Origin of the sequence: Pseudoxanthomonas indica, assembly GCF_900167565.1 — a bacterium.
Classification (GTDB): domain Bacteria; phylum Pseudomonadota; class Gammaproteobacteria; order Xanthomonadales; family Xanthomonadaceae; genus Pseudoxanthomonas_A; species Pseudoxanthomonas_A indica.
The window spans coordinates 1697310-1753565 of sequence record NZ_FUZV01000001.1 but is presented as its reverse complement, the minus strand read 5'-3'; the positions used below and the strand labels follow the sequence as shown (position 1 = coordinate 1753565).

General features: G+C 63.3%; 52 protein-coding genes, 1 tRNA gene and 2 pseudogenes (2 of these 55 running past the window's edge). 23 read left to right on the top strand and 32 right to left on the bottom strand.

From position 1 onward, the window contains the following. Positions 1-814 carry the 3' portion of an MATE family efflux transporter gene (locus tag B5X78_RS08165; RefSeq protein ID WP_079723921.1) on the top strand. 572 nt of this gene lie to the left of the window's left edge, so 814 of the gene's 1386 nt are visible here — the last part of the coding sequence; its start codon lies off the left edge, out of view; it ends in the stop codon at positions 812-814. 63 nt (positions 815-877) lie between these two features. Further along, on the top strand, positions 878-2785 hold the full coding sequence (sppA, locus tag B5X78_RS08160) for a signal peptide peptidase SppA (RefSeq protein WP_079723920.1): 1908 nt from the start codon (positions 878-880) through the stop codon (positions 2783-2785). A gap of 95 nt (positions 2786-2880) precedes the next feature. Here the strand turns inward: sppA and B5X78_RS08155 are convergent, their stop codons facing one another. Then, the gene (locus tag B5X78_RS08155) at positions 2881-3150 is read right to left on the bottom strand and encodes a hypothetical protein (protein WP_079723919.1); all 270 of its coding nucleotides are present in this window, start codon (positions 3148-3150) and stop codon (positions 2881-2883) included. 74 nt (positions 3151-3224) lie between these two features. Between B5X78_RS08155 and B5X78_RS08150 the strand changes: the two genes are divergently transcribed. After that, positions 3225-4001: an SDR family oxidoreductase gene (locus B5X78_RS08150; protein WP_079723918.1), complete on the top strand. Its 777-nt coding sequence runs from the start codon at positions 3225-3227 to the stop codon at positions 3999-4001. Here B5X78_RS08150 and B5X78_RS08145 read toward each other — a convergent pair. From B5X78_RS08145 to B5X78_RS08120, 6 genes are all read right to left on the bottom strand, one after another. Next, positions 3989-4651, bottom strand: a complete 663-nt coding sequence (locus B5X78_RS08145; protein WP_079723917.1) for a hypothetical protein — start codon at positions 4649-4651, stop codon at positions 3989-3991. The genes B5X78_RS08150 and B5X78_RS08145 overlap by 13 nt on opposite strands. Before the next feature lie 46 nt (positions 4652-4697). Continuing rightward, complete coding sequence (locus tag B5X78_RS08140; protein WP_139381461.1) at positions 4698-5321, bottom strand: DUF4124 domain-containing protein; 624 nt, start codon at positions 5319-5321, stop codon at positions 4698-4700. A gap of 24 nt (positions 5322-5345) precedes the next feature. Beyond that, positions 5346-6023 (bottom strand): DUF4124 domain-containing protein, encoded by a 678-nt coding sequence (locus tag B5X78_RS08135; RefSeq protein WP_079723915.1) that lies wholly within the window; start codon positions 6021-6023, stop codon positions 5346-5348. Positions 6024-6122: 99 nt separating this feature from the next. Continuing rightward, positions 6123-6689, bottom strand: a complete 567-nt coding sequence (tsaC, locus tag B5X78_RS08130) for an L-threonylcarbamoyladenylate synthase type 1 TsaC (protein WP_079723914.1) — start codon at positions 6687-6689, stop codon at positions 6123-6125. A 43-nt stretch (positions 6690-6732) separates the two neighbouring features. Beyond that, positions 6733-9300, bottom strand: coding sequence for a DNA topoisomerase I (locus B5X78_RS08125; protein ID WP_079723913.1), 2568 nt, complete (start codon positions 9298-9300; stop codon positions 6733-6735). A gap of 201 nt (positions 9301-9501) precedes the next feature. Beyond that, complete coding sequence (locus tag B5X78_RS08120; RefSeq protein WP_217698653.1) at positions 9502-10056, bottom strand: MarR family winged helix-turn-helix transcriptional regulator; 555 nt, start codon at positions 10054-10056, stop codon at positions 9502-9504. A 212-nt stretch (positions 10057-10268) separates the two neighbouring features. Between B5X78_RS08120 and guaD the strand changes: the two genes are divergently transcribed. The 5 genes from guaD to B5X78_RS08095 all read left to right on the top strand — a co-directional run bounded on the left by guaD (position 10269) and on the right by B5X78_RS08095 (position 15597). Then, complete coding sequence (gene guaD, locus B5X78_RS08115) at positions 10269-11600, top strand: guanine deaminase (RefSeq protein WP_079724473.1); 1332 nt, start codon at positions 10269-10271, stop codon at positions 11598-11600. Beyond that, entirely contained in the window at positions 11597-12847 is a 1251-nt protein-coding gene (locus B5X78_RS08110; protein ID WP_079723912.1) for an MFS transporter, read from the top strand. The genes guaD and B5X78_RS08110 overlap by 4 nt, the downstream gene beginning before the upstream one ends. A gap of 55 nt (positions 12848-12902) precedes the next feature. Next, the gene (locus tag B5X78_RS08105; RefSeq protein WP_079723911.1) at positions 12903-14153 is read left to right on the top strand and encodes an MFS transporter; all 1251 of its coding nucleotides are present in this window, start codon (positions 12903-12905) and stop codon (positions 14151-14153) included. After that, a complete protein-coding gene (locus B5X78_RS08100; RefSeq protein ID WP_079723910.1) occupies positions 14154-14948 on the top strand; it encodes an outer membrane protein OmpK in 795 nt (264 codons plus the stop codon). Positions 14949-15045: 97 nt separating this feature from the next. Then, a complete protein-coding gene (locus tag B5X78_RS08095; RefSeq protein ID WP_079723909.1) occupies positions 15046-15597 on the top strand; it encodes a queuosine precursor transporter in 552 nt (183 codons plus the stop codon). 125 nt (positions 15598-15722) lie between these two features. Here B5X78_RS08095 and B5X78_RS18895 read toward each other — a convergent pair. The 7 genes and pseudogenes from B5X78_RS18895 to B5X78_RS08065 all read right to left on the bottom strand — a co-directional run. Next, positions 15723-15849, bottom strand: a pseudogene (locus B5X78_RS18895) (RDD family protein); the annotation flags it as partial. Positions 15850-15852: 3 nt separating this feature from the next. Next, positions 15853-16518, bottom strand: a pseudogene (locus B5X78_RS08090) (GYF domain-containing protein); the annotation flags it as partial. A gap of 18 nt (positions 16519-16536) precedes the next feature. Then, positions 16537-17679, bottom strand: coding sequence for an RDD family protein (locus B5X78_RS08085; protein ID WP_079723907.1), 1143 nt, complete (start codon positions 17677-17679; stop codon positions 16537-16539). Between the two features lie 80 nt (positions 17680-17759). Then, positions 17760-18482: a GYF domain-containing protein gene (locus B5X78_RS08080; RefSeq protein ID WP_079723906.1), complete on the bottom strand. Its 723-nt coding sequence runs from the start codon at positions 18480-18482 to the stop codon at positions 17760-17762. Between the two features lie 27 nt (positions 18483-18509). Beyond that, positions 18510-18983, bottom strand: a complete 474-nt coding sequence (locus B5X78_RS08075; RefSeq protein WP_079723905.1) for a DUF494 family protein — start codon at positions 18981-18983, stop codon at positions 18510-18512. A gap of 42 nt (positions 18984-19025) precedes the next feature. Then, entirely contained in the window at positions 19026-20153 is a 1128-nt protein-coding gene (gene dprA, locus B5X78_RS08070) for a DNA-processing protein DprA (RefSeq protein ID WP_079723904.1), read from the bottom strand. Between the two features lie 84 nt (positions 20154-20237). Beyond that, complete coding sequence (locus tag B5X78_RS08065) at positions 20238-21410, bottom strand: LysM peptidoglycan-binding domain-containing protein (protein ID WP_079723903.1); 1173 nt, start codon at positions 21408-21410, stop codon at positions 20238-20240. 131 nt (positions 21411-21541) lie between these two features. Between B5X78_RS08065 and def the strand changes: the two genes are divergently transcribed. The 5 genes from def (at position 21542) to B5X78_RS08040 (ending at position 27316) form a co-directional block, all read left to right on the top strand. Then, positions 21542-22054, top strand: coding sequence for a peptide deformylase (gene def / locus B5X78_RS08060; RefSeq protein WP_079723902.1), 513 nt, complete (start codon positions 21542-21544; stop codon positions 22052-22054). Positions 22055-22066: 12 nt separating this feature from the next. Beyond that, positions 22067-22987 (top strand): methionyl-tRNA formyltransferase, encoded by a 921-nt coding sequence (gene fmt / locus B5X78_RS08055; protein WP_079723901.1) that lies wholly within the window; start codon positions 22067-22069, stop codon positions 22985-22987. After that, positions 22984-24285 (top strand): 16S rRNA (cytosine(967)-C(5))-methyltransferase RsmB, encoded by a 1302-nt coding sequence (gene rsmB, locus B5X78_RS08050; protein WP_079723900.1) that lies wholly within the window; start codon positions 22984-22986, stop codon positions 24283-24285. The genes fmt and rsmB overlap by 4 nt, the downstream gene beginning before the upstream one ends. 154 nt (positions 24286-24439) lie before the next feature. Continuing rightward, the gene (locus tag B5X78_RS08045) at positions 24440-25600 is read left to right on the top strand and encodes an O-antigen ligase family protein (protein ID WP_176140804.1); all 1161 of its coding nucleotides are present in this window, start codon (positions 24440-24442) and stop codon (positions 25598-25600) included. Positions 25601-25624: 24 nt separating this feature from the next. Then, positions 25625-27316, top strand: coding sequence for an ArnT family glycosyltransferase (locus B5X78_RS08040; RefSeq protein WP_079723898.1), 1692 nt, complete (start codon positions 25625-25627; stop codon positions 27314-27316). Positions 27317-27435: 119 nt separating this feature from the next. Here B5X78_RS08040 and B5X78_RS08035 read toward each other — a convergent pair whose 3' ends face one another. The 6 genes from B5X78_RS08035 to B5X78_RS08010 form a co-directional block, all read right to left on the bottom strand. Then, positions 27436-27984, bottom strand: coding sequence for an RICIN domain-containing protein (locus B5X78_RS08035; RefSeq protein WP_079723897.1), 549 nt, complete (start codon positions 27982-27984; stop codon positions 27436-27438). A gap of 276 nt (positions 27985-28260) precedes the next feature. After that, positions 28261-29133 carry a glycosyltransferase family 2 protein gene (locus tag B5X78_RS08030; protein ID WP_079723896.1) on the bottom strand — a complete coding sequence of 291 codons (873 nt, stop codon included), beginning with the start codon at positions 29131-29133 and terminating at the stop codon, positions 28261-28263. Then, positions 29133-30053, bottom strand: a complete 921-nt coding sequence (locus tag B5X78_RS08025; RefSeq protein ID WP_079723895.1) for a glycosyltransferase family 2 protein — start codon at positions 30051-30053, stop codon at positions 29133-29135. The genes B5X78_RS08030 and B5X78_RS08025 overlap by 1 nt, the downstream gene beginning before the upstream one ends. Then, positions 30050-31000, bottom strand: a complete 951-nt coding sequence (locus tag B5X78_RS08020) for a UDP-glucuronic acid decarboxylase family protein (RefSeq protein ID WP_079723894.1) — start codon at positions 30998-31000, stop codon at positions 30050-30052. The genes B5X78_RS08025 and B5X78_RS08020 overlap by 4 nt, the downstream gene beginning before the upstream one ends. Before the next feature lie 127 nt (positions 31001-31127). Beyond that, positions 31128-33044 carry an asparagine synthase (glutamine-hydrolyzing) gene (gene asnB, locus B5X78_RS08015; protein ID WP_079723893.1) on the bottom strand — a complete coding sequence of 639 codons (1917 nt, stop codon included), beginning with the start codon at positions 33042-33044 and terminating at the stop codon, positions 31128-31130. Between the two features lie 3 nt (positions 33045-33047). Continuing rightward, positions 33048-33863, bottom strand: coding sequence for a glycosyltransferase family 2 protein (locus tag B5X78_RS08010; RefSeq protein ID WP_079723892.1), 816 nt, complete (start codon positions 33861-33863; stop codon positions 33048-33050). Between B5X78_RS08010 and B5X78_RS08005 the strand changes: the two genes are divergently transcribed. Beyond that, complete coding sequence (locus B5X78_RS08005; RefSeq protein WP_079724472.1) at positions 33862-34923, top strand: CDP-glycerol glycerophosphotransferase family protein; 1062 nt, start codon at positions 33862-33864, stop codon at positions 34921-34923. The genes B5X78_RS08010 and B5X78_RS08005 overlap by 2 nt on opposite strands. Positions 34924-34925: 2 nt before the next feature. On the opposite strand, the gene B5X78_RS08000 is transcribed toward B5X78_RS08005, so the two are convergent. From B5X78_RS08000 to B5X78_RS07985, 4 genes are read right to left on the bottom strand one after another with little or no spacing between them, the layout of a single operon-like run. Beyond that, positions 34926-36455: a PH domain-containing protein gene (locus tag B5X78_RS08000; protein WP_079723891.1), complete on the bottom strand. Its 1530-nt coding sequence runs from the start codon at positions 36453-36455 to the stop codon at positions 34926-34928. After that, positions 36452-36970, bottom strand: coding sequence for a PH domain-containing protein (locus B5X78_RS07995; RefSeq protein ID WP_079723890.1), 519 nt, complete (start codon positions 36968-36970; stop codon positions 36452-36454). Before B5X78_RS07995 ends, B5X78_RS08000 begins: the two co-directional genes overlap by 4 nt. Then, a complete protein-coding gene (locus B5X78_RS07990; RefSeq protein WP_079723889.1) occupies positions 36970-38412 on the bottom strand; it encodes a sel1 repeat family protein in 1443 nt (480 codons plus the stop codon). Before B5X78_RS07990 ends, B5X78_RS07995 begins: the two co-directional genes overlap by 1 nt. Before the next feature lie 37 nt (positions 38413-38449). After that, a complete protein-coding gene (locus tag B5X78_RS07985; RefSeq protein WP_079723888.1) occupies positions 38450-39349 on the bottom strand; it encodes a lauroyl acyltransferase in 900 nt (299 codons plus the stop codon). Between the two features lie 53 nt (positions 39350-39402). Here B5X78_RS07985 and dtd point away from each other — a divergent pair, with 53 nt between their 5' ends. The 4 genes from dtd to B5X78_RS07965 all read left to right on the top strand — a co-directional run bounded on the left by dtd (position 39403) and on the right by B5X78_RS07965 (position 42876). Beyond that, positions 39403-39843 (top strand): D-aminoacyl-tRNA deacylase, encoded by a 441-nt coding sequence (dtd, locus tag B5X78_RS07980; protein ID WP_079724471.1) that lies wholly within the window; start codon positions 39403-39405, stop codon positions 39841-39843. 109 nt (positions 39844-39952) lie between these two features. Next, on the top strand, positions 39953-41809 hold the full coding sequence (rpoD, locus tag B5X78_RS07975; RefSeq protein ID WP_079723887.1) for an RNA polymerase sigma factor RpoD: 1857 nt from the start codon (positions 39953-39955) through the stop codon (positions 41807-41809). A 156-nt stretch (positions 41810-41965) separates the two neighbouring features. Then, positions 41966-42041, top strand: a tRNA-Ile gene (locus B5X78_RS07970). Positions 42042-42408: 367 nt separating this feature from the next. Beyond that, positions 42409-42876 (top strand): hypothetical protein, encoded by a 468-nt coding sequence (locus B5X78_RS07965; RefSeq protein ID WP_217698652.1) that lies wholly within the window; start codon positions 42409-42411, stop codon positions 42874-42876. A gap of 291 nt (positions 42877-43167) precedes the next feature. Here the strand turns inward: B5X78_RS07965 and B5X78_RS07960 are convergent, their stop codons facing one another. Both B5X78_RS07960 and B5X78_RS07955 read right to left on the bottom strand, forming a co-directional pair. Next, positions 43168-43764, bottom strand: a complete 597-nt coding sequence (locus tag B5X78_RS07960) for a hypothetical protein (protein WP_079723885.1) — start codon at positions 43762-43764, stop codon at positions 43168-43170. Continuing rightward, the gene (locus tag B5X78_RS07955; protein ID WP_079723884.1) at positions 43764-44492 is read right to left on the bottom strand and encodes a hypothetical protein; all 729 of its coding nucleotides are present in this window, start codon (positions 44490-44492) and stop codon (positions 43764-43766) included. The genes B5X78_RS07960 and B5X78_RS07955 overlap by 1 nt, the downstream gene beginning before the upstream one ends. 379 nt (positions 44493-44871) lie before the next feature. Here B5X78_RS07955 and B5X78_RS07950 point away from each other — a divergent pair, with 379 nt between their 5' ends. Continuing rightward, on the top strand, positions 44872-45138 hold the full coding sequence (locus B5X78_RS07950) for a hypothetical protein (RefSeq protein ID WP_139381460.1): 267 nt from the start codon (positions 44872-44874) through the stop codon (positions 45136-45138). Between the two features lie 47 nt (positions 45139-45185). Here the strand turns inward: B5X78_RS07950 and B5X78_RS07945 are convergent, their stop codons facing one another. The 6 genes from B5X78_RS07945 to B5X78_RS07920 all read right to left on the bottom strand — a co-directional run bounded on the left by B5X78_RS07945 (position 45186) and on the right by B5X78_RS07920 (position 51008). Next, positions 45186-45611: a hypothetical protein gene (locus B5X78_RS07945; RefSeq protein WP_217698651.1), complete on the bottom strand. Its 426-nt coding sequence runs from the start codon at positions 45609-45611 to the stop codon at positions 45186-45188. 48 nt (positions 45612-45659) lie between these two features. Further along, a complete protein-coding gene (locus tag B5X78_RS18890; RefSeq protein WP_079723881.1) occupies positions 45660-46133 on the bottom strand; it encodes a GNAT family N-acetyltransferase in 474 nt (157 codons plus the stop codon). A 192-nt stretch (positions 46134-46325) separates the two neighbouring features. Continuing rightward, complete coding sequence (locus tag B5X78_RS07935; protein WP_079723880.1) at positions 46326-46523, bottom strand: antitoxin VbhA family protein; 198 nt, start codon at positions 46521-46523, stop codon at positions 46326-46328. Then, positions 46520-47827, bottom strand: coding sequence for a TniQ family protein (locus B5X78_RS18885; RefSeq protein ID WP_079723879.1), 1308 nt, complete (start codon positions 47825-47827; stop codon positions 46520-46522). Before B5X78_RS18885 ends, B5X78_RS07935 begins: the two co-directional genes overlap by 4 nt. After that, a complete protein-coding gene (locus B5X78_RS07925; RefSeq protein ID WP_079723878.1) occupies positions 47824-48837 on the bottom strand; it encodes an AAA family ATPase in 1014 nt (337 codons plus the stop codon). The genes B5X78_RS18885 and B5X78_RS07925 overlap by 4 nt, the downstream gene beginning before the upstream one ends. After that, positions 48834-51008: a DDE-type integrase/transposase/recombinase gene (locus B5X78_RS07920; RefSeq protein ID WP_176140803.1), complete on the bottom strand. Its 2175-nt coding sequence runs from the start codon at positions 51006-51008 to the stop codon at positions 48834-48836. The genes B5X78_RS07925 and B5X78_RS07920 overlap by 4 nt, the downstream gene beginning before the upstream one ends. A gap of 1577 nt (positions 51009-52585) precedes the next feature. On the opposite strand from B5X78_RS07920, the gene B5X78_RS07915 reads away from it, so the two are divergent. The 4 genes from B5X78_RS07915 to B5X78_RS07900 all read left to right on the top strand — a co-directional run. Then, entirely contained in the window at positions 52586-54283 is a 1698-nt protein-coding gene (locus B5X78_RS07915; RefSeq protein ID WP_229730873.1) for a hypothetical protein, read from the top strand. After that, on the top strand, positions 54284-54907 hold the full coding sequence (locus B5X78_RS07910) for a hypothetical protein (protein ID WP_217698650.1): 624 nt from the start codon (positions 54284-54286) through the stop codon (positions 54905-54907). A 684-nt stretch (positions 54908-55591) separates the two neighbouring features. After that, entirely contained in the window at positions 55592-56002 is a 411-nt protein-coding gene (locus tag B5X78_RS07905) for a YidH family protein (RefSeq protein WP_079723874.1), read from the top strand. A 54-nt stretch (positions 56003-56056) separates the two neighbouring features. Next, positions 56057-56256, top strand: partial view of a DUF1622 domain-containing protein gene (locus B5X78_RS07900; protein WP_079723873.1) — the 5' portion only. The gene runs 184 nt beyond the window's last position; only the first 200 of its 384 coding nucleotides appear in the window; the start codon lies at positions 56057-56059; its stop codon lies off the right edge, out of view.

The window sequence follows — 56256 nt, the reverse complement described above, 5'->3', positions numbered from 1 at the left end:
TCCGGAAATGGGCGCCGGCGGGCTGGGTGTCGCCTCGGCGTTGACCATGTGGCTGCAGGCGATCTGCTTCGCGCTGTACCTGTGGCATTCGAAGCGCTTTGCGCCGCTGCACTTGTTCAGTCACTTCGAGCTGCCCAAGCGCGCCGCGATCGGCCAGCTCCTGCGCACCGGCCTGCCGATCGGCATCACCGTGTTGATGGAAGGCAGCCTGTTCATCGTCACCGCGCTGCTGATTGCCCGCTTGGGCGCGATACCCGCTGCCGCGCACCAAATCGCCATCAATGTGTCCGCGCTGTGCTTCATGGTGCCGATGGGTGTGGCCGAGGCCACCACCGTCCGGGTGGGTCACGCCCTGGGGTCGCGCGACCCGCTCGGCATCCGCCGCGCCGCCCACGCCGGCTACGCCATCGTCCTGTGCACGCAGGCGCTGTCAGCCCTGGTGCTTCTGTTCGGCCATGACGCCGTGGTGTCGCTCTATACCCAGGATCTGGCGGTGGCCACGCTGGCCGGCAGCCTGCTGCTGTTCGCCGCCGCGTTCCAGTTCCCGGACGGTATCCAGGTGCTTTCGGCCGGCGCCCTGCGGGGGCTCAAGGACACCCGCGTGCCCATGTGGCTGGCCATGGTCTCCTACTGGGGCCTGGGCATGCCGCTGGGCGCCGGGCTAGGCCTGGGCCTGGGCTGGGGGCCGCAAGGCATGTGGCTGGGCCTGATCCTGGGCCTGACCGCCGCCGCCATCAGCCTGGGCTGGCGTTTCAACCGCAGCAGCCGCCGCCTGCTGGCGGCGCCCATGCCGCTTGCCGACACGGTGACTTAAGGGGCATGCCTCCGTCACCCGCGAACCGCTAAGCTGTTCACGAGTATCCGGAGCTTTGCCACCATGAATCAGCCTGTCCGCCGCGGACCCGTCGCCAGCTTCTTCGTTGGCGCGTGGAATGTGGTGAATTTCGCCCGCAAGTTGTTCCTCAACATCCTGTTCTTCGGCTTCCTGTTCTTCCTGCTGCTGGTCATGCTGCTGGTCGCGGGCATGAAGTCCGGTGGCGGAGCCGCGCCCCTGTTCGATCGCACCACCCTGGTGGTGGCACCGGAAGGCCGCCTGGTCGAGCAATACAGCTCCGACCCGGCCACCCGCGCGCTGGCCAAGCTGATCAACGACAAGGAAGCCGAGGAAATCCAGCTGCGTGACCTCGTGCGCGGCATTGATGCCGCCAGCAAGGACAAGCGCATCGAACGCATGCTGCTGCGCGTGGATCGCCTGCAACCCACCGGCTACGCCTCTTTGCGCGAAGTGGCCGCGGCGCTGCAGCGCTTCCGCGCTTCCGGCAAGCAGATCGTGGCGTTCGGCGAAAACGTCGGTCAGCTGCAGTACCTGCTGGCCGCGCAGGCCAACGAGGTGTACCTGGATCCGATGGGTGGCCTGCTGCTCGAAGGCCTGGGCCGCTACCGCCAGTATTTCCGCCAGGCCCTGCAGGAAAAGCTGGGCGTGGACGTGCACGTGTTCCGCGTCGGCGAGTTCAAGTCGGCGGTGGAGCCGTACGTGCTGGACGCCGCCTCCAAGGAAGCCAAGGAAGCCGACCTGTTCTGGATGAACGATGTCTGGCAGCGCTATCTGGCTGATGTGGCCAGCGCCCGCAAGCTGGAGCCGCAGCAGTTGGCGTCCGGCATCGACACGCTGCCCGAAGGCATCGCCGCCGCCGGCGGCGACCTGGCGCGCTTCGCCCTGCAGCAGAAGCTGGTCGACGGCCTGAAGACGCGCGAGGAAGTGGAGAACCTGCTGATCGAACGCGGCGTGGCCGACGAGGATTCCGATACCGGTTTCCGCGCCGTGTCGCTGGAAGGCTATCTGACCCATATGGATACGCAGCGTCCGCCGACCCTGGACTCGCGCCCGCAAGTAGCCGTGGTGGTGGCCGAAGGCGAGATCGTCGACGGCGAACAGCCGGCCGGTCGCGTTGGCGGCGAATCCACTTCCGCGCTGCTGCGTGAGGCGCGCGATGACGATGACGTCAAGGCCGTGGTGCTGCGCGTGGATTCCCCGGGTGGCGGCGTGTTCGCCTCCGAGCAGATCCGTCGCGAAGTCGCCGCCTTGAAGGCAGCGGGCAAGCCGGTCGTGGTCTCGATGGGCGACCTGGCCGCCTCCGGTGGTTACTGGATTTCGATGAACGCCGATCGCATCTACGCCGATCCGTCGACCATCACCGGTTCCATCGGCATCTTCGGGATGATTCCGACCGTGCCGCGCACGCTGGAAAAGATCGGCGTGCATACCGACGGCGTTGGCACCACGCGCTTTGCCGGTGCGTTCGACATCACCCGTCCGCTGGATCCGGCGGTGGGCCAGATCATCCAGTCGGTGATCAACAAGGGCTATGCCGATTTCACCGGCAAGGTAGCGCAGGCGCGCAAGAAGCCGGTGGAAGCGGTGGACGAAGTCGCACGCGGCCGCGTGTGGAGCGGCGCGCAGGCCAGGGAACGCGGCCTGGTCGACGAACTGGGTGGCATGCAGGCGGCCATCGATGACGCGGCCAAGCGTGCCAAGTTCGCCAAGGCTGACGATTACCGCGTGCGTTACATCGAGCAGTCGGCATCGCCGTTCGAACAGTTCCTCGGTCGCATGGCCAGTACCCGCATGGGCGCACTGTGGCTGAAGGATTCGGACATGGCGCGAGCCGTGCTGGCCAAGCGCCTGCCGGAAGGCGAGACCCAGCTGCGCTTTGTCGAGGAGGCGATCCAGAGTCGCCAGGGATCGCCGGTGAAGGCATTGGCGTACTGCTTCTGCGGTTACTGAGCAGCGACGCTTGACAAGAAAAGGCCTCCTTGCGGAGGCCTTCTTCTTTGCGGGAACCGGTGCGCGGATCTTTCAGCGGACTTGGGCGAATCGCCTCATTGCGTTGTGGCCGCATCAATCGCGGCGCGCTGTTGATCGGCGGCTTTCTGGGTGGCGTCCTGCACGGCGCGCGCCTTGTCCAAAGGTGCCTGGATGGCATCGCGCATCTGCGTTGCCTTGGCGTCACCGGCGGCATCGGCGGGCGCCGACTGCGCGGTGGGTTCCGGTGGCTGTTCCGTGGGCGGCGGCGTGGGGCGGCAGGCGCCCAGCATCAGCGTGGCCAGGACCAGCAAAAACGGTACAAGGAACCTCGGTTGCGGCTTCATGCGGCACTCCGCCTGGACGTCAGCGGCTATGCTACCCCCATTCCAATGACGTGTCCGACAACGGGAGTGGCGGCATGGCGACACATCGCTGGCGACTGGATGGCCAGATTGCCCTGATCACCGGTGCGAGCGCCGGCATTGGCCTGGCCATTGCACGCGAACTGCTGGGCCTGGGGGCCGACACGCTGCTGGTGGCGCGCGATGCCGATCTGCTCGACGCCGCACGCGAAGAACTGATGGAGGAATTCTCCGACCGCACGATTGCCGTGCTGGCGGCGGACGTGGCTGACGACGAGGATCGTCGCGCCATCCTCGACTGGGCCGAAGATCATGCCGACGGCTTGAACCTGCTGATCAACAACGCCGGCGGCAATGTCACGCGCGCTGCCATCGAGTACAGCGAAGACGAATGGCGCGGCATTTTCGAGACCAACCTGTTCTCGGCGTTCGAGCTTTCGCGCTATGCGCATCCGCTGCTGACGCGCCATGCCAGTTCTGCCATCGTCAACGTGGGCAGCGTGTCGGGAATAACTGCCGTGCGCAGCGGTGCGCCCTATGGCATGACCAAGGCGGCACTGCACCAGCTGACCCGCAACCTGGCGGTGGAATGGGCCGAAGATGGCGTACGGGTCAACTCGGTCGCGCCGTGGTATATCCGCACACGTCGCACCTCGGCGCCGCTGGCCGATCCGGACTACTACGATGAAGTGATCGCGCGTACGCCGATGCGGCGCATCGGCGAGCCGGAAGAAGTTGCGGCGGCGGTCGGCTTCCTTTGCCTTCCCGCCGCCAGCTACATCACCGGCGAATGCATCGCCGTGGACGGAGGCTTCCTGCGCTACGGCTTCTGAGCCGCTGCGTGGTCCGGCGCCTGGAACACCACCTTGCCTTGATCGTCGAGGATCTCGAAGCGAGGTTCACCGGCGGCATCCACCTGCATGCGGATGCGATCGCGGCCATTGGCATCGGCCAGGCGGATCTGCGCATTGTTGCGTTCGTTCTGGATCAGGATGCGGGTCTGCGTTTGCCGCACCGCATCGCGCACCGGCAGGCTGGCCGGCATCGCCTGGTTGATCTGCAGACCGCTGCTGATCGGCTCGCCGTCCGCGCCGATGCGGGTCATCAGCCCGATCGCATCCATGTTGGGATTGTCGAACGCCAGCGCGGACACCTTGCCGGCCTCGACATCGGTCAACGCCAGGCCGCCCACTTCATTGCCCTTGCGGTCGTAGAACACCACGCCAGCCGGTGATACCGCGCGCTTGAAGGTCTGTCCATTGAGCATGGGCGGCGGGAAGCGTTCCTGATTGGCGATCACCAGGCGGACTTTGCCGTCCTCATCGACGATGTTGATGCGGTGGGCCGAAACCTCGTCGAAACGTTGCGGCGGTGCCTTGAAGGCAGTGAGCGCCAGCACGATGAAGGCGGCGGTCATCACGGCGCAATACCAGCGCAGCTGGCGCATCTGGCGCAGCATGCGCGCCGACTCGATCCCGTCCATGTGGACTCCCCTGTGAGTGAGTCCCGGATTCTAGGTCAGGCGCGCCTCAACGCCCAGCACAGTTGCTCTCAGCGAGGATGCGTTGCGCGCGCTCGAACTCGGCGCGATTCTTCTGCTCGCTTTCGGGGCGGGTGAAGCGCCAGGCCACTTCGGCTTCGTCGTGGCGTTTCTTCCAGGCTTCGCACAGGCCTTCGTCGGCAATCGGTGCGCAGTTGTCGCGCACCACTTCGCAGGCATTGCCGGCGCCATTCTGCGGATTGCCGTCCAGACCGACGGTGCGCAATGGCAGGCAGCGCTCCTGCGGCTCGCTGTCTTCGGTGACGTAGGTGCTGGATTCGCGCGTGGTGCAGCGGAACAGTTTGGGCGGTGGCAGTTTGGCCAGATCACCGGGCGCTGGTTGGGTGGTGTCGCCATCGGCGGACGGCGTCGCGAGATCGACCGACACTTGCGACGAGGGCGCAGGTGCAGCTGCAGGTGAGGGCGCGGGCGCTTTGGCGGCGGGCGCCTTGTCGACCATGGGCACGGTGGTGATGGACTGCATCAGCTTTTTTTCCTGATGCACGCCCTTGGGACACGGCATGTTCTGCATTGTCACCGCGCCGCCGGCGTCGGTGCAGCGGTAGATCGCGACGTCTCCCGCATGAGCGGGAGACGCGAGCAAGGCAAACATCAAGAAAAGCCAAGTACTGCGCATTCAAGGATTCCTGCAATCGTTGGCCATGCGTGCGTCAATCCCGCGCTGTTCGAGATCGAGCGTGCGGCGTTCACTCGGCATGGCGCTGCCATAGCGGCGAAGGATCTCATATCGGCGATCGGACAGGCGTGCGCAGGTCTCGGCCTGCGGCAGCATGTGGCAGACATCGCGCACCCAGGTGCCTCCCACGGGCACCACCCCGACCACCGGCGGACGCGGCCGATCCGGCGGTGGCGTGCCGGGCGGGGGCGTGGTAGGCGGACGCGGGCCACCCCCCACGCCGCCGCCGCGTGGCCAGAAATAGCCGTAGCCCACCCAGGATTCCCAGCGCGCCTGGCCTTCGCCGGTTTCGTTGGTGTAGCGGCTGCCATCCGGCGCTTCGCATTCGTACATCGGTCGCGGCGGTGCGCGGTACACCACCGGCGGTGGCGCGGACGCGGGGGCGATAGGCGCGGTTGGCGTGCTTGTCTGCACCGCCGGCGCGCTCGACTGTGCCGGATCCCGCGGCCGCTGCATGCTGCGTGCCTGCTGCTTTTCGCCGGGTGGGCAGGGCGAATCGCGCAAGGTCAGCTGGCCTGTTGCGTCCTCGCAGCGGTAGATCACCAGTTCCTGCGCATTCACGGCCATCGCGGCCATCAGCAGCAGTGGGAGTGAGGCGAAGGCGCGGACGACGGGCATGCCGGCATCTTGCGCGCGCGCTGGCGGGGCGGCAATGCAGTGCGGAGAGGGGTGGCCCGCAGACAATGGCCGCCGGGGCGCAGATCGGCACAGGCGCGCTCAGGCGCGCAGGGATTGCCCGCTGCGAGCATCGCGGATCGGCGTGGGCGTGGTCAGCCCGCCGGTCTCGCCTTCGCTCACCCCGGCCACGCGCGCCAGCAGTTGCGGGTCGAGATCCTCGCGGCGGGTCACCGCCGGCTGGCCCGACAGGTTGGCGCTGGTCGACACCAGCGGCCCGCCGAAGGCCCGGCACAGCGCCACCACGGTGGGGTGGGCGCTGACCCGCACCGCCAGGCTGTCGTGATCGCCCGTGATCCAGCGCGGTACCTGCGGCGTGGCGGGCATGACCCAGGTGTTGGGTCCCGGCCAGCTCTCCAGCACCGCGGCCAGCCGCGCTGCCGGCAGCGCGCCCAGATCCAGGCAGGGCCGTAGCTGATCCAGATCCGCGGCGATCAGGATCACGCCCTTCTCGACCATTCGCTGCTTGACGTCCAGCAGCCGCATCACGGCGGCTTCCTGGAACGGATCACAGCCGATGCCCCAGACCCCTTCGGTCGGATAGAGGATCACGCCGCCAGCGCGCAAGGCGATCACGGCTTCCTCGTTGCTCAGTCTGCCTGCGGGCATGCCATGGCACTCCGATGGGCCCGCGCAGGCGCGGGCCAAAAACTCAGAACGGCGCGTCGGACTTCTTCGCCACGCGCTTCTTGCCTGGCTCGATCCTGGTCGGCGTCAGCAATGACTTGGCAGGCTCGGGAGCGGCGGGGAGGGCCTTCTTGACTGCCTTTTTTGCCGGGGCTTTCTTGGCGGCGGTTTTCTTGGTGGCCTTCTTGGCAGCCGCCTTCTTCGGCGCGGCTTCCTTCTTGGTGGCAGCGGCCTTCTTGGTGGCAGCGGCCTTCTTGGCCGGCGCCTTCTTGGCCGCGCCCTTCTTGGCACCAAAGCCGCGACGTGCCGGCTTGCCGGTTTCTTCCAGCAATTGCTGTACTTCGGCCAGGGTCAGCGACGCCGGCTCGCGATCCTTGGGAATCTTGCCGTTGAGCTTGCCGTCGCTGATGTACGGACCAAAGCGGCCGTTCAACACCTGGATGTCGCTGCTGTCGAATTCCTTGATGATCCGGTTGCGGGCGATTTCTTCCTTCTCGTTGATCAGGAAAACCGCGCGCGCCAGATCGATCGTGTACGGATCATCTTCCTTCTTCAGCGAGGCGTAGACGCTGCCGCGCTTGGCGAACGGGCCAAAGCGGCCGATGCCAACGCTCACTTCGTCCTCGCCATCCAGGCCCAGCTTGCGTGGCAGCTTGAACAGCTCCAGCGCCTCTTCGATCGAGATGGTGTGCATCGACTGGCCGGGACGCAGCGAGGCGAACTCCAGCTTCTCGTCGGTGTCCTTGTCGCCGATCTGCGCATACGGCCCGTAACGGCCCAGGCGCACGCTGACCGGCTTGCCGCTCTTGGGATCGGTGCCCAGATCGCGCGCGCCAGTGGCTTCGCTGCGGTCGACCGATTCCTTCTTCTCTTCGATCAGTTCCTTGAACGGGCCCCAGAACTTCTCCATCAGCGGCACCCACTCTTCCTCGCCGCGCGAGACCGCATCCAGCTCGTCTTCGAGCTTGGCGGTGAAGTCGTAGTCCACGTACTGGGTGAAGTGACCGCTGAGGAACTTGGACACCGCCCGGCCCACGTCGGTGGGCTTGAAGGCGCGGCCTTCCATTTCGGTGTACTTGCGGAACAGCAGGGTCTGGATGATCGAGGCGTAGGTGGACGGACGGCCGATGCCGTACTCCTCCAGCGCCTTGACCAGCGCCGCTTCGGTGAAGCGCGGCGGCGGCTGGGTGAAATGCTGATCGGCGTGGATGCGATCCAGCGGCACGCGATCGCCCGGCTTCATCGCCGGCAGCTTGCGGCCTTCGTCTTCGTCATCGGCGCTCTTCGTGTCCTTGCCTTCCTCGTAGACCGCCAGGAAGCCCGGGTCGATCACGGTGGTGCCGCTGGCGCGGAAGCTGTGGGCATTGCCGGCCGCCAGATCCACGCTGACCGTGTTGAGCGTGGCCGGCACCATCTGGCAGGCCACCGCACGCTTCCAGATCAGATCGTAGAGCTTGCGCTCGTCGTCGGTGAGGTAGCGCGACATCTGCGAGGGCGTGCGCAGCGCGGAGGTGGGACGCACGGCCTCGTGCGCTTCCTGCGCGTTCTTGGCCTTGGTCTGGTAGAAGTTGGGCTTGTCCGGCAGCGCCTGGGTGCCGAAGTCGCGCGCAATCACGTCGCGGATGTCGCTCAGCGCTTCCGCCGACAGGCTGACCGAGTCGGTACGCATGTAGCTGATCAGGCCGACCGTGCCTTCATCGCCCACGGCGACGCCTTCGTACAGCTTTTGTGCCACCTGCATGGTCTTGCGGGTGGTGAAGCCGAGCTTGCGCGAGGCTTCCTGCTGCAGGGTCGAGGTGGTGAAGGGCGGCGAAGGCCGGCGCTTGCGCTCCTTGCTGGCCACGTCGGTGACATGCAGCGACCCCTGCGCGGCCTGCTGGATGCGCAGGCGCGCGGCTTCGGCGGTGTCGCCGTCGGTGACGGTGAACTGCTCGAACTTCTGCCCGTCCAGCTTGGTCAGCTTGGCGGTGAAGGCCTGGCGCGGATGCGCGCACTCGGCCTCGATGCTCCAGTACTCGCGGGCGATGAAGGCTTCGATCTCCTCCTCGCGCTCGACGATCATGCGCAGCGCCGGCGATTGCACGCGGCCGGCGGACAGGCCGCGCTGGACCTTGCGCCACAACACCGGCGACAGGTTGAAGCCGACCAGATAGTCCAGCGCCCGGCGCGCCTGCTGGGCGTCGACCAGGTCGCCGGCGATCTGCCGTGGCTGGGCCATGGCTTCCTTGATCGCACGCGGGGTGATCTCGGTGAACACCACCCGGTGCACGGGTTTGTCCTTGAGCAGGCCGCGTTCCTTCAGGATCTCGGCAATGTGCCAGCTGATCGCCTCGCCTTCGCGATCCGGGTCAGTGGCCAGGAAGATGTCGTCGGCCGCCTTGGCCGCCTTGGCGATGGCATCGACGTGCTTTTCGTTCTTGTCGATCAGGTCGTAGCGCATCGCGAAGCCGTTGTCCGGGTCCACCGCTCCTTCCTTCGGCACCAGGTCACGCACATGGCCGTAGGAGGCCAGGACCTGGAAGTCCTTGCCGAGATACTTATTGATCGTCTTGGCCTTGGCCGGCGATTCAACGATGAGCAGGTGTTTGGACATGTCCTTCCGGGGGGGGGATTCAGGGACGGCGCGCGGCCGGCAAGAGTGGAGCAAGTAGGGGTGGCAGAGAAGCCGACGCCCGGAGCCAGGGCCCCGGGCGTTCAGTTTCGCTATTTAATAGTGGAATCACGCCCGGGGGGCCGGTGTCAACCCCGAGCCCGTTTCGTGAAGGCCATCACCCCGCGCAAAACCGACGTACGGTCACGCGGCGGGGGCCTTCGCCGCGCGGCCCCGGCGCGGGCGCTGCCGTTCCTGAGGCACCAGCAGGCGTCGCAGCAATCCGGCCAGTTGCTTGCGCTCCGGGGCGGTAAGCGGAGCCAACAGCTCGCGCTCGGCGACCAGGATCTTTTCGATGGCCGCATCAATGTTGCGGCGCCCGGCGGGCGTCAACTTGATCTGCACGCTGCGCCGATCCACCGGATCGGGCACGCGTTTGACCAGCCTGGCCGCCTCCAGCCGATCGATTCGATTGGTCAATGCTCCGGACGACACCAGCAGGCGGGCCTGCAACTCGTTGGGCGCCAACTGGTAATGCGGGCCTTCGCGGCGCAACGCCGCCAGCAGATTGAACTCACCACTATGCATGCGCCATGGCGCCAGCACCGCCTCTTCGCGGCGCATCACAAAGTGATTCAGTCGCAGGATGCGACCGACCACTTCGGTGCTCGCCAGCGACAATTCGGGACGTTCACGCACCCAGCGTGCGATGAGTTCATCGACATCGTCCCGCGTGGCGGCATTGTTGATTTTTGGCACGAGTGGGTGATTCCGGTTGCGACGGCGCCGGCATCATAGCACCGCCGATTCTCGAGCCATTAGTGACAATTTGTTTCGACGCCAAATAGTTTGACGTCGAGATAATTGACGCACGAAAAGAGCAACTGCTAGCTTGATTTCGATGGCGTCGGGTTTAGGGCTGGCCTGTGTGGTACGGCCGCTTCGCCATCCCGCAATCGAGGTTCAAGCAAGTGGAAATCGCACTACGAGGCGCCTACATCGATTTCAAGGACAATCCCTTCCGGAACGATCCCTCAGGCTGTCTGGTCCATGAGTCGGACGCCATCATCTGGATACGCGACGGCAAGGTCCTGCAGGTCGGACCCGCCTCCGACCTTCTCCCGCAGTTGCCGGAAGGCATACCCGTCACCCACTACCGCGACAGCGTCATCCTGCCGGGCTTCATCGACAGCCATGTGCACTACCCGCAGACACCGATCATCGGCGCCTACGGCGAGCAGTTGCTGGAATGGCTGAACAACTACACCTTCGTGGCCGAACAGGCCTTTGCCGACAAGGACGTGGCGCGCGAAGTGGCGCGCTTCTACCTGCGTGAGAACCTGCGCAACGGGGTGACCTCGGCCACGGTCTACTGCACCGTGTTCCCGCAATCGGTCGATGCCCTGTTCGAAGAGGCCCAGCCGTACGGCATGCGCCTGATGGCCGGCAAGATCATGATGGATCGCAATGCGCCGGCCGCGCTCACCGACACCGCCCAGAGCGGCTACGACCAGTCCAAGCAGCTGATCGAGCGCTGGCACGGCAAGGATCGCTTCGAATACGTGATCACTCCGCGTTTCGCGCCGACCTCCACGCCCGAGCAGCTGGAAGCCGCGGGTGCGCTTGCACGGGAGTATCCGGACACCCTGATCCAGTCGCACATCTCGGAGAACAAGAACGAGATCGCCTGGGTCAACCAGCTCTTCCCGCAGCACAAGGGCTACGCCGACGTTTATCGGCACTTCGGCCTGCTGCGCGAGCGCGCCATCTACGGGCATGGCATCCACCTGACCGAGGAGGAACTGCATCTGTTCTCCGAAACCGGCGCGGCCATCGCCCATTGCCCCACGTCCAACCTGTTCCTCGGCAGTGGCCTGTTCAACATCCGCACGGCCCTGGACGCCAAGCGTCCCGTGCACGTGGGGCTTGCCACGGATCTGGGCGCGGGCACCAGCTTCTCGCTGCTGCAGACGCTCAACGAGGCCTACAAGGTCGCCCAGCTCAATGGCGTCCCGCTCTCCGCCACCCACGCGTTCTACCAGGCCACGCGCGGTACGGCCGAAGCGCTCGGCCTGCAGGATCGGATCGGCCGCATCGCCGCCGGAATGGAAGCCGACTTTGCAGTGCTGGATCTGCAGTCGACGCCGTTGATCCGTTTCCGCATGAAGTACGCCGACAGCATCGAGGAAGCATTGTTCATCAATATGACGCTGGGCGACGATCGCGCCATTCGCGCGACCTGGGTCAATGGCGCCTGCGTCTATGACCGCGAGCAGGATGCACAACAGGAGGTGCGGGCATGAGCGAGATCTCTTCCCGTGCCACGCCCGTGGCAGAGCCCCGCCAGGGTGGCATCCGCGCCTGGTGGATCTGGGCGCTGGCGGTGACGTTCGTCATCCTGCTGTTCAACGTGCAGACCGGCTATGCGATCCTCAATTCGCGGGTGGCCGAGGATCTGCAGCTGTCGCTGGAACAGATTGGATTCGTGGCGGCGTGTTACACCTGGGTATTCGCCATCGCCCAATTGTTCAGTGGTGCGTTGCTGGATCGTGTGGGTGCGCGCAAGGTGCTGTTGCCGGCCATCGCGCTGGTGACGATGGGCGTGTTTCTGTTCGCCTTCGCCGAAAGCTACGAGATGATCCTGATCTCGCAGATCGTGCTGGCCGTGGGCTCCTGTGCCGGTTTCGTCGGCGCCGGCTACGTCGGCGGCGTGTGGTTCGGCATGGCCCGGTTCGGCTTCATGTTCGGCCTGGTGCAGCTGGTCGCCGCGCTGTCCTCGGCCTTCGGCCAGGCCGGCTTCGACGCGGCGCTGCTGCGCTGGAGCTGGCGCGAGGTGATGAACGGCTTCGGCATCTTCGGTGTGGGACTGTTGTTGCTGGCGATGTTGTTCGTCCGCAATCCCAGGCCCGTTGAGTCTTCCCGGCAACAGGGTGGCTTTGTGGCGGGCGTGCTGGCCAGCATCGCCGAGGTATTGAAGAAGCCGCAGATCTGGATCGTGTCGCTGGTCGGCGCCATCACCTTTGGCGCGGTGTTGGCCCTGGGCGTGGTCTGGATGCCGAAGCTGCTGGTGGCGCATGGCCTGTCCGAATCCAACGCCAACTGGTCCACTGCGTGCATCTGGCTGGGGTTGGCCGCAGGCAGCCCGCTGATTGCGCGCTGGTCCGATGCCACGCGCTCGCGCCGACAACCGATCATCCTGACGACGCTGGTACAGGTGGCCTTGGTGGCGGCGCTGGTCTACATGCCGATGAGCCCGATGCTGGCGATGGCGCTGTGCTTCTGCTTCGGCTTTGCCAACGCCGGGCACATGTTGTCGTTCTCGGCGGCTGCGGACATCGTGCCGCCCCGGTTGATCGGAACCTCGGCCTCCATCGTCAACGGCTCCATGTTCATCCTGGGCGGTGTGTTGATGGGGTTGCCGGGCAAATTCCTCGATGACGGCGCGACCACCCTGGCCGGCTTCCAGACAGCGATGCTGCCGTGTGTCGGCACGCTGATCGTGTCGGGCTTGCTGGCATTCGCCATCAAGGAAAGTTACCCGCGCAGCTGAGCACGTTGATGGCTGGGCCAGTCTCCCGCGAGGCTGGCCCACCCGGACCCATCGCATGAACATCCCCAATCGCATCACTCCTGCCTGGAGCAACTGGCTGCTGGCTGTGGCCTACGTGTGCCTGGTTTTCAGCTTTCAATCCGCTTACGCCATTCTCAGCCGTTCGATGGCGCAGGCGCTGGGCTTGAGCGTCGGCGACGTCGGTCTGATCGGTTCCACCTACACCTGGGTGTTCGCTGCGGCGCAGGTGGCGGCGGGTCCGTTGCTGGATCGGGTCGGCGCGCAGCGCAGCTTGCCGGCGGCATGCACCTTGTTTGTACTCGGTGTGTTCCTGTTCGGCTTTGCCGAAGACCTGCGCGGTCTGTTGCTGTCGCAGGTGCTTCTGGCTACCGGCGCCGCATTCGGCTTCATCGGCGCAGGATTTGTCGGGGGCCTGTGGTTCTCGCCGGAGCGTTATGGGCCGATGTTCGCCTGGGTGCAGTTCATGGCGTCGCTGACGGCGTTCCTTGCCCAGGGCATGGCAGCGATGCTCACGGGGCTGTTGCCGTGGAACTGGATCGTCAACGGCGTGGGCATGTGCGGGCTGGGCCTGGTGCTGCTGTTCCTGTTCTTCCTGCGCGACCCGCCGGGCACGCAGACGCGCGGCTGGCCACGACGTCCTCTGCAGTTTCTCGGTTCGGTGACGGACGATGTGATCACTACCCTGGCCTGCCGCGGCGTGCTGGCTTTGATGTTGGTGGGCGCTGCTTCCTTTGGTGTGATGCTCGCGATTGGCGTGGTCTGGGGTCCGCGCCTCGGGGAGTCACTGGGCTTGTCGTCGACGGCGAGCAGTCTCTCGGCCTCCTGCTGGCTGGGACTGGCGGTGGGTGCGCCGTTGTTCGCCCGGTGGTCCCAGCGATCACGCACGCCTGTGCGTCAGCTGCGTCTTGGTGTGTTGGCGCAGTTGCTGCTGCTGGGCTGGATCGTGTTCCTGCCGGCAGCCAGCGTGGAATGCTTCACCTTGCAGATGTTCCTGCTCGGGCTGGCCTCCGGCGCGGCGATGCTGCCTTTCACCCTGGCCACCGCGCGTGCCGGCCAGCGTTACGCCGGCACTGCGGCGGCGCTGGTCAACGGCGCGCAGTTCATCGCCGGCGGCATCCTGATCGCGCTGCCGGGGCAACTGCTGCGTATCTGGGGCGACCAGTTGTCGGTCCGCCACGCCTTGATGGCACTGCCGCTGGTGCTGGTTGCCGCGCTACCTGCCTTCCCTTTCTTGTTGCGCGTGCAGGCGTCATCGCCGGCACGGCCTCTTCTGGAGTCCGACTGAATGTCCCTTCTCGATTCAACCTTCCGCCGCGCCCTGTTGGCCGCCGGCGTTTTCTGCGGCGCGAGCTTGGCCCCCACCGACGCGTGGGCGAACGACCTGCTGCAGTTCTCCGACTTCCGGGTCACCGCGCAGGGTGGCGGCGATTTCGTGCTGGAACCTTCGCACATGACCACGCTGACGCTGGAGCAAACCACAGGCTGGAACTTCGGCGACGTGTACTGGTTCGTCGATCAATCCTGGTACGCCAACGGCCCCGATGCCAGCGGCAATGCGTCCAGCTGGTACGGCGAGTTTTCGCCACGTCTGAGCTTTGCCAAGTTGTCCGGCCGGGCGCCGGGCGAAGGTCTGATCCGCGATGTGCTGATCGCGGCGACGTTGGAGCACGGGCGCGATGCGCGCCTGACGACGGCGCAACTGATCGGCCTTGGCGTGGATTTCAATCTGCCCGGCATGGACTACGCCAACGCCAATGTGTACGCGCGCAAGCAGGTGCACGAAGGCGATTTCGACACCTGGCAACTCACCCTGGCCGGCGCGCGGCATTTCAGCGTCGGTGGTCAGCGGTTCCTGGTGGACGGCTTCATCGATTACGTCGCCCCCGGCGGTTCGCGTCACTGGAACCTGCATGTCAGCCCGCAAGTGAAGTGGGATCTCGGTGCGCGCAGTGGATCGCCAGACCGGTGGTACGCGGGTGTGGAGCTACACTACTGGAAGCACAAGTTTGGTGTGGCGCCGATCCCTGGCGTGAAAACGACCGATGAGACCGTGGGACTGATCGTGCAACGCCGCTTCTAGGCAAGCCATCAGCGCCTGCGACGCCGCACCCCCGCGGTCCAACCCCTCTTGCCTGCTACCGTGATTGCGCACCTGCGCGACACCTGGAAACGTCCCCATGTCACTGTTCGCGCCCGCCTCCCGCAAGTACGCCATTCCCGCCATCCTGATGATGGCGATCATCGTGCTGCTCTCCAATTACCTGGTGCAGTTTCCACTCAATGATTGGTTGACTTGGGGCGCCTTCAGCTATCCGCTGTCCTATCTGGTCACCGACGTCGTCAACCGGCTGGTCGGGCCGGGCTTGGCGCGGCGCGTGGTGGTGGTGGGTTTCGTGCTCGCGGTGCTGTGTTCGATCTGGTTGGCCACGCCGCGCATCGCCGCCGCCTCGGGCGCGGCCTTTCTGTTTTCGCAACTGACCGATATCGAAGTGTTCAATCGCCTGCGCCGCTCACGCTGGTGGATTGCGCCGCTGTCTTCCAACACCGTGGCCGCTTGTCTGGACACGGTGATTTTCTGGGGCATCGCCTTTGTCGGCGTCAGCGAACACTGGTTGAGCTGGGCAGTGGGGGATCTGATGGTCAAGCTGGCGATGGCGACGCTGGTGATCCTGCCGTTCCGCCTGCTGACCCGGCGCAAGGCGGGCGTGCCGCTGGAGTGGCGGCGCTGACACACAGCGCCGCGCACGACCGGATTAGTGTTGGCCCATGATGCCGGCAAACACGCCAATGGCGAGCAGGCCGATGTAGCCGACGATCATCAGGATACTCAGGCCCAGCACGATCCACGTCACCACGCCGAGTTCGCGCCGCTGCCGCTCCGGATGACCGGTGAACGCCCATTTGTCCACTACCAGGCTGTCGACCATCATGTCGTGCAAGCCTTGCTTGCGCGCGGTCAAGCCGCTCATGAACGCTGACACCAACAGCGCCACGTTGCAGGTCACCATGGCCAGGCCGAAGAAGGCGGCCCAGCGGCCGAAGCTGCGGCCCAGGCTCAGGCCTTCGCCATTGCTGCGCACCACCTTGATGCCCACCGCCATCTTGCCCAGCGTTGCGTGGCTGTCCGAAGCGGTCATCCAGCTGTAGTAGAGCGCCTGGATGCCGTAGATCAACAGGATGAGCAGCAGTGGCAGACCAGCGCCGAAGATGCCCCTGGCGTACGACTCCGGGGTAAACGCCGTGCCGAAACCGAGCAGCGCCATGCCGCCAAACAGCAGGATCATCGACACCACGCTCAGGACCATGTTGTCGATGGCCGAAGCGGCAAAGCGTTTCAGGAAGCCGGCATAGACCACGTCGCCTTCATGGCTGACGACGAACGGCTCGTAGGTGGCCGCTTGCGGTGCAGCGTAGGGGGATGCCGCGGGCGAGGCCGTCGCCGGCTCCGCTTCGATGCCCAACGTCGCACTGTCAGGCGCATTGAACGCAAGCTCGGTCGCCAGTTCGCGCGCTGGCTGCCATTGCGCCATGCCTTCGCGCCAGACCAGCGTGTCGCCATTCAACTCGCCGCTTTCCAGGCGCGCCTGCAAGTCCTGTGCATCCACCGGCCCCAGGCGTTCGTCCGCCTTGGCGTAGTACCACTGTGCCATCCGTATTCCTTGGTTTGACTAGACGCGACCCATCATGCCGCTCAGACCGAGCATGAAGAATGCGAGGAAGATCAGCAGGATCGCCACGCCGTAAAGCGCCAGCACGATCACCGTGACGGTGCCCAGCTCCGTGCGCTGGCGTTCCGGCTCGTTGGTGTAGGCCCACTTGTCCACCACCACGGTGTCGCTGATCAGGTCATGCAAGGCCTGCTTGCGTGCGGTGAAAGCGGCCATGACGTAGCCCAGGCCCAGCGGGATGGCGCTGAGCGCGGTGGCAAAGAAGCGGCCCAGCGCACGCAGGAAACTGATCGGCTCGCCGTTGCTTCGCAACACCTTGATGCCCACCGCCATCTTGCCGGGCGTTGCATACAGCAGGGTCGAATGGAACCACGCGTGGTAAGTCGCGTTGATGAGAATCGCGCAGATGGCGGTCATGATGATCTCGGCGAGTTCGCCGCCGCTGAACAGATCCGAGATCAACGCGCCGAACAATTCGGCACACAAGCCGCCGGCCACCGCCAGGATGATGCTGTCGATCACGGAGGCGGCGACGCGCTTCCAGAATCCGGCGTTGACGACGAATTCGCTGGCGCGGGCCACCGGTGCAGGGTTGTGCAGGTCCGAGTATCCCGCCGCATAGGGATTGCCGGCGGCGGCGACCGTGCCGGGATCGACGGCGGCGCGGGCGTAAACGGGTGCGGGAGCGGGAGAAGGCTCGGTGCCGAGACTGAAAACGGCGCGACCTTCATGGCCGGCACGCGGTGTCGGCGTGGGCGCTGGCGTCTGCGCCGGCGCTGCCGGTGCAGCGGGTGCTGGCGTCGAAGCTGGCGCCCATGAGGGTGCGGCCCCTTCGATCGTCGCGGGGCCTTGCGCGATCGGTTCGAACCCGGAATCGGCGGCGGCAGCCGGCTCGATCGCGGTGCGCGAAAGCACCGGCGGCGCCACCACAGGCAAGGCGCTGGCGACTTCGCTCGCGGCAATGGCCGGCAACAGTCCCAACTGCTCGGCCAGCTCCTGCAAGGGGCGCCAATGCAGCATGCCATCGCGCCAGACCAGGGTTTCCATCCCGATCCGATCGCTGTGGAAGTACTGCTTCAATTCATCTGTAGACACCGGGCCGAGCTGTTGCCGCTCGGCGCTGGCGTAGTACCAGGTAGACATGCGGTTTCCCCAAACCTATGCAGCCGCCACGTTACCGGATTCCGCATCCTTGGCAAAGCCGGCCGGGCGGTTGGCCGCGGTCAGCCGCGGCACTCCAGGGGCAGGTATCTGTCGGGGATTTCCGAGTTGCAGGTCCACTGCTGCGAGCGTGGTTCCATCGACCACCACACCGCCTTGCCGTCGATCGGCTCACGGATGCCGCGCGGCCGCAGTTCCAGGCCACAGCTGCCGTCCTCGAATTGGCCGATGGTGATCGATTCGATCAGCGGACTGGCATAGGCTTCGGGCGCCTGGAAGCCCGGTGATTCGTTGCTCGGACACACACCGTCGACCCATTGCGCGGCAATCGCCGGGCGCAGCTGCGCCGCTGCCTGGCCGGCCTGCATCAGTTTGGATTTGGCGACGTAGTCGCTATACGCGGGCAACGCGATAGCGGCCAGGATGCCCAGCACGGCGATCAGCATGAAACCGCCGACCACGCAGACCAGCGCAATCACCACACCCCGGCTCATGCCCGTTGCAGCGGGTGCCGGCCGTGGTGCGGCATAGGCAGGACGTGTGGCAGGTGCCGCGGAGGCGGGCAAGGGGGGCGGCATGCTCATGCCGGCGGGTGCAGCGGTGAGCAGGCCTTGCAGGCCCAGCTCCGCTGCGACGTTGCGCAGGGACTGCCATTGCGCCATGCCTTCGCGCCAGACCGGCGTGTCGGCCATCACCAGGCCGCGACGAAAAGCGTCGCCAATTTCCTGCTCAGTGAGTGGGCCAATATTCCGGTTCGGCCCTTCCGAATAGAACCACTGCGCCATGCTTCCCCCTGAAGCGTCGAGGCAGGGTCAGTGTACCGGTTCGGGTTCGTCGACAAACATCTGGGTTTCCATCCAGGCATAGGCGGCTTCCGAGCCAGGCTGGTTGAACAACACCATCAACACGACCCACTTGAGGTCATCCAGATCCAACTCGTCCTGGTCCAGGGCCATCGCCCGATCCAGCACCAGCTCGCGCTGATCCGCATCCAGGATGCCGTGCTGCTCCAGGAACATCAGGAAGCCACGGCCTTCCACATCGAGCTTTTCCAGCTCCGGACCATGGAATATGCGGGTCGGCCCGCCCACGCGCGGCTGCGCCGCGCCCGGCCGTTGTTCGGCAAGCGCGTCCAGCCAATCGAAGGCCTTGTTGATTTCAGCGGGACTGAAGCCTGCCTGGATCAACCCGTTCTGCAGGGAGTCGCGGTCGCGGATCGGGTCCGCATCTTCGGTGAAATAGTGTTCGAACAGGTAAAGCAGGACGTCAAGAATGCTCTCTTTCATTGCCCCTCGGCCTGCGCTCGATGGCGCTGTGGAGGAAAGAAACTAGCTTCTACGGCTATATCGGCCGTGTTCGACCGAAATCCACCCATCCAGTTCCATGGCCAGCAGCATGGAGGACAGTGAGGCAACCGTCAATCCGGTCCTTTCAAGCAGACAATCCATAGGGGTTGGGTCTGGGCCCAGCGCCAGCCACAAGCACTGGTAGTCAGGGCTGAGCTGGGAGGGCGCGGTTGCCGACCCGGGAACGTGCTGTGATTCAGTTTCGTGCAGGCGCGCGCGCAGCAGGTGACCTAGGTCGCGGGCGGGTCCGGACAGGGCTTCGATGACTTCGCCCGGCTCCTCCACCAGCCCGGCACCCTCGCGGATCAGGCGATGGCAGCCCCGCGACAGCGGGTGACGGATGGAGCCGGGCAGGGCGAACACCTCGCGGCCGCATTCTGCCGCCTGACGGGCAGTGATGAGCGCGCCGGACTTTTCGCCGGCCTCGACCACCAGGGTGCCCAGGGACAGCGCCGCCAGGATGCGATTGCGGCTGGGGAAATGGCTGGTGCGGGCATGGGTGCCCGGAACGAACTCGCTGACCACCGCGCCTTGCCTGGCAATGCGCCGGTGCAGCGGGCGGTTTTGCGCGGGGTAGGTCAGATCCGGCCCGGTGCCGACCACCGCCACCGTGCAGCCTGCTTCACGGGCCAGTGCCGCCTCGTGCGCGGCGGCATCGACCCCGCTGGCCAGGCCACTGGCCACTGCGAGGCCGGCGTCGACAAAGGCGCGGCTGAAAAACGCCGCATGGTCACGGCCGGTGGCCGTGGCCGCACGGCTGCCCACGATGGCCACCAAAGGGCGCCACAGTGCCGTCGGGTCGCCATCCACGAACAGTGCGACGGGCGGACTGCTGCAACGACGCAACAGCGCCGGGTAGTCGGGCTCGTGCCAACCGAGCAGATGGTGCCCGGGATGATCCAGCCAGGCCAGGGCGTGGGACAGCACATCCCGATCAGGCGCATGCAGGCTCGCCCGCTGTTGCGGATCCAGGCCGGCGTCACGCCATGCGCGCGGACCGGCGGCCAGGGCCGCGGCCGGCGTGCCGTGCCGTTCCAGCAGCGCGCGACGGGGCGCCAATGCGCCTCCGCTCATCAACAACCGCAACAGCGGGGCATGGTCCTGGCTCATCGGCACAGGCTAGGCCGCAAACGAAAACGGCGCCCTCAGGCGCCGTCTCGTTGTGCTGTAGGAAAACCCCGCGCCCGGATGCGCTCAGTAGGTGGCGTCCGGATGCTTGAGCTCGTAGCCCACATGGCTGGGCTTGATGCCTTCCATCACCAGGCCATAGCTGACCTTTTCGAAGGTGCGGAAGATCATCACGTGGCCGACGTACTCGTCCGGCAGGCTGACGCGACCGGCGCCACTACGCGGCTGGTCGTCCAGACGCGAGGAGTTCGGCCAGCGCACGTCATTGTTGACGTGGCTGCCCTGCCGCCAGATGGACAGCACGGTGCCGTTGTCCAGGCCTTCGCGGCTGCCGCCGGAAATGGCGACCACATCACGCGGACCACCGGCCACCAGCGCCGAGGCGACAGCGGCGATCTGCAGCTTGCCTTCCGAAATGCCCACGCTGGGGGCATGCGGGAAGAATTGCAGGTCGTACGGCTTGGCCTGCACCGGCACGATGCGATCGCCCACGCGGACTTCCTTGCCACTGTCCTGCAGGGTCAGGCTGATGGTCTCGGTGCCCGGCACCAGGCCGCGGGTGACCGTACCGACATTGACCTGCTCCAGCTCATAGCCCAGCAGCTCGACCGGGCCACCATCGGCCAGGGCCGAACTGTTCCAGAGGCTGTCCAGGCCACCGGCCGGCGCGCCCTTGATGCGGCGACCGCGGAAGTCCAGGTCCTCGCTGTAGGTGAGGTACTCGCCGCTGGAGTTCACGTGGGTCTGGGTATAGCGCTGGGTCGGACGAACGACCGCATAGCGCTCGCCGACCTGCGCCTGGTCCAGGCCCAGAACATAGACGAGCTGGCCGGCGGTGGCGCGCAGCTGGTTTTCTTCCAGGCCTGCCACGTAGGGCAGTTCGCGGAAGCTGTCGGCCACGCTCAGGTTCTTCAGGAACGGCTCGACATCCGACAACGGGATGGCGTTGAGCGGCTGTTCCTCGCGCGGACCGGCCTGTACCGCCACGCGATCCAGATAGGCCAGGCTCAGCACGTCACCCGGATAGATGAGATGCGGATTCTTGATCTGCGGGTTGGCCTGCCAGATTTCCGGCCAGAGCCAGGGCTTCTTCAGGAACTTGGCAGAGATGTCCCACAAGGTATCGCCGCGCTTGACCACGTAGGTGTCCGGATGGCTGCCCGACAGGTCGGCGGCAACGGCATAGGACCCCACGGTGAACGCCGCAACGGCGAGAACCGTACGAAAACTTTTAAACATGGTCGTATCTACCTGATTCCCCGACAGGTGGTTCGCACTATAGTCCAGAAAACCCGGCGCAACGCAAGCGCCCGAGTTAGAATCCGTGAGGTCTTGCCGGATTCCACTGGCGCCCCCATCTTGCTGACACCATGGCCCTGCTTCCCATCCTCGAATTCCCTGATCCCCGGCTGCGCACCAAGGCGGTGCCGGTCGATCCCGCGACGGTCACCGAACCGGCCTTCCAGCGCCTGCTCGACGACATGTTCGAGACCATGTACGACGCCCCGGGCATCGGCCTGGCGGCCAGCCAGGTGGACGTGCACCAGCGCTTCATGGTGATCGACATCAGCGAGGAGAAGGATGAGCCGCAGGTGTTCATCAACCCGGAGATCCTGAGCCGCGACGGCGAGCAGGTCTACCAGGAAGGCTGCCTGTCGGTTCCCGGCATCTTTGCCGACGTGACCCGCGCCAACGAAATCACCGTGCGCTACGTGGATCGCCAGGGCCAGTCCCGCGAGATCCCGGCCGATGGCCTGCTGGCCGTCTGCATCCAGCACGAGATGGATCATCTGGAAGGCAAGCTGTTTGTCGATTACCTGTCGCCGCTCAAGCGCGAGATGGTGCGCAAGAAGCTGGCCAAGTCGCGCAAGCACGTCGCCTAAGCGCCGCCCCGCATGAGAATCGTGTTTGCCGGTACGCCGGCTTTTGCCGTCCCCAGCCTGGGTGCGGCGCATGCCCGCAATGAAGTGGTCGCGGTCTATACCCAGCCGGATCGGCCCGCTGGCCGCGGGCGCGGACTGACCGCCTCGCCGGTCAAGCTGGATGCGGTGCAACGCGGCATCCCGGTGCTGCAACCGCTGTCCCTGCGCAAGGCCAGCACGCAGCAGGCGCTGCGCGCGCTGCAGCCGGATCTGATGATTGTGGTGGCGTACGGGCTGATCCTGCCGCAGGCCGTACTCGACATTCCGCGCTTCGGCTGCTGGAACGTGCACGCCTCGCTGCTGCCGCGCTGGCGTGGCGCCGCGCCGATCCAGCGCGCCATCGAAGCCGGCGACAGCCACACCGGCGTCTGCCTGATGCAGATGGAGGCCGGTCTGGACACCGGCCCGGTGCTGCTGTCGCAAAGCCTGGCGATTGGCGAGAACGAAACCGGCGGACAACTGCATGACCGCCTGGCCGAACTGGGCGCGCGCGTGCTGGCCGATGGTCTGGGCTTGCTGCGCGCCGGCATCCGCCCGGTCGCGCAACGGCAGCCCGAAGAGGGCGCCGTGTACGCCAGCAAGCTGGAAAAGCACGAGGCCCGCCTGGACTGGTCGCAGCCGGCCGAGCTACTGGCGCGCAAGGTCCGTGCTTTCGAACCCTGGCCGGTGGCCGAAGCCCAGCTGGCAGGCGAACGCCTGCGCATCCACGGCGCCATTGCGGTGCCGGTGGCGCATGGCGCCGCGCCCGGCACCATTCTGGCTGCCAATCGCCAGGGCATCGACGTGGCCTGCGGCGAAGGCGCGCTACGCCTGCGGGTGATCCAGCGCGAAGGCGGCAAGGCCATCACCGCCGCCGATTACCTCAACGCGCGCCGCGACCTGGTGAGCCCGTGAGCCAAGTGGCCGGCGCGCCCGTGCGGGCCCTGGCCGCGCGCGTACTGGATGCGGTCGTCCACCGCGGCCGTTCGCTCAAAGGCGAACTGGCCCATGCATTGCCGCAGTTGGTCGATGTGCGCGACCGCGCGCTGACCGAAGCGATCTGTTTTACCGCGCTGCGCCAGCGGACCCGCTACGACCAGGCGCTGGCCCAGTGGATGCCGCGCCCACTCGGCGCGCGCGATGGCGAACTGCGTGCCCTGTTGTGGGTGGGACTGGCGCAACTGGACGAGTTGGCGCTGCCACCGCACGCCGCCTTGTCGGCCACGGTGGAAGCCGCGCGCCTGCTGCGCCGTCCGCATCAGGCGGGCATGGTCAATGCACTGCTTCGGCGCGCGCAGCGCGAGGGTATCGCCGCTGCCGACCCCAGCCTGGCCTGGCCCGCGTGGTTGCGCACGCAAGTCGAGCGCGACTGGGGCGAGCGGGCCGGCACGATCTTCGAACAAAGCCTGCGCGCCGCGCCGCTGTGGTTGCGGGTCAATCCCGAGCATTCCACGCCTGCGGTATATCTGCAGGTGCTGGGTGAGGAGTTGCCGGACGTGCAGGCCAGCCTGTCGCCGCTGCTGGCCAATGGCGTGCGCATTGATACGCCCGTGGCTGTCAGTGCGCTGCCGGGCTTCGATCTGGGTGTGGTGTCGGTGCAGGACGGTTCGGCACAGCAGGTGGCTGATGCCTTGCAGCCGGCCATCGGTGCGCGCGTACTGGATGCCTGTGCGGCCCCCGGCGGCAAGGCCGCGCATTTGCTGGAACGCGATCCCACCTTGCAGCTGCTGGCGCTGGACATGGACGCGCGGCGATTGCGACGCGTGCAGGAAACCCTGACCCGGGTCGGCGCCCATGCCCGTACCCAGGTGGCCGATGCCGGTGCCCCATCGACCTGGTGGGATGGCCAGGCGTTCGACGCGATTCTGCTGGATGCCCCCTGTTCGGCCACCGGTGTCGTGCGGAGGCAACCGGACATCCTGATGCATCGACGGGAAAGCGACATCGACGCATTGATCGCCACGCAGGCGCGCCTGCTCGATGCGCTCTGGCCGCTGCTCAAGCCGGGTGGGGAATTGTTGTATGCCACGTGTTCGATCCTGCAGCGGGAAAACCAGCAGCAAATCGACGACTTTCTCACCCGCACGGACGATGCCCAGGCCGTGGCACTCGATGAGCGCTTTGGCCAAGTGGCCGGCGCGGGGCGCCAGCGTTTGCCCGGGGAAGACGGCATGGATGGTTTCTTCTACGCCCGCCTGCGCCGGTCCGGGTGAGCTACCGGGCTTGTTCACCACTGTCTAAGGTGTCGCAATACAGCATGGATAAGTCGTCACAAGGAGTGCGTGCATGCGCGTGGAAACGCGGTCCCGCGATGCCCGTCTAGCGCGAATCAGCTTTCAGGCTGCCTGCTTCTGTGCGGGTTTTCTGTTGATCTTCGAAAACGGCCTGTACGCCTTCGCCGTGGGCCTGCTGATCGCCAGCGTGTTGCAGTGGCGCGCGGATCGCGGCGCCGGCACGCCCACGCCCGTACCCTTGCGCGCCGTACTGGGGTTGGCCGTGCTCGTCATTGCATGGGCGTCGTTGTCCGCCTTCAGCCATGACAAGCCCCTGCGCGTCCTCGACAACCTGTTCCGACTCTTGCTGATGCCCTGGTGCGCCTGGTTGGCCTGGCGCACCGGCGAGTCGCGCCGTGGCCTGTGGGCGGGCGCGCTGGTGGGCATCTCCATTGCCTTCTGCATCGCCTCCTGGCAGATGGAGGCGGGCTCGCTGCGTGCAGGCGGCAACCGCAATCCGCTGGTGTTCGCCAACCTGATCCTGGTGCTGCTGGCGATCGCGTTGACGACCGGACGCGTTGCCAGTTTGCGCAGCGCCAAGGTGGTCGCCGTGATCTTCACCCTGCTCGCGGGCGCGGCCATCGCCTTCTCCGGAAGTCGTGGCAGCTTGTTGGCCTGGGCGCTGCTCGCCACCACGGCGCTGGTGTTCCGCGGTGACCCGCTGCATCGTCGTCGACGCATCGTGTTGGGCGGCGTGGCGGCGGCGCTGGTGGTGGGATTGATTGCGATGTCGCCGGCCTTGCAGGCGCCCTTGCGGCTGGACAAGGTCAGTTCGGATCTGGCGCGGTTTGCGGCCGGAGATGCGGATTCGCCGATCGGCGCGCGCCTGCAATTCCTGCAATTGGCCTGGCAGAGTTTCGTGGCGCATCCCTGGCAGGGCGTGGGCATCGAGGAGTTCGGACAGGTCGTGCAGCAGTGGTCCGGCTGCCAGGCGCGACCGGCCATGGGCATGTGCGCACTCGAGCACGCCCATAATGATCTGGCCGAATGGGCAGCCACGCTTGGGCTGCCGGGGGCATTGGCGCTGCTGGCCATCTACGGCGTGCCGTTGGCCCTGTTTGTCGGGATAATCCGTCGCGCCGATCCGCGTTCGCCCAACCTGGCGGCGTGGGGCGGGGTAGCGGTGATCGCGGTGTATCTGTGGTGCGGATTGACGCAGTCGATGTTCGCGCATGCCGCCACGGCCACCGCCTATGCCTTGTTCACCGGCGTGCTGCTGGGGATTGCCCTGCACGACGCCGAACCTGCTGCCTGACCCAGCCAATTCGGAGCGCGATCCATGTGGAGCCGAGAGGACAAGCGCCAGTTCATCTGGTTCATGCTGTTCGCGTTGGTGGTGATCGGCGCGGGACTGGGCTTGCGCGCACCCTGGCCGGCTGATGAGCCGCGCTTTGTGCTGGTGGCCAGGCAGATGTGGGAATCCGGCGAATGGTTGTTTCCCCATCGTGGCCAGGAACTGTATGCGGACAAGCCGCCGCTGTACTTCTGGATGCTGGCGTCCACCTATGCGCTGGTGCGCAATTGGAACATCGCCTTCCTGATCCCCTCGCTACTGACTGCGCTCGGCACGCTGGCGTTGACCTATGACTTTGCCCGTCGCGCCTGGAATCCGCGCGTGGGCCTGTGGGCGGCCGGCGCGGTGCTGTGCGCACTGCAGTTCGTCTACCAGGCCAAGCGCGCGCAAATCGATCCCACGGTGGTGTTCTTCATCACCCTGGGCATGTACGGCCTGGGCCGGCATCTGCTGCAGGGCGCGAACTGGCGCTGGTATTGGCTGGGCTGCTTCGCCGCCGGGCTGGGCGTGATCAGCAAGGGCGTGGGGTTTCTGCCTTTGCTTGCCTTGATCCCGTATTGGCTGATGCGTTGGCGCGGCTGGCGGGGTCTGAGCTCACCGGCGCCGGTGGGCGCGGGCCGCTGGTGGCTGGGCGCGGCGAGTTTCCTGCTGGCCATCGCGCTGTGGTTTGTGCCGATGCTGGTGACGGCGCTGGTGGATGGCGACCGGGAACATCGCGCCTACTTGAACGAACTGCTGTTTCGCCAGACCGCCACCCGCTACGTCAACGCCTGGCATCACCACGCGCCGTTCTGGTACTTCCTGGAAGTGATCGCTTACTTCTGGCTGCCGTTCGCGATCTTCATTCCCTGGTTGATCCGGCCGTGGCGGCAAGCCTGGCGCGAGCGCGACGCGCGCGTGTGGTGGCCGCTGGCATGGACGCTGCTGGTGCTGCTGTTCTTCAGTGCCAGCCCGGGCAAGCGCGACATGTACATCCTGCCCGCGCTGCCGGCGCTGGCCTGGGCGGCGGCGCCGTTCCTGCCGGTGCTGGCACAGCGTCGCGGCGTGCGGGTGGCGTTGCTGGTGTTTGCCGGCGCGCTGGGTGGTCTGTTGCTGGGGGCGGGTGTGCTTGCCGTCACCAGCGATCCCGCGTTCGAGCTCAAGCTGGAAGCAGAGCGTGGCCTGGCGGGCGATGCTCATGCCGAAGCGCTCTGGTGGACCCTTGCGATAATGGGTGGGTTGATCGTGGCGGCAGCGGCGCGGCTGCGCGCGGCACGTGCGATTGCGCTTACATTGGCCACGGTGCTGGTGCTATGGCTGGGCTACGGCCTGGCGCTCGCGCCGCTGATGGACGGCGAGAATTCCGCGCGCGATGTCATGCAGGATGCGCGCCGCCATGCCGGTGCAACCGCGACGATCGGGCTGGTGGACTGGAAAGAGCAGCAGCTGCTGCAGGCCGTGGGCGCGGTGACCGAGTTCGGCTTCAAGGCGCCGGTGGAAACCCAGTGGGAACGCGGACTGACCTGGGTGCGTGCCGAGCCGGGCCAGCGGGTGCTGATGGCGCAAGACGCCACCTTGCCCGCCTGCGTGGATCGGACGCACGCTGAACCCCTGGGCGCCGCCAACCGGCGCAGCTGGTGGCTGCTGCGCGCACATGCACTGGCAACCTGCGACTTCGGCACGCCCGGCGCGCGCTGAAGCCGGCGTCCTTTCCAACAGCACCAGGACAATCGCCACCGGACAAGAACATCCCGTACACGTTTTCACCCAGCGCAAGCGCGCGGCAGATCGCAGTCGCCTGCGCCGAGTGGCGGCCGTCAGGGCGCGATGTACTCTTGCGGCCAGTACGGAGCCGACCATTGGCAGGTCAACTGCATCAGCCTGCCGTCGTCATCCAGGTCGATGCACTTGCGACTCTTCAGATTCACCCATTTGGTGGATCCTGCGAGGGAACTGCCGGCGCGCAGCTGCGCACCAACGACCCACAGTTGTGCCGGGTCGTTGAAATCGCAGCGTACGCTCACCAGCAACGCCTTGTTTCTGGTCGAAGCGTTCTGCACACCCATGCAGGTTTTACTGAGCACGTTCTGAAATGCGTAGGCCTTCGCGCCCTTGCGAAGCTTTCGCTCCGCCGGAATCCAGCCCCAGGCCTGGCTGCCGTCCACGACATCCGTCGCGCATGCCTGCAGACTGACCGCTGCGCCCTCGGCGTGTTGGGCATCGGCCTGCAGGCTGATGCATTTGTGCGAGTCGGCCTTGTTGATGATGCCGTAGTCAATCCATTCCGATTGCGCGCCGGCACTGGCCGATGCCAGCAGACCCGCGCCCAGCAATGCGGCCCAGCCCTTGGGGAAGTCGAATTTCATGGGGTTACCTCCGTTGTATGGGAGCAATGACCCTACGAACGGCGCGTCAGAAGTTACAACTCATTTTGCAGGGGTGGTTCGCGCATTGGCTGCGGATGATCGTGCATCCAGCGCATGAGCATGCAACCCGGAAACGCTCGGTGTCACCGCGATGCCGCGCGCTTCGTGCCATCACGCGACGAAAACGCATACCGCCATGTCGTGGAGATAGCCTGCCGCCGTCGGCCAGGATTCGTATTCGAATCCAGCCATCGCGTGGACGGCGCGGCGAAGCCATCACGACGCGGCAGGCGAACTGCGCAAATCCACCAGCGGCCTGCGATGGAACTCCTCGACATGCCGGTCCAGGCCCACGCTGTTGCGTACGGTGGGATTGCGCAGCGTCTGCGCCAGCAGATGATCGTTGGGACTGGATTCGCCGTCATGGCGTTCGTGGTGATACAGATGCACGGCCAGGCCGGCAAAGCGCAGCGATTTGCGTTGCAGCCCGGCATGCACGGCGCGTACCGCCAGATCCTTGTCCTCGCGGCCCCAGCCCTGGAATCGCTCGTCAAAGCCGTTGAGCGCGAGCAAATCGCGCCGCCACCAGCCCTGGTTGCAGGTCTTGATGGCTTCCACCGACGAGCCACGACTCAGCCGACCCCACACGCGCGCCAGCAAAGGCACGCGCAAGGTGTGCCGGCGCCGCTTGATGCCGGCATCGAAGAAGCTCCACTGCGGGCGCGTCGCCGCCAACAGGCGATCGCGTCCCTCTTCGTTGGTCAGCACGCGCATTCCCTGCACAAACATGCCCGGTCGCGCGGCGGCCAGATGATCACTGATGAAGCGAGGATGCGGCACCATGTCGCCATCCATCATGATCAGATAGTCGCCGCTTGCCGCGGCAATGCCGCGATTGCGCGACAGCGCCGCGCGGAATCCCTCATCCGGTATCCAGCTGTGTCGCAACGGCACCGGAAAATCGCGGGCAACGCGCTGCAACAGCTGTCGGGTGGATTCGCCGGAGCCATCGTCGGCCACGATGACCTCGTCCGGCAGGCGGGTTTGCCGCGCCAGTCCTTGCAGCACCTTTTCCAGCGCCTCGGGCCAGTTGTAGGTCGTGACGACCACGCTGACCGACGCCGGATGCAGGGCGGCGCCACCGCTCATTACGGTTTCCTGCCCTGGCGGTGGCCGGCCCAGATGCCCAGCGCGCGCTCATAGCGCTTCCACCACGGCGATTCGCCACGCAGCGCCAAGGTGGCGTAGCGCTTACGCTCCTGCCGCGACGGCGAGGGCTTGGTGCGGTATTCGTACTTGCTGTGATCCACGCAGCTGGCATCCATGCCCACGCGCTGCGCGTAGTGGCGGATGATGCCGTGGTTGCGCATGCGGTTGCGGTAAAGCGACACCGGATCGCGGCGGGTGGCGTACCAGCCGTTCTTGCCATGCGAGCGGTAGCCGACGCAGCCGGTGGGCAGGTAGTACTTGCGCGCGCCCAGGATGCTGGCGCCATGCACCAGGCAGGCGTCGGCGCACAGGCGCCAGGCTTTTCCGAATGACTCCGGCAGATCCAGGGTGTCCTGCGCCCAGCGCAGCCGCATTGACAAGGCCGAGGTCGGCGCGCCGTACCAGGGTTGCAGCAGGTAGGTGCTGATGGCGGTAAAGCCCAGATCCACGGGCCCGGTCGCGTCCTCGAACCGCATCTGTTCGCTGTGATCGCCGAACACCTGCAGGTCGCTGAAGACGAAATCCACGTCCTTGCGTGCGTCGTAGAGCGCGGCCAGTTGCTCGAGATAGCGCGGTTCCCAGCGATCATCGGCATCCAGGAACGCCACCACATCGGCCTGGGCCTGGGCCACGCCGCGCTGGAAGCCGACCAGCTGTCCGCCGTTCTGGCCGAACAGCAGGGTGACCCGCGCATCCTGGCCGTAGCGCTCGCTGAGCAGATCGCGCGAACCGTCGGTGGACCCATCGTCCACCACGATCACCTGTGTCGGCGCATGCGTCTGCGCCAGCGCACTGTCGACCGCCTCGACCACGTAAGGCCGATAGTTGTAGTTGGTGATGACGACGGCAAATCCGGTCATGCGCTGGGGTCTTCGCTCAACAGCTTGCGGAAATAGGCGATGGTTTCCTTCAATCCGTCTTCCAGGCCGACCTTGGGCTCCCAGCCCAGCTTGGACCTGGCCAACGAGATATCCGGCTGACGCTGCCTGGGATCGTCCGAGGGCAGCGGCTGGAACACAAGTCGGGACTTGCCGCCGACCAGCTTCAACACCATCTCGGCCAGTTCCAGCATGGTGAACTCGCCGGGATTGCCGATGTTGATCGGGCCGGTAAAGCCGCGCTCGGTCTCCATCATGCGCACGATCACTTCGATCAGGTCATCGACGTAGCAGAAGCTGCGGGTCTGGCTGCCATCGCCATAGATGGTGATGTCCTGGCCCTTGAGCGCCTGCACGATGAAGTTGCTGACCACGCGGCCGTCATTGGGATGCATGCGCGGGCCATACGTGTTGAAGATGCGCACCACCTTGATGTCCAGCTCGTGCTGGCGGAAGTAATCGAAGAACAGGGTCTCGGCGCAGCGCTTGCCTTCGTCATAACAGCTGCGCAGGCCGATCGGGTTGACCCGGCCCCAGTAGCCTTCCTGCTGCGGATGCACTTCCGGATCGCCGTAGACCTCGCTGGTGGAGGCCTGCAGAATGCGCGCATCCAGACGCTTGGCCAGCCCCAGCATGTTGATGGCGCCATGCACGCTGGTCTTGGTGGTCTGCACCGGGTCGTGCTGGTAGTGCACCGGCGACGCCGGGCAGGCCAGGTTGAAGATGCGGTCCACTTCCACGTACAGCGGAAAGGTCACGTCGTGACGCATCAACTCGAAGTAGGGATGATTGAGCAGGTGCGCCACGTTGCGCTTGCTGCCGGTAAAAAAATTGTCGGCGCACAGCACATCCTGGCCATCCTTGATCAGACGGTCACACAGATGTGAGCCCAGGAAGCCGGCGCCGCCGGTAACAAGGATTCGCTTCATCGATCAAGGGTCTCGGCCGGGGAGGGGGCCGCAGGCGGGGGCCAGAGCGGGATGTGACTATTGTCAATGATGTCCCGATGACCGCGAAACCCCGTCGCTGAACCAGTCCGTTCAGCGGGTTACCCGTTCACTGGCGTAATTGCGCTTCCCGCCATGCCTGGAACATCAGCACGCCCCACAAATGGGTGTGCCACTTGCGCTGTTCGCCGAGAAATTCCCCCCACAGCCCGCGGATGGTGGCCACATCGAAATGGCCTTCCTCGCGCAGACGGCGCTCATCCAGCTGCGCTTCGGCCCACTCCCGCAACGGGCCGCGCAACCAGTCTCCCACCGGCGCGCCAAAGCCGGACTTGGGCCGCACGACCAGGGATTCGGGCAGGTAACGGCCGAGCAACTGTTTGGGCAGATGCTTGAGGGTGTCGCCGCGGCGTTTCATCGACAGCGGCAACGACCAGGCGAACTCCACCACCCGCCAGTCCAGCAGCGGCGCACGCGCCTCCAAGGCCACCGCCATGCTGGCGCGGTCGACCTTGGTCAGGATGTCCTCGGGCAGGTAGCAGGCAAAGTCCAGCGCCATCAGGGCGTCGGCCGGCGTGCCATTGCGTGGCAGTGCCGCCGGGTCGTCGTAGGCGGTCAGTGCGCGGCGGGCGCCGTGGATGACTGTCTCGGGTCGCCGCCAGCGGCTGATCCGGTTGCGCGCCACCGCCTGCAGATCCACCGCGCCCAGTTCGCCACGCAGGGCGGCCAGTCCCCCCAGCCGCGCGCGCTCGCCGGGCTCACCGGCCAGGGTCGCCAACAGCCGCCGCGGCAGGCGCCGGGCGAGCGCCTCGTTGCGCAGCGCCCGCGCATAGCGGCCGTAGCCGTAGAACAGCTCGTCGCCGCCATCGCCGGACAGGGCCACGGTCACGTGCTGGCGCGCCAGCTGGCAAAGCAGGGCGGTGGGCAGCTGCGAGGAATCGGCAAAGGGTTCGTCGAAGATGTGCGCCATCCGCGGCACCAGCGCCAAGGCGGCCTGGCCATCGGCGCGCAGCTCGGTATGGTCGGTGCGCAGGTGCCGGGCCACGGCAGCGGCATGGGCGCTCTCGTCATGCACCACGTTGTCAAAGCCAATCGAGAAGCTGCGCACCGGCCGCGCCGATTGCGCCTGCATCACGGCCGTCACCAGCGAGGAATCGGTGCCGCCGGACAGGAACGCGCCCAGCGGGACGTCGGCTTCCATGCGCAGGCCCACCGCGTCGCGCAACAGCGCATCGAGCGCGTCCAGCGCCTGCGTTTCGTCACCGTCGAAGCCACGCGCTATCGCCGCCTCCTGTGCCTGGCGTGCATCCCACCAACGTTCCTGCTGCGTAGCCGGGTCATGCGCGCTCGCACCGGCCTGCCATTGCGCGGCATCCAGGCGCAGCAAGGTGCCGGCCTGCAGCTTGTGCACGCCGCGCAAAATCGAATACGGCGCAGGGATGTAATCCAGGCGCAGCAGCAAGGCCAGCGCATCGGGGTTGACCTGGGCGTCCAATCCCGGATGCACGCGTAGGGCGGACAGTTCGCTGCCGAACAGCAGCGTGCCATCGCCGCTCCAGCCGTAATACAGCGGCTTCTTGCCGACCCGGTCCCGCGCCAGCCAGAGCTCGCGCTGGCGGCGATCCCACAGGGCCACCGCCAGCATGCCGTTGCCGCGTTCCAGCGCCGCGCGCACGCCCCATTGCGCCACGGCCGCCAGCAGCACCTCCGTATCGGAGTGGCCGCGGAAGACATGGCCCAGCGCGAGCAACTCGCGCCGCAGTTCGCCATGGTTGTATATCTCGCCATTGAAGGCGATCACCCAGCGGCCGTCGGCCGACACCATCGGCTGATGGCCTTCCGGACTGAGATCGACAATCGACAGGCGCCGATGCGACAGCATCAGGCCGGCGTTTTCGTCCACCCAGGTACCGGCATCGTCCGGACCGCGATGGGCGATCGCCTGGCCCATGCGCTTGCCCAGGGCGTGCAATGAATCTGCGCGGTCACGCGCACTGGGCGACCAGGCGCCGGCAATTCCACACATCGGTCAGCCCTGCCGCGGTTGGGCGGGCGGCGGCGTCGCCACCGGCTGGCCGTTCTGCAACAACCACAGCATGATGGTCTTCTGGCGCACGTAGTTGGCGCGCACATAGGCATACACCAGGCCATGCCAGCCATCGCGGAAGCCCCCGCGTAACAGATAGCCACGCCAGAAACGCCAGGCCGGCGCCAGGATCAACTTGCCGAGGGTGGCGCGCTTGCCGCGTGCGAAATCGTGTTCGGCCATCATCCGCGCATAGCGCTGGGTCTTGAGCAGCTGTTGTTCCAGTGAGCGATAGGGGTAATGGATCAGATCGCCGGCCAAGGTGACCACGGCGCCATCCACGCTGGCCGCCTCGTGCACCTCGCGCTTGCCGCGCCAGCCGCCACGACGGCGGTCGAACAATCGCAGCACCCGGTCCGGATAGGCATTGCCATGGCGCAGAAAGCGGCCAAAGTAGTCCGACAGGCGGGCGAAGCGATAACCCGCCGCCTGGGCGAAACCGCCATCGCGCGCCTGCTCGATGGACGCCCGCAAGGTGGCATCCACGCGTTCGTCGGCATCCAGGCACAGCACCCAGTCATGGCGGGCCTGTTCGACGGCAAACTGCTTCTGGCTGCGAAAGCCGTCGAACGGCCGCTGCAGCACGCGTGCGCCCGCTGCTTCGGCAATGGCCACGGTGGCGTCGGTGGAGTGCGAATCCACCACCACCAGTTCATCGCAGAATGCCAGCGACGCCAGGCAGTCGCCGATACGGTCGGCTTCGTTAAACGTGATAATGCAGGCCGAAACCGGCACCCGGGTGGGCGAGGAGGCGTTAATGGCGGAGTACCTGTTGTTTGCAACTGAACGCTATGCGCTGCCCATCTTGCAACCGCTGGCCGATGCGCTGCAAGCCGGTGGTCATGGCGTGCACGCCTGGTTTGTCGATGGCGCCAGCTCGGCGCACCTGCCCAACGCGCGGATGATCCATACCGCCAGCGAAGCGGTGGCGCTGCGTCCGCGCGCCGTTTTCAGCGCCGCCAACTGGGTGCCCGGCTTCGTATCCGGAGCCAAGGTGCAATTGTTCCATGGCTTCAACGTCGAAAAGCGCGAGGACAATCGCGGCCACTTCCGCGTGCGCGGCATGTTTGACCTGTATTGCACGCAGGGGCCGGCCACCACGGCGCCGTTCCAGTCGCTGGCCGCCCATGCCCACCATTTCAAGGTGGTGGAGACCGGCTGGCCCAAGCTCGATCCGTTGTTCGCCGCGACCGATGCGCGCGCCGATGCACTGCGCGCCGCCGCCGGTCGCCGACCGGTGGTGATGTTCGCCTCCACCTTCACCGAACGGCTGAGTGCGGCGCCGCATCTGCATGCGGCCATCGCCGAAGAGATTGCGCGCGGTGATCGCTATTGGCTGCTGACCCTGCATCCCAAGTGCGCGCCGGAACTGGTGGCGCGCTATCGCACGCTCGCCGGGCCGAATGCCGGCTTCGTCGAGACCGAAGACCTGGTCAGCGCCGAGCGCGCCGCCGATGTGCTGGTCGCCGACACCACGTCGGTGGTCAGCGAGTTCGTGGTGCAACGCAAGCCGGTGGTGACGTTTCGCAACCGCGCGCCCAAGCCGCACATGATCGACTTCCAGCAAGCGGAGCAGTTGCCCGCCATGCTGGCGCGGGCCTTTGATCCCGAACCCACGCTGCTGGCGGCGCTGGACCATTACGCCGATGCCATCCATCCCTATCGCGATGGGCGTTCCTCGGAGCGGGTCATCCGCGCCACCGATCGTCTGATTGCCGGCGACCTGGGCCCGCTGGCTCGCAAGCCCTTCGGTGGCTGGATTCGCGCGCTGCAGATTCGCAAGGATCTCGGCTACTGGGGTCCGGCAGGGCGTGCCTAGGCCTACCAGTGCAGGCGCCGATGGGCGAGGGCGCGACCCAGTTCCGCATACAGGGCGTGCGCCTGATCCTGCGGCAGGAAGCGCAGCCGCAGCGGCGGCTTGAAGCCGCTGTCGCCCGCCGTGTCCAGCCACAAGGTGGCGGTACCACACCAGCGATCGATGGGTGATCGGGTCAGGCGCAGGGCCTGCAGCTTGTCGATCTCGGCAAACCGCCACCAGCGCGACCACCAGCCGCCACGCACACTGATGATCTGCGCGCCGACGGCGTGGCCGGCATGCCGCACCTGCTGGCGCAACGCATAGGCCGAGAACGGTAGCCACAGCAGGACCAGCCAGCCCCACGCGCCCAGCCAGTGCCGGGCCAGCAGTGCCAAAGCCAGAGTCCACAGCACGCGCGGCCACCACAGGCGCCACCACACCTGGCCGGACCAGCCCTGCCAGTGTTGCGGTGGCCAGACGTCGGGCAACAGCTGGTGCACCAACGCGTCCACGGCCTCCGGCCTCGCTACCGGGGCCAGCACTTTCAGGCTGCGCTCCTCACCGCCATCCCCTCGACTGGCCACCGCCGTATCCACGCGCAGGCTGCGTCGCCGCAGCAAGCGATGGACGACGCCTTCGTGCAGCGTCCATGACTGGATGCGCCGACGCACGACACTGGTGCGCAAGCGCGCCAGCAAGCCTCGTTCCACCGTGATGCGTTCGCCCGACTGGCTCAGGCGAAATCCGTAGTACTGCAACAGTGTCTGGCCAATCGACAGCAAGCGCGTGGCCAGCAGGAACAGCACAACCAGAGCGAGCCCGGCCAGGCCCGTCTGCAGCCAGCTCCAATGCGCATGGGTGGCATAGCCAAAGGCCTGTCGTCCGCCGGCGATCATGGTGTTGGTCAGCTGGCGCTCGGGAAACACCTGCCAGATGGCGCCAAATGCCGCCGCGACGATGATCATGCCGCGATTGGAGATCAGCCCCAGGCGCAGCACTTCACCCAGCGGCAAGGCCAGCAGGGTGGTGTCTGCGGGCCTGGCAAGCGGCGGCGGAACGTTGGCGTCGTCATCGGTCTGCTGGGTGGCATCGCGACGGCCGCGATGACGGATCACGTCTTCCAGATCCGCCGCCGCGGCCAGGCTGAGCACGCGCATCTCGGCTTCCGGCTTCTGCCCGCCGGCTGATTCCAGCCGCACTTCGGCTACGCCGAACAGCCGGTGCAACAGGGTCTGTTTGATGCCGACATTGTGGATGCGCGCGAACGGAATCTCGCGCACGCTGCGTTCCAGCCAGCCGCTGCGAATCGTTAAACCGTCCTGGCCAATCCGGTAGCGGTAGGTGAAGTAGCGGGCAATCGCGATGAGCACCAGCACCACCATGGCGATCAGCGGGCCCATCGACTGCCACCACTCATCGCGGCCGCTGCGCGCGCCGAAGAACACCAGCACGATCAACGGGAAGATGAACTGCTTGAGCTGCTGGATCAGCACGAACAGCCACGACCACGGATGCAGCCGATGTTCGCGGGCGGTGCTGTCGATGTCGCTCATCCCAGCGCGTCGTCGTGATCGAGCTGACGGGCCAGGCGATCCCGCAGGCGCTCGCCATCCTGTGCATCCAGCGCGGACACGCTGACCGTTGCCTGGCGCGAGCCGGCCGTATGCACCACCAGGGTCGACAGGCCCAGACTGCGTTCGATCGGGCCGCGTTTGAGATCCAGGTGCTGCACGCGTGAGATCGGCACGTGGGTTTCACTCTGCCACCAATTGCCCCGGCGCACCGCAAAGCCGGTGTCATCCAGGCGCCAGCGCAGACGGCGATGGCGTCGCCATGCGAACCACGCGCCGATCAGCTCACCGACCACCAACAGCAGCGGTGCGGCCAACCACGGTGAGACCCAGCCGCTGACATGCGCCAGCACGAAACCGATGCCAGCAAACGGCAAGGCCGCGCCGATTGCGCCACCGAGCGCCGCCACCGAACCGCCGCGAGCAGGCAGGGCCTGCCAACCCTCATCGGCGGCTGCGGGCACGGGCGTGGGCAGGTCGGGTGGTTCGATGTTCATCAGAAGCGTCCCGCGCGCATGTCAGCAAACAGGCTGTAGTCTTGCACGTAGGCGCGGTGTTTCCGGTAACCGGCCAGGCGCGACTGCATGCGCTTGATCCGGTACTCGCGGTTGTTGCGCGGATCGGCTTCGGCCCGGATCCTGTCGATGGCCAGTTGCTGGAACTCCGCGGCTTCCTCGAACCGGCCATTGGCCGCCAGCGCCGCCGCGACCGTATCCAGTTGCGCAGACTGCAGCGTGTCCTTCTGCTTGATCAGGTGCTGGGCCAGCGCCAGCGCGCGGGCAGGATCGCGCTGCTCCGGCAGCGGGCAGACCGCCCAGGTCCACACCTGATCATTGCGCGCGCTTTCCGCGCCCGCCTCTTCGGCGCGTGCCTGCCACTCGGCGGCACGGCGGCAATCGCGTTGCAGACCGCCGACCCCTTCGAAATAGAACGTGCCCAGTATCGACATCGCGTTGGCATTGCTGGCATTGGCCGCGCGCTGCAGGTGCGGACTGATCTGGCGCAGGCGCGCATCGTCCAGGAGCGTCGGGTCGGAAGCCAGATAGCTCACAACCACCGTGGCGGCCTGGGTGTTGCCGGCGTCACTGGATTTTTCCAGCAGTTGCAGGCCGCCGGTTTCGTCCTTGGCCACCCACTGCGGCACGTTGCCGAGCAGCTTGAGGGTGCCGTACACGAACTCGGCAAAGCTGTCGCCCTGTTTCGCCTTCTGCGCCACCGCGTCCAAGCGGCGTTGGTAGACCTGATCGTAGGCGGGCCATTGCTCGTTCAAGCGTCCACGTTCGGCGGTGTCGTCCAGCAAGGGCCGATCCAGCGCGGCCAGGCTGGGCGCGGTTTCGCTCTTGAGCAGGTTGGCCACCACGCTCTCGAACATCTGCGTGGTGTTGACGCCGGATTGCTTCATCGAGTCGTCAATCGCGGCGGAACTGTCCGGGATCAGCGATTCGTAGCGGAACTTCCAGGCTTGACCTTCGCGCACGAAGTCGGGGCCGAACTGGAACTGGGTTTCGGTAGGCGGCGCGACCTCGCCGACAGCAAGATCACCGATGACGGTGACATGGCTCAGGGTCGGCTCCGGCTCGCTTTCATCCCGATCCAGGCCTACCCAGCCGCGCTGCATGCACAGGCGCGCAACTTCGCGATCGTCCAGCGCCTTGAGGCCGGCTTCGTCCACCGAAGCGCGTAGCAAATAGACGGTGATGCGATCAGTGGTCGGAATGCGGCGCAGCTGATCCGTCGAGGCGTACAGCGCGGCGTCGCGCAGGAAACCGAAATGGACCAGGCTGGAAGCCGCCATCAGGTCGACGCTTTCCGGCTGGTCGTCCTGGCTCAGTTCCGCATAACGATCCCATGCCTTGCTGACGGCATTCATCTCGGCCAGATCATCAGCCCACGCCGGCGACACCGTCAGCCAACCCCACAGCAACCAGCCTGCACGCATGTGTGTCCCCTTGTTTGCGTCCATCGTCCTGGGGAAGTCAGCGGTAAGGATTCTCCTCGCCGCTTCCCGCTGGCCGCAGCGTATAGCGTTTGTAAGTCCACTGGTACTGCGCAGGATCGCGGCGCGCAATCTTCTCCACGCCCGCATTGAGTGCGGCCACCGCAACGCGCGGATCGGCATCGGCAATGGCCGCCGGTGCTGGTTCAAAATGCAAGGCGAAATCCGGGCCCGGGCCAATGCGTTCGCACCAGGCAAACAACACCACCGCGCCGGTGCGTTCGGCCAGGCGAGAGAGCAGGGTCATGGTCAGGGCCTGCACGCCGAAGAACGGCGCGAACTCGCCGTCACCCGCCTTGGGCTGCTGGTCCGGGAGAATCGCGACTACGCCGCCTTCCTTCAGCCGCTTCCACAACTGACGTACGGCCGCGCCTTCGGCACGCACCTGGGTGATGGTGTCGGCGCCGCGGGCGCGCAGCAGAAAGGCATCGCCGACCGGCGATTCCGGCACCCGATAGACAAACGCAAACGGACCGCGTGAGGCCAGCCACTGGTTGAGCAGTTCCCAGTTGCCGAAGTGCGGCGCGGCCACCAGCACGGGCCGACCGGCGGCCACGGCCTGATCGAACAACTCCACCCCATGGCTGCGCCGCAGCAGGGGCAGGTTCTCGGCGTGCGGCCGGGTCCAGAAGCGCAGGGTTTCCATCACCTGGCGGGTGGTGCTGCGCAGGATGGCCTGATGCAGGGTCTGGCGTTCGCTGGGCAACAGGTCGGGGTAGGCCAGTTCCAGATTCCGCCAGGCCACCCGGCTTTCGCGCGCGTCGGTGCGGCGCCACAGCCAGGCCAGGCCGTCGGCCAGCGCCATCAGCCAAGGCCAGGGCAGGCGCATCAGCTTGGCGACGGTCCAGTGCAGGGCATGGGCTTGGGTCTGTGGCTTCATGGCGCGCAGTCTAGCGGTTGACCTTGGCCGGCTCGAACCGGGAGCATGCCGACATGCTCTCCCTCATCCAGCGGGTCACCCAGGCCTCCGTCGCCGTGGCAGATGAAGTCGTCGGGTCCATCGGCCCGGGTCTGCTGGCCTTGGTGGCGGTGGAGCCAGGCGATACCGAGGCGCAGCTGCAGCGCATGGCCGAGCGCCTGCTGGGCTACCGGGTCTTCGCCGATGAGGCCGGGCGGATGAACCGCTCGCTGGCCGATACCGGGGGCGGGCTGCTGCTGGTCAGCCAGTTCACCCTGGCCGCGGACACCCGCTCGGGCATGCGCCCCAGCTTCACCACGGCGGCGCCGCCGGCCGAGGCTGAACGCGGATTTACCCGCCTGGTCGAAATTTGCCGGCAAAAGCACCCGCCAGGGGTGGAAACGGGCCGCTTTGGTGCCCATATGGTGGTCAGCCTCGTCAATGACGGGCCCGTGACCTTCCTGCTGCGACCCTGACGTTTGGGGTAGCAATACCGTGCTTCCCCCTGATTTGCCGGGGCAGGGGAGTAGCCGGGCTGGTATAATACTAGGTTCCTCCTCTCTTCTTCCCGGTGGCGCAACCTCCATGGCCAACGAACGTCCTGCCCAACAATCTGAAATCAAGTTGCTGATCAGCAAGGGTCTTGAGCAGGGCTACCTGACCTACGCCGAAGTCAACGATCACCTGCCGGACGACCTGGTCGACCCGGAGCAGATCGAAGACATCATCGGCATGATCAACGGCATGGGCATCGACGTCCATGAAGTAGCTCCTGACGCCGAAACCCTGCTGCTGAGCGACGGCAACACCGGTGGTCGCGAAGTCGACGAAACCGCGGCCGAAGAAGCCGCCGCCGCGCTGACCTCGCTCGACACCGAAGGTGGCCGCACCACCGATCCCGTGCGCATGTACATGCGCGAGATGGGTACGGTCGAGCTGCTGACCCGCGAAGGCGAAATCGCCATCGCCAAGCGCATCGAAGAAGGCCTGGGCCAGGTGCAGGCCTCGCTGGGCAACTTCCCGTGGTCGATCGAACTGCTGCTGGAAGAGTACGAACTGCACAAGGGCGGCAAGAAGCGCCTGGCCGAAGTCGTGGTCGGCTTCAACGATGTCGAAGAACCCGTGCCGGAACCGGTGACCCCGGTTGAAGCGGCCGACGGCGACGCCGAAGCCGAGGAAGAAGACGACGAAGCCGCGGGTGACGAGGCCGAAGAAGCCGGCCCCACCGGTCCGGATCCGGAAGAAGTGGCCCGCCGCATGACCGCGCTGGGCGATGGCTATTCCAAGTTCAAGAAGGCCTACGCCAAGGGCGGCGTGGACAACAAGGCCGTGGCCAAGATCCGCGCCGAAATGGCCGAAGTCTTCGTCACCCTCAAGCTGCCGCTGGCGCTGACCGACAACCTGGTCCGCAAGCTGCGCGAAGTGGTCGGCGAGATCAAGGATCACGAGCGTCGCGTCATGCATCTGTCGGCCAACATCGCCAAGATGCCGCGCAAGGATTTCCTGCGCGCCTGGGAAGGCAACCAGACCAACCTGGGTTGGGTCGACGAAGTGCTCAAGCGCAAGCAGAAGTGGTCTTCGGGCCTGCGCGAAGTGAAGGATCAGATTGTCGCCGAGCAGGAAGCCACCATCGCCATTGAAACCGCGATGCACCTGCCGCTCACCGAGATCAAGGAAATCAGCCGCACCATGGCCTATGGCGAAGCCAAGGCGCGCAAGGCCAAGAAGGAAATGGTCGAGGCCAACCTGCGCCTGGTGATCTCCATTGCCAAGAAGTACACCAACCGCGGCCTGCAGTTCCTGGATCTGATCCAGGAAGGCAACATCGGCCTGATGAAGGCCGTGGACAAGTTCGAATACCGTCGCGGCTACAAGTTCTCGACCTACGCCACCTGGTGGATTCGCCAGGCGATCACCCGCTCCATCGCGGATCAGGCGCGCACCATCCGTATCCCGGTGCACATGATCGAGACCATCAACAAGCTCAACCGCATTTCCCGCCAGATGCTCCAGCAGTACGGCCGCGAGGCCACGCCGGAAGAACTGGCCAAGGAAATGGACATGCCCGAGGACAAGATCCGCAAGGTCATGAAGATCGCCAAGGAGCCCATCTCGATGGAGACTCCGATTGGCGACGATGAAGATTCGCACCTGGGTGACTTCATCGAGGACACCAACGTGGAGTCCCCGATCGACAACACCACCAACATCAACCTGCAGGAAACGGTCCGCGACGTGCTCGCCGGCCTGACCCCGAGGGAAGCCAAGGTATTGCGCATGCGCTTCGGCATCGACATGAACACCGACCACACCCTCGAGGAAGTGGGCAAGCAGTTCGACGTCACCCGCGAGCGCATCCGCCAGATAGAGGCCAAGGCTCTGCGCAAGCTGCGCCACCCGAGCCGTTCGGAGCAGCTGCGGAGCTTCCTGGATATCGACTGAGGGTCGGGCGCTGCAAGGCGCTGACTGGAAAAAGCGAAAAGCCCGCCGCGAGGCGGGCTTTTTGTTTGTGCGGCGCGGCGGGGTTCACGCCATTTGGTTGCGGCAGGAACATCGCGCGCTGTAGCCGTGGCTCTGCCAGTAGAATGGACCGGCAGCGGGCCTATAGCTCAATGGTTAGAGCAGAGGACTCATAATCCTTTGGTTCCAGGTTCGAGTCCTGGTGGGCCCACCAAATTCGCAGTGTCAACTGCCCTCCGTGTGCATTCCTTCATAAGTTGTCGCAATTGGACTGCTTATGCGAGATTTCTCGCATAAGGTGGCATGGTGTTGCAACGAAATACCGTCCCTTATGACGCTATATCGCGGGAGACACACACTGACCGTATTCCGTACGCAGCTGCAGATCGGCCGGCAACTCAACGGCTTCTATTGTGCCTTACAGGGTCCGAGGTACTAAAAAGGGGGATTGAAAATCGCTCTGCCGGGAGTTCGATTCTCTCCCCGCCCAAAAAACTTCAAGCTCGACAACGCTTTGCGTTACTACGGGGCTTTTTCGTAGATGGGCTCCTAACCAACAAGACGGCACCGGAGGAACGGCGATGGGAAATGCTAGATCAGACTTTCCTTGGGACGCGCCGGTTGGGCGCTTCATGCTCGCGTTTGGAAGCATTGAGCACACAACAATCGCCCTTCTTGGCTGCCTGCCCGACTGCAGGATTCCAAGAAATGCATCCAAGCTCGCATTGGGGCAACGAATTGAGATCCTTAAAGAAGTATTGCCTCGGTATTCTGCTGAGGAGTATCGCGAAGCACTGCTGAGATTGAACGTAGTCGCCAAACTGACGAGCAAGAGAAATCTCGTTGCGCACAACACCGTCTGGTTTGACATCTATCAGGACGGCGAAAAGGTCCTAATTACCAATCACCTAATGTCGGCCCGCGACCGCAGCGTCCGACTCTCGTTGGCGGAAATGATGACGCTCGCCGATGAGGTGCACGAAGCTGCTCGCTTGTTTAGCGAAGCATCCGTCCAGGTAATGAAGAACTACCTGGAAAGCTACGGCTGACCGATGTGAAGGGCCAAGCTCGTTGGGTATGGCATTAACACCCAGCTCCTCATCTTCTACGACCTCTCCTACATCTACGACAGCTTGGCTCAGGACTTGACTGGCGAGACCAGGGGCCACCTGTCCGCTCTCCTCCAGAACCTGGCGAGCAACCCCAACTACGCGAACCATCTTAAGCGGATGGATCTCGCGAATGCCTCCTAGCAACCCGCAACTTCCCCCGGTCCCGAAAGCTGGACCACGCGACTCGCACTTTCTACGGCTACAACCAGAGGCTTTCGAATGCCTTGCTCAGGCCACAATCGGTCCCAAGTCACGAACCTGGTAGCTCGTGGCGCTCAGGGTGGCCACTAAGAGACGCCCTCCGCCTGCTTCGCCAAGTCCCTTCAGATGCGCCGCTTGGCGCCGCGCAATCGCCATCACAGACGGATCGTCGACCCAGGCTGGGCACCGACCCATGGATGCCTCCCAAGGCGCGTACCAGAATCTTCGATCATCCCAGAGCCTATCGTCATCCAAAGTCCGGGTCCGCGTCTCTAGATTGAACATGATGGCAATCATCTCTCTCTCTCGCTGCGAATGGCCGGCCAGCAAGAATTGCAGTTCCGCGTAGTGCCCGGCCGACTCGCATCGGTCACAGATGAGAGCGCACGCATGGGGAATGGAATCCCGCGCATCGTCAAACCGAACGGTGACAGAAGCCGAAAAGAAGTAGTCGTGCAGCCACGCAAGGAGCTGGCGGTCTCCCCGGGCGGCAATCAGCATGTTGGGTGCAGCGAAGTGCACCAGCTTGGAGAACTCGGGCCAAGTTCCGTCAGAAGCCTTACCCTGCGTGTCGATGGCAACATCGATACGTGATGCATTGGACTGAACGACCAACAGCGTCACTATCTATCGCTCCGAAGATGCGCGCTCGCAACCAACGAGGCGTCTTTCTCTCGAAGCCATTGCTCCAAACTCTCGAAGCGTGCCGGCCAAATTGAATTGTACTGCTGCTCATAGCTCAGAAAGATGAGATCTGCGGAAGTGGCTGTGTGCGAAGACGTTGCGTCAGCAGAAGCAATCTTCCTGTGGAAGGTGGTCTCCAGAAGTTCGGGATTCGTATCACTGTATGCGTACAGCAGACCGGAAGCATTGGGATGTGCATCCTCGCTGAGGCGGTCGTAAATCTCCTGAATGAGGGGGTGCTCTTTGGAAAAGTGCTGGATCGCTGTCATCACATTCACTGGCTCAAAATAGTCACCCCCATTCTTTCCGCCAAGTGCGACTCTTCGTACCAGCGTGTTGAAGTCATCGAAACTTAGCTGCCCCTCAATCAGGCTCTCGATCTTCTTGTTCAGGTAAGCGAGGAGCGCAGCTGTCTCGCATGCGCTTCGGAGTACTATTCTGGCGGCCAATGCGTCATGTGAATCAACGAGGCGCACCAAAGCACGTCCCAAGTCGCTCATCCGCCACAGAGTTGCCTCTCTGGACAACACAATCAGATAGGTAACCTTCCACTTGTGGGCCATCGGACATCGCGCCAGCAGCGCCTCAGCAGAAACTTCGCGGGGAAGGCTGCTCTCCCACGTTTGTATGCGCTCCCGAAGCCCCATATCATCAATCGTGTACTTCATTCAAACACCCCGAATGTGAAGTGACGTTGTGTCCATCGACCGAGCGCAATGCTATTGCCGGTATGCATGGCACATTGGCGTGGCACAGGTTACTCGTCCTCGGCGGTTAGCAGGCCCTTCTTCCACCAATTTCGATCCGTACTTCGACGCCGGTTTCGCCCTTAGCGCTCTGATTCCTGCCGTTGCTGCGCTGAACGGGAGTCACATAAAGTGAGATGTTCCCAGCCTGGGTTTTTGACCAAAGGTTGCAAGTAGTCCTTCGTTGTCCATGGCAGGACGATCGTTGGCCAAAATGTCGAAAGCCGAGATTTTTCCGATACTGCATAGTAGGCGCCACATTCGAGGCGCAAGGTGGTCCCAGCCTTTGCGGAGATCGCCCATGAACGCTGCCAACCCTCCCAGAAAGTCCGCACTCTCACCATCTAAGGCATTGGAGGCCAGGGTAGAGGCGCTGGAGTTTCTTGTTCTCGGCCTGCTCAGAGCACATAGAGAGAACGCCGTCTGCAAGGCATCAGTCATCGACACCTTCAGGCTCATGGACCAGCTACTGACGCAGCCAGAAATGCAGAAGCGCCCGGCATACCAACTGGAGTGCAAAATGCACTACGCAGATGCGGTGGTACTAACCTGGGGCGACGAAAACTAACTCCTTGCCAAGCCGTCCTCACTGACGCCGACTTCTCTACCATCCAGCTACTCGTATGACCTGAAGTCCTTGTCATGAAAAGTGGAATTGCACGAGTGGCATTGCCACCAGCCGCGCAAGCTCGCACTTCCCTGCAGGCGAATGAGCTTTGAATCCGCGTCGTAACACTTTTGGCAGAAGGGACCATCCTTGCCTTCCCCGTCAACACGCCAATAGTAAGGCTGTTCGTAGACCAGGCTCAATCGGATGTTTGCGGCCTGTCGCAGAGATGAGATTGTTTCATCACGCTCTAGCAAAAGCTGCTTAACGTCAGCTATTTGCATTTTCGTGTCCGCGAGCGCACCGATGAGGTCCGCCAACTTGAAGTTTATTTCCGCCTTCTCGAGACTTGTCGTGCTGTCCTTGATGAGTCTCGCAATGTCAGTGGCGGTCTTAATTCCCGAAAGCGCGGCGGTGATTGAGGGTATGTCCATGATCCTCTCTTGGGCGTGGTTCCAACTTGCAGACAGACAGAAAGAAAACTAGCGGAGATCTGCCAAGCTCACGCTATAGACGAGCCCCGGCGGAACGAGACCAACCGCGGCTAAGACTTCGCTGGGCGCCGCACGACGGTACCCTAGACGCTCATAGAATCCGGCTACCTGTTCTTCGCATTCAAGCCAAGTAAGTTGGTGCTCCTCTTGAACGACAGAACGAACTCCTTGTCGGACAAGGCGCGCGCCTACTCCATGCTTTCGCGAAGCTGGCAGAACTCCCACAAACGCCATATACGGCTTGAGTCTCTGCCACAAATAGGGCCCTGCCAAGTCGGGTGGGCTGTGCAGCATTGAAATATATCCAACTACTGCTGCGCCGTCCGTTGCGACAAAATTTGCTGTCCCCGGCACGCCGATGTTCTGTGAGTAACGGTATCGATGTGCAGCAGGTAGACAAGCGTGCTGGATGGCATCCACTTGCCCCTCGTCCGCATTTGCCGCCGCGCGAATCTGGATCATCGGCTCCTCTTGATTTCAAGCTCGAATGCAGGCATAGGTAAATTCTGCTCGCTTGAATCAAGCGTGGCCACAGTGAAACTCCAGAGCCCGCCGGAATGAGCTTTCTCAGTTCCGCCTACCACATGAGACACCCAACAGCCATGCCTCTCAGCTCGGACAACATGCGGTGATCGATACCTCAGCCTACTTCCATCACCACTTTTCATCGCTGTCGGCTTCATGACTGCGCTGAACTGAGTCAATAACTAGCTTCTTTGCTTCTGTAAACGAGAGTTCACCAGAGGCTACGCGTTGCAGCAAGAAGATGTGCTCATCCGAAACCGTCAGCCCGGAGAGCCGAACGGACGCAATAGCCTCTTCCAGGGCATCGTTTTTAGTGCGGTCAATCATGCGCGCGTCCTGATGTTCACATCCATGTATAGCATGCCGTTTCTGACCCGTCGCTTCTGGTCGCCGTTTAGTGCCATGTAGCGTTGTCTGACCAGCCAAACAGGACAGCCTGCCCTCTGGCCAACCCTGGCGAGGTATTCACGCACATTCGAGAAAGATTGCTTCAGTCTCTTGTCGGAAAGAGCTCTATCTATGGCACAAATCTGACTCTTGCGAATTGACGCCACCTGCTGCGACCGCTTCGCAACGAGTTCTTTCAGCAGGCCACTGCAACGCTCGCCTACCGTCGTCTCGCAGAAGCCATTATCATTGCAGAACTGTCTAATGCTCGGCGCCAAGCCATCCGATTCAATTTCCTTGGTCAGCGCTCGCTCAATAGCCGACTGCCTGGTCCCGCGCGGCAAGTAGGTGCCTCGGAACTTTCGCGGCAGCCTTGGTCGACCGATGGAGAGCGCAACAACCTTTGCAGCCTTCTCGGGGTTAATAAGTATCAACGTTGAGCTAACGTCAAAGTACTCAGAAATGTAGAGGAGCGAGCAGAGGCTTGGTCTTGTGTGCTCGGCCTTCCGAAGGACTCGCCCAAGTCGTCGAGCAGCATCCTGAAGGTCTGTGTGCTTACTGACGTGGTGAATGAACACGCCGGCGGCCTCCTCGCGAAAACTTTGCGCCTTCTCCCCAGAGGTGTACTCAAGTAGTTCAACCAGATGTCGTTCGCCTGGGTCCGGAGGAAGAATGCGCGAAGACTGCGGGGCGTCAGCCAGTGCGTGACCGCAGAATGTGCAAGTGTCTATCGAAGTGCTGTGCTGCCAATGCTGCTTTGTGCCGCAAAGTGCGCAAGAGTCCTCGAGCCGGCTTCTGTGGATATTGCATCGAGAGGTTCCCATGATCTGCCAGATAAGCCGGTCGTAGAGGATAAGGCCCTGTTCCGCACTTTCACGGAGGCATGCGGGACACCAGCTTCGATGCAACTTGATGCAATCACTGTTGTTCTTTGCACACACTTCACTCAGATGTATAAGCGTGCATGAACGGATATCAGTACGGCCGGTGGCCGACTCTAAAGCCTGTACTAGACGCCGTACGTTAGGGCTGTAGCCATTGACTCTGGCGCTGAAGAACCGTGGAACAATCTTGCTAAGCTTGTGCCTGCTCCAAGCATCCAAAGTGCAAAGTAGCTGATAAGGCGTCATTGTGTGGGCGTGGGCGAGGCGCGCTAGGTAAGAGGTGAGGGACTCAACCTCGCACGTCCCAGCACCTAGAGGCGCCAGGTCAAACAAGAATGTGGAGCTAGCTACTAGTTTCATGCTACCTCCCCACCCACGGGGTCGCGAACGGGATTGCGAAGGCCAGGACGATACTGGCGCTTTGGCTTGCCCAATGCTTGGCGGCTGACAGTCTCTGGCGTGGCATAGACACCGGCATTCATCTCCTCTAGAAGCCGGCGCCGCTCGTTAAGCGCATGGAAGGACTCCGCTTGCTCAACAAGGCGTGAGCGCTCGAAGTCCCGAATGCGCAGATAGCTTCTGTCATCTGCGCCCATCTCGGCGAGCGCGAGCCGGCTCCACTTGATGGCCGACCCGCAGCAACCAGCGGTCCCAGCGTAGATGAAGTCCATATGCTTGACGAGCGATTGTCCCGACCTCCAAGGGAGTTGCGTGTCAATACTTGCCAAAATGCGCGAGAACTCAATGACGTCGTCTTTGCTTTCCGAGTAACCCGGAAACTCAATGACTACCATGCGGCCATTGAGGTGAGCCGATAGAAAGCAACGATCAAGCAGAGTGTAATCACCACAAACGACAACGGCTGCACCAGTTTTATTGCCGAGACACTTCAGCGTGTCCAGAGCTGGGATGGGGCCGGCAGGGCCGCGAAGTAGCAGCATTGGCATACCCTCATCGACGGCTATGAGTATCGTATTCCTTGCGATCATGGTCCGAATCAACGTCGAAAGCAGTGATGCTTCGGTGTGGGACCTACGTAGCGAATAGTCACTATCGCAGAAGCTTGGATGCTTGACTTCTACGAGCAGATCGGCCCAAAGCTGCTTTAGTGTGAAATGGCCTTGATTGGTTTGAGAGGCATCGACTTTGGCGTAAGGAATGAACCGCGGGTCACGGTGTCCTTTGAACATCTGCTCCAGGCATTCCTTCAATATGGTGCTCTTTCCGACTCGACTTGGACCTATCAGGAAGATCACATCGCCTTCGGTGGCCAAGCTTAGGTGTGCATAGAGCTTTCTGCCAACGTTTTTGCACTCGCGATGAGGGATTCGGATCCGGCTCAGCCTATTGGCATAGTCCAGATAGTTCATGGGCCTACCTCGTCTACCTCGTAGGGGGTGGGGGCCGATTCAAGGGCGAGCAACTTGATCCTGCTGATTCTCCGTGGGCTTTGCTCGATGGTCGGTATCAGCTTTTGAGCTATAGCGGCTCTGGAAGTTGCTTCTTCCATGGCCTTGGCTATTTCTATGTCTTTTGTTCGCTCGATGCCGCGCTTGACATCCGTGCACTCGATTCCAGGCATTTCATTGAACGCGCTGCGAGCCAACTCTTCGGCGGTCAGATCTTCGGCCCAAGTGTTGCGACACGTGACAAGCTTGCCGTTCACCAAGGCATAGATGCGATTGGCGTCCCAAGGCTCTTCAAAGATGACGACCTTGGCTTTATCAGGCAGGACGTTTAGGTCTGGGTGCCGAAAGTGCCTCTTTGCGTAGTGAAGCCCGCGGGCACTATCCAGCTGTATCCGGTTTCTGTGGCCAGGCGCTGTAAGGCGTAGGAAAGCATGATTGAACTCTACCCTCTGGCCGCTCGCAGGGTACTTCGCCAGTCCTTGCGAGTTGCGTTGCTCGGGAGAATGGAGATCGTCTATTCCGTAGGCATTGAAGATTCTTAAGTACTCCGCCACTCCATTGACAACATCTTCAAACTGAAAAGTGGCATGCTCCTGCCCCTTGTGAGATGAACTTGCGCCGCGTTCGCGCTGGTCATTCTTCTTGTTGCCGGGAAGATTCTCAATAAATGACTGAATTGAACCGAACGCAGATTCAATCGGCGACCCAAATCGTGGCGCACCGGGCGGGCGGTTCTGCTTATGGATGCCGAGATGCGCGAGTGTCGCTTCGAAGTAGGTCGAGTTGAAGTCCGAGCCATTGTCAACAACGATTGTTTCGGGGAGACGTGAATGCACTCGCGCGCAATCTCTGAGGACCATGCAGCATGAGCGAATGCTCGGAGGTTTGAAGCTCAGACTTTGAGCAAGTATGAGGTCTGTTCCTTCGTCTCGCATAGCGGTAAGCCAGGGCGAGCGAAATATAAAATCATTCTGGCTGACTGCTATGAGGACATCGATTGCCAGCAACTGATGATCTATGTGAGCGCGCTGGAATGGACGGCCCGGGCGAACGTCTCTCAGCGCGGGGTCAACGGGCGGCCGTACCGCATTCTCACGGCGTTTTCCGCCCCGCAGTCCTTCAGCCTTTTGTTTGTTAAGTTGGTGAATCTTGTTATAGAAGGTGCTTCTAGCAACCGGCTCTTGGCGAGCCGACACAGGTTGTAGAGGGTTCTGGATGGAGTGCTCTAGAAGGTAGAAGCGATACGCTGCAACTGGTGAGATGGATACCGGAGTCAGATAGCGCTCATTGATTACCTTCATCAGAAGGTCGGAATGCCATTCTTGCTGGCGAGAGGTGCGATTACCTTTGAATCTATGCCTCGGCGCTAGCGAGGCAATGTCGCCATTCTGCTCATATGTCTCATTCCACCTTGCCAACGTTCTGGCAGAGGCCGTTGTCTTCATCTGGCCACGTAGCTGTCGTATGCGATCCGCTGCTATCAACCCATCTCTGCAAAAGGGTGCTACTCCCGTTGGGTCCGCCGGTAGCTCCGTCTCTAGGTATAGCGCTTGCGCAAGACTCACGGCGTCGCCTGCGACCATGAAAGTATGTGGGCGTGTGATCAGCCTGTGTTCTAGGTCGCCGAAAAGGACGCCAGCTCCGAGTAAATGAATCAGAGGACTCATGTCCAAAAGGCCGACGGTCCGTGCTAGATCTGCCAATGAGAGCGCTGGTGTAGTCCTCAGCGTGCTCGCGACGTCCTGATACACGCGCTCCTGTACCGGCTCAAGTTCCAGAGTGCGCCAGATCAGCTCCAGATTCTCGGTCTTGATAGGGCAGATCGCGCGCTCCGTGACGACCCTATGAGGAAGACCCAGCGTGGCGAAGAAGTTCTGCGCCGGTAGGTGTTCCCAAGTTCCATCCGCCGAGAGTATCCATTCGTCTGGGTATTCTGCCTTCTTCTCGCGGCAATCCGCTTCCTTCTTAACTTGCGCAATCCAGATGCTTTCCTCTTCGATTACCAGGAAATCCGGTGTGTACGGAGTGGACTTACGGGTCCTTCGGGAAGGAGTTGGTATTGCGACTTTAGGGGGCTGGTCCCAGTGCTCGAGAATGTGCCGGCTGAGGTCGCAGCTCAGGGCAAAGCGCATCTCATGTGTGCTCTCACATGCTTCGGTGTGCCGCATCTTCCGGCTCGCGTATCGCCAGGTCGTGTTCAATCGCCCAGTGGACGCCACTCGTCTCGAAGGCGGTGAGTTTCTGGTCTCGCGGATATAGCCCTTCCCTGCATCCGGGATCGCCAGCAAGTCCATGAGCCCTTCTAGTTGGCACTCAGAAAGCGGGCCCATGTACCCTCCGATCACAATGTGATGCATGCCCTGCTGGCGTATGGAATGAAGAGACGTGTTCCCGCCGTGGAAAGACACATGCACGGCTCCCAAGGTGGGCACCTTTTGGCCGAGTACGAAGACTTTGGTTACGCATGGCGCGTCCTCACAGCCGGCGTAGCTAGACGCGGGCCGCAGAAAGGCAACGCGCCTTAGATGAATAGGCGCGCTGATTTGACTTTCGGTGGGAACGCCTTGAGCATAGGCTTTAGCGAGGGCTGCAACCCGCGTTCACCTCAAAGGCTCCACACCGCCGGTGTGGGGCCTTTGTCGTTCTTGGCGTCCAGCTAACTTGCGTTTGAGCTGTTGGCCTCCTGTGGGGTCTTATTCAGGGCTTCGGAAAGAGATACTTCGAGCCAGCGCCTCACCGCCTGTGTGGCGGCAAACCATCCTTTGCGACCTGGGATTTGGATCATTTCAATCGGCAGACGGCCGCTTGAGCGGGCGCGCGACAAGGCGCGACAGGAAGAGAACCCCATCAGCTTGGCTGTCTCAGCTGACGTGAGAATTGGACGGTCGGGCAAGTACGGCCCGAGATCGATCGGTGTACCCATGGGCATCGCCCTGTTCAGTGAGAACCAAAATTGCGCCAAATGGCTCCTAATGGACCCAACATGCCACAACTGCCCCCGCGGGGCAACAAGAAAATAGCCCTAAGTTATTGATTGATATAAATATATCACTCTTAGTCCCACCCACCGCAGGGACGGGGCGTGGACTGGTACCGACCCCATAAGTTGAGACATTGTTTCAACTTATGATGATAAAAAAGGCAATAGTTGCAACGACTTGCCTTTACGGCAGCCATTTTGGGCCGTCGGTCCGCTTTCGATCTAGCCTCCCCGGCGATCGGTTGGTAGCCCCCGCTTCGCTGTCTCGGATTGAAGACTGAGCGCCGGATCGTGGAGGTCAGCGGCACGGGCGAAGTCCGGGTGCTCGCCACGAACCGCAGTGCGATTAGCACGCGGGCATCTTGAAGCCTCCGATGAGAGCCTCGCGTCGTGTCCGGCCTCTGCCCAGACAAAAGCTGCTGAAGTCGGACGCCGAGGGGTCGCGCAATGCGACACTGCTGGCGCTATCGCATCAATGCCACAGAGACGCGAACAACGCTCAAAGCGTCCAGTGCGTAAGGCCGCCTCAAACCCTCCTCAACCGCTCTCCGTTCGTCTCGCACCTGGTGGGCGTACAGTGAGACGTGGCTCGGACTCTGTAGAATCGACAAGTACCTCGATCTCAAATCCATGCATTCAGGGCGGACAATGGATCAAGAATGGATTCTACAGACCCGGCTGACGCGCCGGTCTTTCGCCAATTCGACCTGGATTCCACTGCGTGCATCGGTGGACATTGAGCGCGGACACTCGGATGTCACCACGCCCGGACATGTCGGTGAGTTCTTCGGCTGCGGATCAGTAGCATTTCCAATGCAGCATCGCGCAGTCGCAGAGGGCCTAAGCTGGAGCGAAATCGGCATCGCGCACAGCGCACGCCCGCATGCCTACGAGGACGGCTATTACTCGCCGGTTGATCAGTACCAGTACTACGACAAGGAGCCTCTCGGTGTCGAGCTCATCTTTGAACACGATCAGCCCGTCGTGGGAACGAGACACTGGATCTTGAATCCGGACCTAGTAATTGCACTGCGGCTTATCAAGGAAGGTAGCAACTGGGTCAGGCCGGAAGAAGACTTTGTAATAGTTGCGCGCGAGTCCTTTGACGAGTCGGGCAACCACAACCAGATAGAGATAAAGCGCGAGTTCCTACTCGACTACCTCACAGCACGTGGTCTATCGCTACGGCTGTCGTACTACCGGCAACACGTGGAGACGGTAGTGTCCCTTGAAGGGAGTCCGTATGCCGGGATGACAGATAAACAGGAAGAGCGAGATGGCGGCCGCTTTGAGTTATTGATCCGTGACTTAAACAGTGTGCACGGCGGAAGCTGGTCATCGATGCGAATATGGCGGACCGATGTCGATCCGGAAGAGGATGCCCCTGTGATGGGGCCCGAGCGACATGACAACACCGCCTCAGAACACCGAGAAGGTCATCGCGGTGGCTACATCGGCGTCAGGGTAGAAGGAGAATTCTGGCGAGACGAGTGGATAGATGGTCAGCAGCGCAGCATTCGAGTAAGGGGAGATGAGGACCCGTCCCGCCCCAACTTCATTGTTGAGACTGATGGCACCCGGAGGCCTTCGCGCGACCTCGACTACGAAGATATCGGACGATGGTTATGGTTCCGTGCGGGCGTGGTCACAGAGCTTCTAGGGCGCCGTGGCTTCTCCCTACACTGGTATACACGTGAAACCGGTGCGGTTGTCTCTACATCGGGTCGCTCCACACATTTCGGCATAAATTCATCTGATCTGATCACTGTCTACGCACACGACATCGCCAGGCTTCCCACGTGGGAGCAGCACGTGTGGGCCTCACACAATGTCGTTCCGGAAGGTAAGGTCTCAGCAGAGCTACTGCTCTCTCAAGCAGAGACAAGACCGGCTACTACCGACGCGTTCGAAGTGCTCTTCTTCAAAACGATGCGACTGCTCGAGAACGGGTTCTCACAGTCTCTCAACGTAAAGCTATTCACCCACGACATTGAAGACCGCGCTGCGATGCAGAGCGTATCCCGCTTCGTCAGCAGAGATCGTGCGACCCTACTCAGGCTAGCGAAAGAGCTCATTCGCGTATTCTCTGATCGTTTGGATGTACGTGAGCTTCGAAAGCTATCGACGCATCGGGATAAGGAGAAGCTGGGCTCGAACAAGCTTCTACAAGACCTACTTGCTCAGAAGATTGGTGAAGAGGATGCTCGTCGCATGTGTAGTGTTCTGGCTGGCGTGTATGACATGAGGGTTGGGGATGCTCACCCAACGAGTTCGAAGGTCGAAGATGCGATCAAGTTGGCAGGAGTAGACCCCAACAATTCGTTCCTAAGGCAAGGCGAGCAGTTGATCTACAACTACGGCAGCAGCATTTGGAATATCGGAGCAGCACTCTTCCATGATGCCGCGAGCAACGAAAATCGGACCTAGGTGTCGATGCTCGCTCCGCTTCAATCTGAGGCGCACATGGATGCTCATTTGCCAATCTGGCCGCAGCATGAAGTCTTCTATATTGAAAGCATGCTCTTTCATACGAGGAAAGCATGCTCGTCTATGGACTACATCGCTGATCTGATTGAGCGAATCGATCGACATCAAGCGGATGGGGGCACTCTCGCCTTCGACTGCTCGATAGCCCTAGATCACGGACAGAGCATCGTGCTGTGTGCTGCCGCTGTCTCTAGGTACTTCTGGCCCGTCAGAAAAGCACACGCACCGCGCGGTGCATATCTCAAGCGAGTGTTCAAGGTTGAAGATGGCTCCCCCTTGCGTGATCGCAGTCTAAGGGATGCCGCTGAGCACTTCGATGAGCGTCTCGACAACCACCTGGCCGGCAGCATTGTTGGCGTGATCTTGCCCGAGTGGTTCGGTCCAACGCACCGAAGTGACGCGCCGACGCACTACTTCCGAGCCTACTTCATCGATTCCGGAAAGTTCAGGATTCTTGACGACGAGTTCGAGATCCAGGCCATGTCAGATGAGCTCGTTCGGATTCACAATCAGCTGCTTTCTCATGTTGACGGCGGTGGGCGCTTTCCTGGCACTAGCGCGTAGTCGCATCCGGACATCTTTGTATTTCACGCCGCCTACGAGACCTTGTGCTCGTAGTGGGTCTTGGGCCTATCGTCGAGAATGCACTGAAGTTCCTCCGCCGGGCGAGTGCTTAGATCGGAGCTGATGACAGCTACCGACCCGAAGCGGACATGGGTGCCGCGAGCAGCGCCGGCTAGTGATCACACCCGGCCTCGACCCGAAACGTAAATTGCGGACCGAGAGCTGAAGTCTGGAAAGTCTCGCTGCTGCGGCGTAGCGTTGTCGGCACATGCTGGAATGCGGCCTAAAGAGATTTCATTGAAATGAGACATTTCTGCCTGCGAGCCCTTCGCAAGTGGGCGCTGGCGAGCCTGGCCGTCACGGCGCTCTTGGCATTGGTGGTCGGCGTCTACTGGTGCATGAACTAAGGCTTTTGGGAGCCGCGCCTCAACGCACGCACCTAGATAGCGACTGCATGTCGGTCTCAGTAGTTTTACTGACACTGATTGGGAACAAGTTCGGATGCCCGGAACTGAGCAGAAGTCGATAGTGAATGCTACTTGAGCGACCGCCCCCACCCTCAGTTCTAGTGGATCGCCACGATTGGCTGTGAAGAATCGGCCGAGTCAACCCACCGCATTAGAGGGAGCCTTCTCGGGGCGAAATGACGCGCTCGACTGATTTCTCCCACTATGAGTGCCCTGTATGCAATCGAACGAAGAAGTATCCGCTCCCGCCTCGGGTGGCAGCCTCTCAACCGATTTGGCGCGCGGTCGCACGCACTTTGCTAATGAACGGACACATCTGGCCTATTTACGTACTACAGTCTCGCTAATTGGCTTCGGAATAACTATCAACCGCTTCAGCATGTACCTCGTGCAGAATGACCAGGCGCCTCAAGGAAAGCTGCTGCTGCGTGACGCGGGTAATGCTGGGTTGGGCATGGTCCTTCTTGGACTCGCACTGTTGCTCTGGTCAATAGCAAGGTACTGGAAGGTTGATAAGGAAATAGACGCTGGGTTCATCAAGCCACGGCATCGCGGCACGATCGCATTTAGCGTCGGGCTCCTAGTGCTGGGTGGCATTACTGCTCTTTGGCTCTTTTTGCCTCACTAGCTAGTAATCATGCGTCAGCAGTGGCCTTGAAATTGTTCAATCTTGGGGTCTGATATGGAAGCCGCTTACGTGTTCGTACACAGTGTCGCCGAGTGCGGCGTCCTGGTTATGGACGCTACCGCTGTTTGTGTGGCGATTCTCGGCACTTTAGCGACGATCGTGGCCGGTGTGCGGTGGCTGCGTCAGCCGGCTTTCGCAGAGCGCGTTCCAATTCGAACAATGTGGATCTGGTACGCCCGCTGGCTAGTCGCTGC

Excerpts from the sequence above, each read along its gene's own strand:
- B5X78_RS07945 (WP_217698651.1), bottom strand. The coding sequence starts at position 45,611 with ATGGACATACCCTCAATCACCGCCGCGCTTTCGGGAATTAAGACCGCC.
- fmt (WP_079723901.1), top strand. The coding sequence starts at position 22,067 with ATGAGAATCGTGTTTGCCGGTACGCCGGCTTTTGCCGTCCCCAGCCTG.
- B5X78_RS07925 (WP_079723878.1), bottom strand. The coding sequence starts at position 48,837 with ATGAACTATCTGGACTATGCCAATAGGCTGAGCCGGATCCGAATCCCT.
- B5X78_RS08035 (WP_079723897.1), bottom strand. The coding sequence starts at position 27,984 with ATGAAATTCGACTTCCCCAAGGGCTGGGCCGCATTGCTGGGCGCGGGT.
- B5X78_RS07990 (WP_079723889.1), bottom strand. The coding sequence starts at position 38,412 with ATGCGTGCAGGCTGGTTGCTGTGGGGTTGGCTGACGGTGTCGCCGGCG.
- B5X78_RS08085 (WP_079723907.1), bottom strand. The coding sequence starts at position 17,679 with ATGTCTACCTGGTACTACGCCAGCGCCGAGCGGCAACAGCTCGGCCCG.
- B5X78_RS08095 (WP_079723909.1), top strand. The coding sequence starts at position 15,046 with ATGTCACTGTTCGCGCCCGCCTCCCGCAAGTACGCCATTCCCGCCATC.
- B5X78_RS08110 (WP_079723912.1), top strand. The coding sequence starts at position 11,597 with ATGAGCGAGATCTCTTCCCGTGCCACGCCCGTGGCAGAGCCCCGCCAG.
- B5X78_RS08040 (WP_079723898.1), top strand. The coding sequence starts at position 25,625 with ATGTGGAGCCGAGAGGACAAGCGCCAGTTCATCTGGTTCATGCTGTTC.
- B5X78_RS07985 (WP_079723888.1), bottom strand. The coding sequence starts at position 39,349 with ATGAAGCCACAGACCCAAGCCCATGCCCTGCACTGGACCGTCGCCAAG.
- B5X78_RS08025 (WP_079723895.1), bottom strand. The coding sequence starts at position 30,053 with ATGACCGGATTTGCCGTCGTCATCACCAACTACAACTATCGGCCTTAC.
- B5X78_RS18890 (WP_079723881.1), bottom strand. The coding sequence starts at position 46,133 with ATGATCCAGATTCGCGCGGCGGCAAATGCGGACGAGGGGCAAGTGGAT.
- B5X78_RS07920 (WP_176140803.1), bottom strand. The coding sequence starts at position 51,008 with ATGCGCTTTGCCCTGAGCTGCGACCTCAGCCGGCACATTCTCGAGCAC.
- B5X78_RS07995 (WP_079723890.1), bottom strand. The coding sequence starts at position 36,970 with ATGAACATCGAACCACCCGACCTGCCCACGCCCGTGCCCGCAGCCGCC.
- B5X78_RS08100 (WP_079723910.1), top strand. The coding sequence starts at position 14,154 with ATGTCCCTTCTCGATTCAACCTTCCGCCGCGCCCTGTTGGCCGCCGGC.
- dtd (WP_079724471.1), top strand. The coding sequence starts at position 39,403 with ATGCTCTCCCTCATCCAGCGGGTCACCCAGGCCTCCGTCGCCGTGGCA.
- rpoD (WP_079723887.1), top strand. The coding sequence starts at position 39,953 with ATGGCCAACGAACGTCCTGCCCAACAATCTGAAATCAAGTTGCTGATC.
- B5X78_RS18885 (WP_079723879.1), bottom strand. The coding sequence starts at position 47,827 with ATGAAACTAGTAGCTAGCTCCACATTCTTGTTTGACCTGGCGCCTCTA.
- B5X78_RS08150 (WP_079723918.1), top strand. The coding sequence starts at position 3,225 with ATGGCGACACATCGCTGGCGACTGGATGGCCAGATTGCCCTGATCACC.
- B5X78_RS07905 (WP_079723874.1), top strand. The coding sequence starts at position 55,592 with ATGCAATCGAACGAAGAAGTATCCGCTCCCGCCTCGGGTGGCAGCCTC.
- B5X78_RS08135 (WP_079723915.1), bottom strand. The coding sequence starts at position 6,023 with ATGCCCGTCGTCCGCGCCTTCGCCTCACTCCCACTGCTGCTGATGGCC.
- sppA (WP_079723920.1), top strand. The coding sequence starts at position 878 with ATGAATCAGCCTGTCCGCCGCGGACCCGTCGCCAGCTTCTTCGTTGGC.
- dprA (WP_079723904.1), bottom strand. The coding sequence starts at position 20,153 with ATGAGCCAGGACCATGCCCCGCTGTTGCGGTTGTTGATGAGCGGAGGC.
- B5X78_RS08155 (WP_079723919.1), bottom strand. The coding sequence starts at position 3,150 with ATGAAGCCGCAACCGAGGTTCCTTGTACCGTTTTTGCTGGTCCTGGCC.
- def (WP_079723902.1), top strand. The coding sequence starts at position 21,542 with ATGGCCCTGCTTCCCATCCTCGAATTCCCTGATCCCCGGCTGCGCACC.
- B5X78_RS08065 (WP_079723903.1), bottom strand. The coding sequence starts at position 21,410 with ATGTTTAAAAGTTTTCGTACGGTTCTCGCCGTTGCGGCGTTCACCGTG.
- B5X78_RS08000 (WP_079723891.1), bottom strand. The coding sequence starts at position 36,455 with ATGAGCGACATCGACAGCACCGCCCGCGAACATCGGCTGCATCCGTGG.
- B5X78_RS07935 (WP_079723880.1), bottom strand. The coding sequence starts at position 46,523 with ATGATTGACCGCACTAAAAACGATGCCCTGGAAGAGGCTATTGCGTCC.
- tsaC (WP_079723914.1), bottom strand. The coding sequence starts at position 6,689 with ATGCCCGCAGGCAGACTGAGCAACGAGGAAGCCGTGATCGCCTTGCGC.
- B5X78_RS07955 (WP_079723884.1), bottom strand. The coding sequence starts at position 44,492 with ATGAAGTACACGATTGATGATATGGGGCTTCGGGAGCGCATACAAACG.
- B5X78_RS08030 (WP_079723896.1), bottom strand. The coding sequence starts at position 29,133 with ATGAGCGGTGGCGCCGCCCTGCATCCGGCGTCGGTCAGCGTGGTCGTC.
- B5X78_RS08140 (WP_139381461.1), bottom strand. The coding sequence starts at position 5,321 with ATGTTTGCCTTGCTCGCGTCTCCCGCTCATGCGGGAGACGTCGCGATC.
- B5X78_RS08125 (WP_079723913.1), bottom strand. The coding sequence starts at position 9,300 with ATGTCCAAACACCTGCTCATCGTTGAATCGCCGGCCAAGGCCAAGACG.
- B5X78_RS08020 (WP_079723894.1), bottom strand. The coding sequence starts at position 31,000 with ATGAAGCGAATCCTTGTTACCGGCGGCGCCGGCTTCCTGGGCTCACAT.
- B5X78_RS08080 (WP_079723906.1), bottom strand. The coding sequence starts at position 18,482 with ATGGCGCAGTGGTTCTATTCGGAAGGGCCGAACCGGAATATTGGCCCA.
- B5X78_RS08075 (WP_079723905.1), bottom strand. The coding sequence starts at position 18,983 with ATGAAAGAGAGCATTCTTGACGTCCTGCTTTACCTGTTCGAACACTAT.
- B5X78_RS08105 (WP_079723911.1), top strand. The coding sequence starts at position 12,903 with ATGAACATCCCCAATCGCATCACTCCTGCCTGGAGCAACTGGCTGCTG.
- B5X78_RS07965 (WP_217698652.1), top strand. The coding sequence starts at position 42,409 with ATGGGAAATGCTAGATCAGACTTTCCTTGGGACGCGCCGGTTGGGCGC.
- B5X78_RS08005 (WP_079724472.1), top strand. The coding sequence starts at position 33,862 with ATGGCGGAGTACCTGTTGTTTGCAACTGAACGCTATGCGCTGCCCATC.
- B5X78_RS07950 (WP_139381460.1), top strand. The coding sequence starts at position 44,872 with ATGAACGCTGCCAACCCTCCCAGAAAGTCCGCACTCTCACCATCTAAG.
- B5X78_RS08145 (WP_079723917.1), bottom strand. The coding sequence starts at position 4,651 with ATGGACGGGATCGAGTCGGCGCGCATGCTGCGCCAGATGCGCCAGCTG.
- asnB (WP_079723893.1), bottom strand. The coding sequence starts at position 33,044 with ATGTGTGGAATTGCCGGCGCCTGGTCGCCCAGTGCGCGTGACCGCGCA.